This is a genomic window from bacterium (genome assembly GCA_016703265.1).
Lineage (GTDB): Bacteria > Krumholzibacteriota > Krumholzibacteriia > LZORAL124-64-63 > LZORAL124-64-63 > CAINDZ01.
Map to the genome: position 1 here is coordinate 57,672 of JADJCK010000011.1, position 57,671 is coordinate 115,342.

The 57,671-nt window shown below is 68.8% G+C and carries 42 protein-coding genes and 1 pseudogene (1 of these 43 only partly in view); 17 read left to right on the forward strand and 26 right to left on the reverse strand.

Annotated features, from left to right (window positions below):
* Window positions 1–105 precede the first annotated feature (105 nt).
* The 3 genes from IPG61_17795 to IPG61_17805 all read left to right on the forward strand — a co-directional run bounded on the left by IPG61_17795 (window position 106) and on the right by IPG61_17805 (window position 2,461).
* Window positions 106–1,302: an aminotransferase class V-fold PLP-dependent enzyme gene (locus IPG61_17795; GenBank protein MBK6735885.1), complete on the forward strand. Its 1,197-nt coding sequence runs from the start codon at window positions 106–108 to the stop codon at window positions 1,300–1,302.
* A gap of 297 nt (window positions 1,303–1,599) precedes the next feature.
* Entirely contained in the window at window positions 1,600–1,911 is a 312-nt protein-coding gene (locus IPG61_17800; GenBank protein ID MBK6735886.1) for a hypothetical protein, read from the forward strand.
* Window positions 1,877–2,461, forward strand: a complete 585-nt coding sequence (locus tag IPG61_17805) for a hypothetical protein (GenBank protein MBK6735887.1) — start codon at window positions 1,877–1,879, stop codon at window positions 2,459–2,461. The genes IPG61_17800 and IPG61_17805 overlap by 35 nt, the downstream gene beginning before the upstream one ends.
* 65 nt (window positions 2,462–2,526) lie before the next feature.
* Here the strand turns inward: IPG61_17805 and IPG61_17810 are convergent, their stop codons facing one another.
* The 3 genes from IPG61_17810 to IPG61_17820 form a co-directional block, all read right to left on the reverse strand.
* Window positions 2,527–4,458 (reverse strand): S9 family peptidase, encoded by a 1,932-nt coding sequence (locus tag IPG61_17810; GenBank protein MBK6735888.1) that lies wholly within the window; start codon window positions 4,456–4,458, stop codon window positions 2,527–2,529.
* A 77-nt stretch (window positions 4,459–4,535) separates the two neighbouring features.
* Entirely contained in the window at window positions 4,536–5,630 is a 1,095-nt protein-coding gene (locus tag IPG61_17815) for a DUF1624 domain-containing protein (GenBank protein ID MBK6735889.1), read from the reverse strand.
* Window positions 5,631–6,604: 974 nt separating this feature from the next.
* Window positions 6,605–7,534, reverse strand: a complete 930-nt coding sequence (locus IPG61_17820; protein MBK6735890.1) for a hypothetical protein — start codon at window positions 7,532–7,534, stop codon at window positions 6,605–6,607.
* Between the two features lie 230 nt (window positions 7,535–7,764).
* Between IPG61_17820 and IPG61_17825 the strand changes: the two genes are divergently transcribed.
* A complete protein-coding gene (locus IPG61_17825; protein ID MBK6735891.1) occupies window positions 7,765–8,022 on the forward strand; it encodes a hypothetical protein in 258 nt (85 codons plus the stop codon).
* A 98-nt stretch (window positions 8,023–8,120) separates the two neighbouring features.
* Here the strand turns inward: IPG61_17825 and IPG61_17830 are convergent, their stop codons facing one another.
* The 6 genes from IPG61_17830 to IPG61_17855 are packed head-to-tail and all read right to left on the reverse strand — an operon-like array spanning window position 8,121 to window position 18,383.
* Window positions 8,121–9,275: a hypothetical protein gene (locus IPG61_17830; protein ID MBK6735892.1), complete on the reverse strand. Its 1,155-nt coding sequence runs from the start codon at window positions 9,273–9,275 to the stop codon at window positions 8,121–8,123.
* A gap of 44 nt (window positions 9,276–9,319) precedes the next feature.
* The gene (pgsW, locus tag IPG61_17835) at window positions 9,320–11,329 is read right to left on the reverse strand and encodes a poly-gamma-glutamate system protein (GenBank protein ID MBK6735893.1); all 2,010 of its coding nucleotides are present in this window, start codon (window positions 11,327–11,329) and stop codon (window positions 9,320–9,322) included.
* Window positions 11,310–11,780, reverse strand: coding sequence for a poly-gamma-glutamate biosynthesis protein PgsC (gene pgsC, locus IPG61_17840; GenBank protein MBK6735894.1), 471 nt, complete (start codon window positions 11,778–11,780; stop codon window positions 11,310–11,312). Before pgsC ends, pgsW begins: the two co-directional genes overlap by 20 nt.
* A complete protein-coding gene (gene pgsB, locus IPG61_17845) occupies window positions 11,780–12,946 on the reverse strand; it encodes a poly-gamma-glutamate synthase PgsB (protein ID MBK6735895.1) in 1,167 nt (388 codons plus the stop codon). Before pgsB ends, pgsC begins: the two co-directional genes overlap by 1 nt.
* Window positions 12,947–12,963: 17 nt before the next feature.
* Window positions 12,964–16,737 (reverse strand): hypothetical protein, encoded by a 3,774-nt coding sequence (locus IPG61_17850; protein MBK6735896.1) that lies wholly within the window; start codon window positions 16,735–16,737, stop codon window positions 12,964–12,966.
* Complete coding sequence (locus IPG61_17855) at window positions 16,734–18,383, reverse strand: right-handed parallel beta-helix repeat-containing protein (protein MBK6735897.1); 1,650 nt, start codon at window positions 18,381–18,383, stop codon at window positions 16,734–16,736. Before IPG61_17855 ends, IPG61_17850 begins: the two co-directional genes overlap by 4 nt.
* A gap of 384 nt (window positions 18,384–18,767) precedes the next feature.
* Here IPG61_17855 and IPG61_17860 point away from each other — a divergent pair, with 384 nt between their 5' ends.
* The 7 genes from IPG61_17860 (at window position 18,768) to IPG61_17890 (ending at window position 28,315) form a co-directional block, all read left to right on the forward strand.
* On the forward strand, window positions 18,768–20,801 hold the full coding sequence (locus IPG61_17860) for a hypothetical protein (GenBank protein ID MBK6735898.1): 2,034 nt from the start codon (window positions 18,768–18,770) through the stop codon (window positions 20,799–20,801).
* A 2,052-nt stretch (window positions 20,802–22,853) separates the two neighbouring features.
* Window positions 22,854–23,900, forward strand: coding sequence for a T9SS type A sorting domain-containing protein (locus IPG61_17865; GenBank protein ID MBK6735899.1), 1,047 nt, complete (start codon window positions 22,854–22,856; stop codon window positions 23,898–23,900).
* Window positions 23,901–24,011: 111 nt separating this feature from the next.
* Window positions 24,012–24,596: a hypothetical protein gene (locus tag IPG61_17870; GenBank protein MBK6735900.1), complete on the forward strand. Its 585-nt coding sequence runs from the start codon at window positions 24,012–24,014 to the stop codon at window positions 24,594–24,596.
* Between the two features lie 31 nt (window positions 24,597–24,627).
* Entirely contained in the window at window positions 24,628–25,059 is a 432-nt protein-coding gene (locus tag IPG61_17875; protein MBK6735901.1) for a thioesterase family protein, read from the forward strand.
* Window positions 25,060–25,890 (forward strand): RNA methyltransferase, encoded by an 831-nt coding sequence (locus IPG61_17880; protein MBK6735902.1) that lies wholly within the window; start codon window positions 25,060–25,062, stop codon window positions 25,888–25,890.
* 5 nt (window positions 25,891–25,895) lie between these two features.
* A complete protein-coding gene (gene dgt, locus IPG61_17885; protein ID MBK6735903.1) occupies window positions 25,896–27,164 on the forward strand; it encodes a dNTP triphosphohydrolase in 1,269 nt (422 codons plus the stop codon).
* Window positions 27,161–28,315, forward strand: coding sequence for a hypothetical protein (locus IPG61_17890; protein ID MBK6735904.1), 1,155 nt, complete (start codon window positions 27,161–27,163; stop codon window positions 28,313–28,315). Before dgt ends, IPG61_17890 begins: the two co-directional genes overlap by 4 nt.
* Before the next feature lie 109 nt (window positions 28,316–28,424).
* Here IPG61_17890 and IPG61_17895 read toward each other — a convergent pair whose 3' ends face one another.
* The 3 genes from IPG61_17895 to IPG61_17905 form a co-directional block, all read right to left on the reverse strand.
* Window positions 28,425–30,962: a trypsin-like peptidase domain-containing protein gene (locus tag IPG61_17895; protein MBK6735905.1), complete on the reverse strand. Its 2,538-nt coding sequence runs from the start codon at window positions 30,960–30,962 to the stop codon at window positions 28,425–28,427.
* A gap of 335 nt (window positions 30,963–31,297) precedes the next feature.
* A complete protein-coding gene (locus IPG61_17900; protein ID MBK6735906.1) occupies window positions 31,298–33,568 on the reverse strand; it encodes an aconitate hydratase in 2,271 nt (756 codons plus the stop codon).
* Window positions 33,569–33,743: 175 nt separating this feature from the next.
* On the reverse strand, window positions 33,744–34,475 hold the full coding sequence (locus tag IPG61_17905) for a metallophosphoesterase family protein (GenBank protein ID MBK6735907.1): 732 nt from the start codon (window positions 34,473–34,475) through the stop codon (window positions 33,744–33,746).
* A gap of 141 nt (window positions 34,476–34,616) precedes the next feature.
* Here IPG61_17905 and IPG61_17910 point away from each other — a divergent pair, with 141 nt between their 5' ends.
* Window positions 34,617–36,080: a pyridoxal-phosphate dependent enzyme gene (locus IPG61_17910; protein ID MBK6735908.1), complete on the forward strand. Its 1,464-nt coding sequence runs from the start codon at window positions 34,617–34,619 to the stop codon at window positions 36,078–36,080.
* A 9-nt stretch (window positions 36,081–36,089) separates the two neighbouring features.
* On the opposite strand, the gene IPG61_17915 is transcribed toward IPG61_17910, so the two are convergent.
* Window positions 36,090–36,923 carry a hypothetical protein gene (locus tag IPG61_17915; GenBank protein MBK6735909.1) on the reverse strand — a complete coding sequence of 278 codons (834 nt, stop codon included), beginning with the start codon at window positions 36,921–36,923 and terminating at the stop codon, window positions 36,090–36,092.
* Window positions 36,924–37,186: 263 nt separating this feature from the next.
* Here IPG61_17915 and IPG61_17920 point away from each other — a divergent pair, with 263 nt between their 5' ends.
* Together IPG61_17920 and IPG61_17925 are read left to right on the forward strand one after the other, a co-directional pair.
* Window positions 37,187–38,068, forward strand: coding sequence for a hypothetical protein (locus IPG61_17920; GenBank protein ID MBK6735910.1), 882 nt, complete (start codon window positions 37,187–37,189; stop codon window positions 38,066–38,068).
* A gap of 24 nt (window positions 38,069–38,092) precedes the next feature.
* Window positions 38,093–38,740, forward strand: a complete 648-nt coding sequence (locus tag IPG61_17925; protein MBK6735911.1) for a DUF1579 family protein — start codon at window positions 38,093–38,095, stop codon at window positions 38,738–38,740.
* 48 nt (window positions 38,741–38,788) lie between these two features.
* Here the strand turns inward: IPG61_17925 and IPG61_17930 are convergent, their stop codons facing one another.
* The 9 genes and pseudogenes from IPG61_17930 to IPG61_17970 form a co-directional block, all read right to left on the reverse strand.
* Window positions 38,789–39,928, reverse strand: coding sequence for a hypothetical protein (locus IPG61_17930; GenBank protein ID MBK6735912.1), 1,140 nt, complete (start codon window positions 39,926–39,928; stop codon window positions 38,789–38,791).
* A gap of 324 nt (window positions 39,929–40,252) precedes the next feature.
* Window positions 40,253–41,165 (reverse strand): annotated as a pseudogene (locus tag IPG61_17935) (paraslipin).
* 26 nt (window positions 41,166–41,191) lie between these two features.
* Window positions 41,192–41,623, reverse strand: coding sequence for an NfeD family protein (locus IPG61_17940; protein ID MBK6735913.1), 432 nt, complete (start codon window positions 41,621–41,623; stop codon window positions 41,192–41,194).
* A 101-nt stretch (window positions 41,624–41,724) separates the two neighbouring features.
* On the reverse strand, window positions 41,725–42,393 hold the full coding sequence (locus IPG61_17945) for a hypothetical protein (protein MBK6735914.1): 669 nt from the start codon (window positions 42,391–42,393) through the stop codon (window positions 41,725–41,727).
* Window positions 42,394–42,655: 262 nt separating this feature from the next.
* Window positions 42,656–45,481, reverse strand: coding sequence for a cytochrome c3 family protein (locus IPG61_17950; protein ID MBK6735915.1), 2,826 nt, complete (start codon window positions 45,479–45,481; stop codon window positions 42,656–42,658).
* Window positions 45,482–45,731: 250 nt separating this feature from the next.
* Window positions 45,732–46,571: an rRNA pseudouridine synthase gene (locus tag IPG61_17955; GenBank protein ID MBK6735916.1), complete on the reverse strand. Its 840-nt coding sequence runs from the start codon at window positions 46,569–46,571 to the stop codon at window positions 45,732–45,734.
* Between the two features lie 37 nt (window positions 46,572–46,608).
* A complete protein-coding gene (locus IPG61_17960; protein MBK6735917.1) occupies window positions 46,609–47,244 on the reverse strand; it encodes a cyclase family protein in 636 nt (211 codons plus the stop codon).
* Between the two features lie 45 nt (window positions 47,245–47,289).
* Window positions 47,290–47,586, reverse strand: coding sequence for a DUF503 domain-containing protein (locus IPG61_17965; GenBank protein ID MBK6735918.1), 297 nt, complete (start codon window positions 47,584–47,586; stop codon window positions 47,290–47,292).
* A gap of 138 nt (window positions 47,587–47,724) precedes the next feature.
* Window positions 47,725–49,497 (reverse strand): hypothetical protein, encoded by a 1,773-nt coding sequence (locus tag IPG61_17970; GenBank protein ID MBK6735919.1) that lies wholly within the window; start codon window positions 49,495–49,497, stop codon window positions 47,725–47,727.
* Between the two features lie 187 nt (window positions 49,498–49,684).
* Here IPG61_17970 and IPG61_17975 point away from each other — a divergent pair, with 187 nt between their 5' ends.
* From IPG61_17975 to IPG61_17985, 3 genes are all read left to right on the forward strand, one after another.
* The gene (locus IPG61_17975; protein ID MBK6735920.1) at window positions 49,685–51,214 is read left to right on the forward strand and encodes a transglycosylase SLT domain-containing protein; all 1,530 of its coding nucleotides are present in this window, start codon (window positions 49,685–49,687) and stop codon (window positions 51,212–51,214) included.
* A 74-nt stretch (window positions 51,215–51,288) separates the two neighbouring features.
* The gene (locus IPG61_17980; protein MBK6735921.1) at window positions 51,289–52,479 is read left to right on the forward strand and encodes a hypothetical protein; all 1,191 of its coding nucleotides are present in this window, start codon (window positions 51,289–51,291) and stop codon (window positions 52,477–52,479) included.
* A gap of 6 nt (window positions 52,480–52,485) precedes the next feature.
* The gene (locus tag IPG61_17985) at window positions 52,486–53,241 is read left to right on the forward strand and encodes a sulfite exporter TauE/SafE family protein (protein ID MBK6735922.1); all 756 of its coding nucleotides are present in this window, start codon (window positions 52,486–52,488) and stop codon (window positions 53,239–53,241) included.
* A gap of 17 nt (window positions 53,242–53,258) precedes the next feature.
* Here the strand turns inward: IPG61_17985 and IPG61_17990 are convergent, their stop codons facing one another.
* From IPG61_17990 to IPG61_18005, 4 genes are all read right to left on the reverse strand, one after another.
* Complete coding sequence (locus IPG61_17990) at window positions 53,259–55,394, reverse strand: DUF4388 domain-containing protein (GenBank protein ID MBK6735923.1); 2,136 nt, start codon at window positions 55,392–55,394, stop codon at window positions 53,259–53,261.
* Window position 55,395: 1 nt separating this feature from the next.
* Entirely contained in the window at window positions 55,396–56,481 is a 1,086-nt protein-coding gene (locus IPG61_17995; GenBank protein ID MBK6735924.1) for a type IV pilus twitching motility protein PilT, read from the reverse strand.
* A 214-nt stretch (window positions 56,482–56,695) separates the two neighbouring features.
* A complete protein-coding gene (locus IPG61_18000; GenBank protein MBK6735925.1) occupies window positions 56,696–57,355 on the reverse strand; it encodes a hypothetical protein in 660 nt (219 codons plus the stop codon).
* 34 nt (window positions 57,356–57,389) lie between these two features.
* Window positions 57,390–57,671, reverse strand: partial view of a DUF1684 domain-containing protein gene (locus IPG61_18005; GenBank protein MBK6735926.1) — the 3' portion only. It continues 276 nt past the right edge of the window; 282 of the gene's 558 nt are visible here — the last part of the coding sequence; its start codon lies off the right edge, out of view; its stop codon occupies window positions 57,390–57,392.

A 57,671-nucleotide genomic window follows, 5' to 3' on the forward strand; every position in this document is an offset into this window, starting at 1 on the left:
CTGGCGGCAGTCCCGGGCACATACTTGTTCCTGCGACGGCGATGCGTGCCCTATTCTGGGCCTGCTCCCGCCGCCGCCCGCAGACGCCCAACGGAGGCCCCGCCCATGACCCGCTCCCTGGCCGAGCTCCGCTGCTCCCCCAATGCGCTGGCCCCGCATTACACGTCGTTCAACGTCGCCGGGCGCCTGCTGCTGACCGGGCACTCGCACCAGGCCTGGCCGGACGCGGGGTTTGCCGCCCAACAGGAAGCCTGGCTCGATGCAGCCCGGTACGTGGACGACAAGTGGGAACACGCCTTCGATCGCGTGCAGCGGGTGCAACGCGGCTACGCGGCCCTGCTGGCGGATGACGACGGCGACATCACCCTTGCGGCCAACACGCACGAACTGGTGGTGCGCTTCCTGTCGGCCCTGCCCCTGCGTGAGCGACCACGGCTCGTCACGACCGACGCCGAGTTCCACACGATCCGGCGCCAGCTGGACCGACTCGGCGAGGAACGCCTGGTCGAAGTGGTGAAGGTTCCGGGGTACCCTGCCGCAGCCGCGGCGGAAAGCCTGGCATCGCAGGTGGACGACCGCACGGCGGCCGTGCTGGTCTCGGCCGTGTTCTTCGAGCGCGGCGTCATCGTGCCGGGCCTGGGCCGCCTGGCCGCCGCCTGCGCGCATCACGGCGCCGCGCTGCTGGTCGACGCCTACCATGCCCTGGGCGCCATCCCCTTTCCCCTGAAGCCCCTGGGGCTCGGTGGCGCCTTCGTGGTCGGGGGCGGCTACAAGTATCTCCAGCTCGGCGAAGGCAACTGCTTCCTGCGCACGCCGCCCGGGTGCGGGCTGCGCCCGGTCGTGACCGGATGGTTCAGCGAATTCGCCGAACTGGCCGAGGCCCGGGTGCCGGGTGGGATCCGGTACGGCAAGGGCCCGGCCCGCTTCGCCGGATCCACCTTCGACCCGACTTCGGCCTACCGGGGCGCTGCCGTGATGGAGTTCTTCCGCGACCAGGGACTCACGCCCGCATTCCTGCGTGAGGTCTCGCAGCACCAGGTGGGGCTGCTCATCCGCACCTTCGATGGACTGGACCTGGACCCCGGCGTGGTGCGCCTGGAAGAGGGCGTGCGCCTGGAGGAGCGCGGCGGCTTCCTGACCCTCATCGCGCCCGACGCCGGGCGGTTGTGCGCGGGCCTGAAGGAACGCGGCGTGCTCACCGATTGCCGCGGCACGACACTGCGTTTCGGCCCGGCGCCCTACCTCTCAGACGACCAGGTTGCGGCGGCGATGCTGGCGCTGGCAGAGGTGGCGCGGCCCTGAACTGCGCCCCCCGGGTTGTGCCGCCGAGATTGTGCCCGGCCCAGATGATGCCCCGGGCCGGACATGAGCACCAACGCCAGATCCTTCGCCCCACCTCACTGCCCCAACCCCAACTGCCATTTCCACAGTGGGTTGCACAAACGCTGGCGCTTCAAGCGCATTGGCTACCACTGGAGTCACTGTCAGAGAAAGCGTATCCCCAGGTTCCTCTGCCTGTGCTGCCGCCGCTCGTTCAGCACCCAGACGTTCGCCACTTCCTACTGGCAAAAGAGACCTGACGTCCTGGGCCAACTCGTCATGAAAACCGTCGGCTGCATGGCCAATCGCCAGATCGCCCGCGAACTGCGGGGTGCACCCTCCACCATCGACCGCCAGCTGGCGCGGCTCGGCCGGCACTGTCTGCTGTACCACACGCAGCAGATGCAGAGCGCAAAGCCGGCTTCCATCGTCGCCATCGACGGCTTCGTGTCGTTCGAGCACCCCCAGTTCTGGCGTTCCACCACCATCCGGCCATCGAGCCCGGATCCGATCTCATCGTCTACTTCACCGATAGCGAGGTGCGCCGTTCCGGCCCATGACCGACGCCCAGAGCGCAGCGCGAGCGCCTGAGCAGCAATACGGGCGGCCTGATCCCAAGGCGGTGTTGAAGGATGTGACGCACCTGCTAGAGGTTGTCGCCGGTGGGCAGAAGCACTTGACGGTGCTGAGCGACGAGCACCAGGCGTATCCCAGGGCGATACGGCAGTTGCCGTGCGAAGTGACGCACCTGGTGACGTCGAGCAAGGAGCGGCGAGATGCGCGCAATCGGCTCTTCCCGGTGAACCTTGCGGACATGCTCTTGCGGCACAGCAGTGCAAATCACAAGCGGGAAACGATCGCGTGGTCGAAGCGGCGACAGGCGAGCGCCGAGCGGCTCGCGGTGTTCCTGGTGTGGCGCAACTACATGAAGGGTCGGAAGGAGAAGGTGCGGGGCAGTCCGACGCCGGCCCAGGTGCGAGGGATGCGGATGGATCGGCTGGAGATTGCGGAATTGCTTGAGAGTCGGTTGTTCGCGAGTCGGATCACTCTGCCGGGGCGGTGGCTGGAGTACTACGGGCGGCGGGTGCGGACACGGGTGTTGGAGAGGCAGAGGGTGCATGAGCTGAAATACGCGTTCTAGAGTCCGGAAAGAGAACCGGCCGCGCCATTGCCTGACGCGGCCGGACACAATTTCAGCGACACAACTCACTCCCCCAACAGGTGCTTGCGCCAGAACAGGACCTGGGCGGCGCCGAAATAGTCTGCATTCGGCTTCTTGGCGAATCCGTGGCCCTCGTCCTTGAACATCAGGTACCACACCTCGCCCCCGTTGCCGCGTACGGCCTTCACGATCTGCTCGGCCTCCGTGTACGGCACGCGCGGGTCGTTGTAGCCCTGCGCCACGAACAGCGGCCGGGTAATGCTCCTGGCGTTGTTCAGCGGCGCGATCTCCTCGTGGAACGCACGCATGGCCGGGTCGCGCTCGTCACCGTACTCGACGCGGCGCAGGTCGCGCCGGTAGTCCTCGGTGTTGGTCAGGAAGGTCGTGAAGTTCGAGATGCCCACCACATCGATGCCGGCGCGGATGCGCTCGTTGTAGTCGACCATGCTCGCCAGCACCATGTAGCCGCCGTAGCTGCCGCCGGTCACCCCGACCCGGCCGGCGTCCAGGCCGGGCTGCTTCGCGATCCAGTCGAGCAGCGCCCCGATGTCCTTCACCGAATCCTTGCGCAGGAAGCCGTTGTCCAGCTTCAGGTACGACTTGCCGTAGCCCGACGAGCCGCGCACGTTCGGCACGAGCACGGCGACCTTCAACTCGCGCAGCAGGTACTGGATCGACGGGTTGAATGTCGGCTGCGCCTGCGATTCGGGGCCGCCGTGGATGTTGATCAGCACCGGCGCCTTTTCCCCCGGCTTCAGGCCGGCGGGATGGTAGTAGAAGGCGGGAATGCTGCGGCCGTCAAAGCTCTCGAAGCGGACCAGGGTGGGCTCGATGAAGGTGGACGTGTCCAGCCCGCCGACCTCGCTCTGCGTCCAGCGCACCAGGCTGCCCGACTCCAGGTCGATCACGTATACGTCCGAGGGCGAGGTCGCGACATTGATGCTCAGCGCCAGCCGCTTGCCGTCGGGCGAGAACTCCAGCCCGCCGACCACGCCGACGGGCAACTGCGGCAGGGCCAGCGGTCGGTAGGCGTCGGTGTCCACGACGCGCAGGACCGAGCGTCCATCCTCGTTCGTGACGAACGCCAACAAATTGCCGTCGTGACTCTGCGTGAAACCCGAAACGTCCCAGGGAATGTCCTTCGTGATGACCGAGCCGCGGCCCGTGGCCGGGTCGTGGTGACGCAGGTGCAGGAATTCGGCGTTCTCGTCGGAAACAAAGAACACGCCCTTCCCGTTGCGGGCGAATTGGAAATCCCCGAACGCAGCCTGGCCCCCGTCCACAGGGAACATGGTCAGTTTGCCGGATTCCAGGTCCACTTCGCCGGGGCGGGCGTCCTCGATGGACACGAACCGCATCACCAGCAGATTCCGGCCGTCGGGCGAGAAGTCCAGCGCATTCCAGGCGCCGCCCTCCTGCACCACCAGCCTCGGCTCACCGTCCAGGGCCTGCACCCAGATGTCGGTGTCTTCGCCGTTGCGTTGCGTGCTGCTGTAGGCGAGCTGCCGGCCGTCTTCCGACCAGAGGGCGCCCTCGTTGCGGGAGCTGCCGTCGGTCAGACGGCGCGACTGGCGGCTGCCCAGGTCGTAGTAGTGCAACTGGAAGAACTCGTCGCCGCCGGTGTCCTTGCTGAAGACGAATCCCTCGCCTGCATCGCCCGGTCGGACCTCCATTCCGCGCACCGGTTCACGGTAGAACGTCAGCTGCTCGCGCATGCCCAGCGGCCGACTCACGCGATGCACCTGCGCCGTATCGCCGAAGCGGGTGCTGATGAGCAGGCTGCCGTCGCGCAGCCAGCCCTGGAACGTGGCCCCGCGCGTGTTCTGGTACTGGCGCAGGCTTTCCACCAGCTCGTCCGGGATCGCCGGCAGGTTCTCGCTGATGCGGTTACCGACTTCCTGGCGCAGCGGGCCGGTGTCGGCGTGGGCGGGGATTACTGCGGTGGTCAGCAACAGGACGAACACGAACTTGCGCATGGCGGCTCCTTGCGGCTAAACGGACGGGAGGCGCCCCGACGGGCGCCTCGCCAGTCCCGGAATCGAAATCGAAAAGGCTAGATCATCCGGATGAACCACGACTGGTTCTTTCGCTTCACGCGCCCGAACCATACCACCAACGGGGCCATCACCGCCAGCAAAGCGACCCAGCCGATGAGCGAGCCCAGCACGGCGCTCTCGTGGTAGAACAGCCCAAAGCGCCGCGCGACGATGGCCAGCAGGGGAATGTGCACGCAGTAGAAAAAGAGCGGCACGCGACCCACGTACGCGAGCGGCCTCAACAGCCGGACGCGAGCGTCGACCCAGCTGAAGACCCCCACCAGTCCGATTACGGTGCCCGACAGCCACAGCTGGTGTGTCAGACTGGGCGGATACTTCTGGTCCAGGAAGAAGGAGTACGAGAAGAAGGTGTTCCAGGCGAAGATGTTGCCGAAGCCCTGCCCCAGCCGCACCGCATAGGCGGCCGCCACGAGGGCCAGGCCGATGGTCACCGAGCGACGTGCACGCTGGTCGGGGTCATGCCAGACATCGAACCAGAAATGCGCCATCACGCTGCCCAGCAGGGCCAGGGCGAACCAGGGCAGCAGCGGGTACTTGGTGAAGTCACCGCTGGCGATCAGCAGTTCCATCGGGTAGTGTGCGGCACCCTTCAGGTCGTAGGGAATGCGCAGCAGGAAAGGGTGCACCAGGAAGAGGACGGCCACCAGCGCCGCCCGCAATTGCCAGCGCCAGGCTGCCATGAACGACACCAGGATCATTGACAGGCCGATCGTGGCGATGATGCCCAGGTGATCCAGCCGCAGCCGGTCGAAGCCGCTCCACGAAGCGTTGACCCAGACAGCCTGGATGGCGACCAGGAACAGCCCGCGCTGCACGAAACCCCAGTGCACGGCGCGGCTGCTTTCGCCCGACTTCCGGCGCCGGTGGAACACGTAGTAGCACATGGCGCCGTTCATCATGAGGAAGCCCGGCGCGCACAGGTAGCCCATGTAGCGCAGCAGGAACTGCGGCGTGTTGTCGAAGAACGGGTCGATCGGGTCCAGGCTCAGCCAGGCCGAGTTGAAGTAGTAGTTGCTGTGCCCGAGCGCCATCATCACGCCGATCAGGCCGCGGAAGGCGTCGATGTAGGTGAAGCGGTCCTTCGTCGCCATCGGTCCATCCTGGGGCTGCGGCTCTGCGCGCGGCCCGGTCGGTTCAACCCTGATCAATCGGTGGACAGGTCAATCGGTGAACACCGTGCGCACCGCGCGCAGGCCCACCGTGTCGTCGGCCGATTCGGGATAGCGTGAAGAGCGGGCTGCGCCGCGGCAATCCTCGCTGCCGCCGTACCAGCTGCCGCCGCGCACCACGCGCTGCGTGCCGGTGGCCGGCCCGGCGGGGTCCAGGACCACGCCGTCGCCGTCGGCGTCCAGCACGCGGTAGTCGCCGTACCAGTCCCAGCACCATTCGGCCACGTTGCCGGCCAAGTCGAAGGCTCCGCGGGGGTCGGCCTGCTTCAGGCCGACCGCGCGCGTGCCGTGCGTCTCGCCGACAGCGAAGCTGCCGCAGTACCAGGCCGCCGGCACCAGGGCCGGGTCGACGTTGCACACGCGCTCGGTCAGGTCGCCGGCCACGAACGCGGTCGTGGTGCCGGCGCGGGCCAGCATCTCCCACTCCGCCTCGGTGGGCAGGCGCCAGCCGTTCGCCTCGCGGTTCCAGGTCACGTTGCTGCCGTTCACGGTATAGGCAGGGGTCAGCCCGTCGGTCGTCGACTGCGCATTGCACCAGGCCACGGCCTGCATCCAGCCGATGGTCTCGACCGGCAGGTCCGCGCCGGCGAAATGCGATGGTGCCCCGAGGCCGCGCGCCGCGTACTCGTCCTGGCTGACCTCGAACGTGCGGCAGACGACACTGTCGCTGAGCACGACCGTGTGCTGCCACTCGTCGGTACTCCGGCCGGTCTCGGTGACCGGGCTGCCCATCGTGAACACCCGGCGCCCCACCACAGGGCCGACGGCCGGCTGCGTCTGCGCGACCGGCACTTCCGGATCGGCGACTGCGAAGCGGAAGAACCATTCGTGCTCGCCGGCGGGCATCAGCGCCTGGTAGCGGTACTGCGTGGCGACGGCCTTGCCCGTGACGGCGGTCATGGCATGCGCGACGCCGTCGATGACCACTTCGTGCACGGTCGGCGCTTCATCGAAGATATAGGTGACCGTCCAGGTGAACAGGGTCGCACCGGTGCCCGCCTGCCGGTCCAGTTGCGGGTCCTGAAGCAGGATGCCCTCGCCCGGCTGTGCCGAGACGTCGTTCGACAGCGAAGAGAGGTTCCCAGCCTCGTCGCGCACACGCACTGCGAAATGCAGGGCCGTACCCGCAGCCAGGTTCTCCACCACGAGCGAGGCGGCGTCGCCCGGCTCGCCCGGCACCGGCACGCCCGCGACCGGCGTGGCCGCCAGCCAGCCAGCTTCGTCGGTGATCGCGGCGGCGGCATGGCGCACTTCGGCGCTGGCTGCGCGGCCTTCCCAGCGGTCGTCACCGGTGTCGCGCCAGGACAACCGCACGGCGCCGGCGCCAAAGGGTTCGGCGTTGTCACGTCATGGAAGACCCGACCCGAAATGAGCACGAGCATGCCCTCGTCGCGATCGACGGCCAGCAGCATGCCCTCGTTAGAGAAACAGATGTCCATCGCGTAGCTCGTGACGATGCGGCCCAGGAACACCGGGGCGCGCGGGTTGCTGATGTCCACGAAGTGCAGGCCGGAACCCTGCGCGGCGAGTACCGCCAGGCCGTCCTGGACGGCGATGGCGCGGCAGGTGCCTTCCAGCGCGACCTGGCCCACGTGTACGGGCGCCGCCCCGCCGTCGATGGCGAAGACGGCCAGGCCGTGCGGGCCGTCGGCCACGAAGGCGTAGTCGCCGTCGATCTCGATATCCAGGGCTTCGCCCGGGCTGTCGGTCCAGGAGACGACCTGCATCGTGCCCAGGGCGAGGATGCGGGCGTCGATGACCGCCAGGCCCATCTCGTTGTCCGCCACATAGCACCAGCCGTCGCGCACGACCACGCCCCTCGGCATAGCCGTTGGTGCCCGAGAACACGCCGTCGTAGGCCAGGATGCCCGGCTGCGCCGGCAACGAGCGGAAGACGCGGACGCCCTTCCAGCTCTCGGCCAGGTAGGCGATGAACGGTTGGGCGGGATCTTCCGGCTGGTCGATGAACACGCGATTGCCGAACACAGCCGTGGTGCTGCTGTTGAACGAGGTCATCGCCGTCGGGTCGGTCACGTCGTAGGTCGTGACGCCCTCGGTGCCCTCCACGACCAGCGCGATGTCGCGCACCTGGCCCTCGCTGAACGTGCGGACCACGCCCACGCTTTCGCTGTACTTGACCGTGTTGATCGTCTGCAGAAGCACCGGATGCGCCGGGTCGGTGAAGTCGATGGCGTGCAGGCCCGCCTGCCCGCCGGCCACGAAGGCCAGCCGCCCGATGGTGTCGACGTCCTCGTTCTGGCTGGGCAGCGGCACGCGCCCGACGACGCTGTACGGGGCGCCCGGCGTCTCGTAGAGATCCTGCTTGGCGCAACCGGCGGCCAGCAGGCAGAGCCCGGACGCCAGGACGGGTAGACAACGCCGGAATGTGGGACGCGCGTGCATGGGTACTCCTCAGAATCGGTAGGTCAGGTCGACCCAGGTCTGCAACTGGACGAATGCCTTGTCTGTCGCCAGGTCGCCCTCCCAGGGCGACTCGACGTTCCGCCACGAACGTCGCGTCGAAAGGCGCGCCGTCAGGTCCTTGCTCAGCTTGCGCTGAAGCTCGATGGTCACCTTGTAGTTCAGGTCACGGCGACCGAGGTGGTAGGGATCGTCCACCAGCGAACGCTGTGTCGTGTAGTAGTAGTCCATGAACAGGAACGACAGGCCGACGCTCTCGACCACCTTCGCGATGGGCGGCCACTCGATGTCGACACCCAGGCGGTAGAGGTCGCGTTCGTAGGAAGGATCGCTGTCGTCGGAGTCCTCGATGGTCTCGCCCACCTCGTCCAGGCCGCGGCCGTTGCCATCCTCGTAGCTGTAGTCGCCGCTCAGGCTGAACACGGGGCTGACGGTCCAGGCAAGGCTGCCGCGCAGCTCCCAGGCCTCGATGTCGTTCTCCATGAACTCGCGGTTGTAGTAGCGGTAGTTGCGCTCGAAGACGAGCGTCGCGGCCAAACTACGGGAAACCGACTGGCGCCAGGCAAGGTTCCAGATGTTGCGCTGGAACCGGAATTCACGCCATTCCAAGGGCGTCTCGGGGTCGACCAGCGGCGAGCGGTCGGTGAGCTGGCGGATGTACTGTTCCGGCGCCGCGTGCAGGTACAGCTCCAGGCTCTGGCGCTTGCCGATGTACTGCCGGGCGAAGAAGTCGAAGTCCGTGTTCGTCTTGATCGGGTTGTTGGCGTACATCCAGCGCTTGACGCGCAGGCGCAGGCGCGTCTGGCCCAGCGCGATGAGGTCGCGCCGCACCTCGAGGTCGAGACCCGGGGCGATGACCAGGTCATCCGTCGACTGGTGCACGAACTTGAAGGGATAACTGCCGCTCTCGAATGCGTCGATATCATCGGTGCCGGCGCCCAGGACGTTGTCGTTGTAGATGAAGGCGCACGAGGCGGCGCCGCGCACTTCCCAGGCGGCGGGCTTCCGGGCGGACTTCGCGGGCGTCTTCTTGGCGGCCGGGGCGGCAGTCACGGCCGCCGGGGTCACCGAGAGGCTCCAGTCGGCAGGCGCCCGTGCGCGCGCCGACGGCGCCGTCGCCACGACCAGCGCCAATGCGGCTGCCATCGCCCTGAGCCCCGCCTTCACGGCCCGGTTGCCGCCGCATGGACTCACCGCGGCACCCCCAGGTCGGCCTGCGGGATCTGGAACTGGGCGGCGATGCCGCAGGCCTCGGGACGCACGCATCGCAGTTCGTAGCGGTGACGACCCGGCGGCACATCCACGCGCAGCCGGTGCCGCGAACCCGGCAGCAGGTTCGGAGTCTCGACCCAGACCACGCCGGCCAGCTTGTCGGCCGTCAGGTGGAACGTCTTGCGGTCAACGCCGTCGCGCACCAGTTCGAGCGTGTAGTTCTGCGTGCCGCTCATCGTGGCGTCGAAATCGAGTCGCGTGTGGATCTGCAGCGACGTCGGCCCGGTCACGTCGAGCACGACCGAACGGCCGCCGTCGAAGCGGTAGTAGGTGCTCTGGGCCCCGCTCTCGAACTGGAGCGTGGCCACCGAGCCGTACGACGACGGCGTCAGCGGCGCCCGGCCGGTGCCGCGCCGCTTCACGGCGCCGAACAGGCGACCGGCCACCCGCGAGCCCGCCGGCGACTTGCCCGAGAGCTCGACCCGGTGGGTGCCGGGACCGACCTCGAAATACGTGCGCCGCAGTTCGCTCACCGCACCGCCGCCGCAGGCCGTCGCCTCGGTATCGGGCGCCATCGCCAGGGCGCGGGTCTCGGTGACCACGCCGTCGATCCGCACGGTCAGCTCATAGCGCCCCCCCGATTCGCCGAGGGCGCCGCCGCAGCGCGTCAGCAGCTTGCAGCGCCGGGGCCCGGTGACCTCGAAGGTCACGCCCCGCTCGCCGCCGAGGGCCACGTAGGAAACGTCACTGCCGTCCGTCGTGACACAGACCGTGTTGCCGCCGACCAGCGGCTTCACCTCGCGCCACGACGTCACCGCCGCGCCGGCCGGCGCGGCCGCAGCCAGCGCCAGAAACACCATCAGTGCCGCCGCCGCCGCCCCCGGCTTGCGGTTCAGGCGGTCGAACAGCCCGGCCCGCACCTCGGGCGCCAGGATCAGCACGCAGCCGAGCGAGTAGATCAGCAGCATCACCGTCGCCAGCGGGAAGCTGTACATGTCCTTCTGGAACAACGGTCCCTCTCCGGGCTGGGGCAGGAAATCGGGCGCCACCGGCAGGCCATTGTCCTGCGCCAGGCGCGTCACATTGAGAAGGTGCACCACCGGTACGCCCTGTTCCGCGAACAGCACGAGCGTGCCCTTGCGCGCCCAGTTGTGGTCACCAAGGTCGTAGCTCAGGCCCGAGGGCAACAGCAGCCGGTTATGGCTGCTGCCCAGGCTGGCCACGCCGCCGCCCACGTTCACGCTCAGGCGGTAGGCGTGCCCGCGCTGCGCCTCGCTCCAGAACGTCATCCGCTGGGTGATGGCCTCTTCGATGTTGGTGGCGTCGAGCAGGGGCACGCCGTGCCGTGCGGCAGCCGCCTCGATCAGCCGCCGTCCCTCGGGGCTCAGGCCGCGTCCCATGTCGTTGCCGCCGCCGTGCGTCGCTGCGGTGTTGCGCGTGGTGAAGATCCCTTTGCCGGCGAGCAGCGCCTCCATGTCGAGCCAGGTGAACTGCGGGTCGTTCGCGCCCCACATCGAGGCGCCGATGGACGTGATCACCACCGGACGGAGCTTCATCGTCTCGAGCGCCGCATACAGGCAGATGTTCAGCGCCGGGAAGGAACCGCTGACCGCCACGGCCACCGGATCGCCCGCCTTCAGTCCCGCCTGCCGGAAATACTGCACGATGAGCGCCGCGAAATTGGGGTTCACGCTCGTCAGCTTGGACTCGAGGTCGCCGCGCGCATTGGTGATCAGGCTGAATTCGGGACCGATCAGGCCGGTGCCCGCCGGGTCGTTGACGAGGTCGACCCGGCCCTCGTGCAGGCCGCGTTCGACGCGAACGGCGGTGAAGGCCCGCGAAGCCAGCTGCGAAGCCGCCATCTTAAGGTCGTAGTCACGCTGCCTGACGGGCACGCGAGCGTACTCGAGGAGCACCTGCATCAGCAGTGCCGCCACGGCCAGTCCCAGCAGGATCAACTGCCGCCGTCTATCCAACCGCCAGCTCAATGAGCCTTCCTCCGTGCGCAACGATCAATCCAAGCCTGACGATGAACGAGGCCATCAACATCGTGCACACCGTCTCGACGATGCCCTGCCGCAGCATCCAGTAGGCGATGAGCCCGGGGATGATGTAGCCGATCGACTGGAGCACGGCAGCGTCGACGCCAAGGTTGGCCGAGGCGTTGAAGACCATCAGGTAGCGCGTCAGGTAGCCGAACAGGTAGCCGGCCAGCACGCAGAACACCATCGTGCGGCGGCCGTACAGGAGCACGAAGCGACCGATGACCTTGACCAGGCCGAAGGTCACCAGCGCCGCCAGCAGCGTGCCGATGATGCGCAGCGGCTGGTCCAGGTAGAGCGCAATGTACCCCGGCACCACCAGGCCGCCGGCGGCCAGGCCAAGGATCTCGCTGAACACTAGGCTGACCACCAGCCCCAGCCCGATGCTCTGGAAGATCACGCCGCCCCGCTCCTTGTCCGCAGGTGGTCCAGCAGCAGGTGACCGATGCCCGCGATGTTGCCCACACCCACCACCATCCCCCCGTCGGGGGTCAGTTCTGCCAGGCGCTCCCAGAGCGCCGGCGCGTCCAGCCGGCTCAGGTCGCTCACCGCCGGTCGGGGCAGCCCCTGGCGCAGCAGCATGTCCGCGAACACGGCCGTCTCGGTGCCGATCAGCGCATAGTGGGCCGCCGGCAGTTCGCGCCCGAACAGCGGCGCCAGATCCTTGCTCCGTCGCTGCCGGTCGCCCCGGTTGTTCATCAGGAGCACGACGCGCGAGAAGTCCTTGTCCAGTCCCAGCCGTTCCCAGATGCGCACATAGCTGACCGGGTCGTTGGCCGCGAAGGCATTGACGAACTCGACCCGCTTGCCGGCCTCGAAAAGTGTCCAGCGCGTCAGCGCGCCGACGTCCGGCGTGACCTCGTACATTGCGGCCAGGGCCGCGCGACGGTCGACGCCGACATCCAGGCACACGGCCAGGGCCAGCGCCACGTTGTCGGCGAACTCCTCGTAGGCGAAGCCGGCCATCTCGTCCGCCGTGACGTCGCCTGGCCCGCAGAGCCGGAACGACGAACCGCGCTGCCTGGCCACGCCCTCGAGGTGCCCCGCGTAGGCCGCCTCGGCCGTGAACAGCTTCGTACCCTGCGGCACGGTACCGGCCAGGCTGGCCGCGACATCGTCCAGTGAAGGTCCCATCACCTCGAGGTGATCGGGCCGCACGTTGGTGATGACGCCGTGCGTGGCCTGCACGATGGACTGTTCGCAGGTGCGTTGCAAATCCGGCCGCACGGCCATGCACTCGATGACAAGCGCGTCGCAGCGCTCGGCCACCGCCGCCCGCACCACCGCCAGCTGCTCGCGAATGTTCGGCCCGCCCCGGCGCCGGATGCGCGTCTCGGTGCCGTCCACGTGCACGAGCGCGGCCGCGCTGCCGGTGGTCTTGGCCACCACGCGCAGGCCGCCGCCGCGAAGCCCCGCCCCGATCAACCTGGCCACCGACGACTTGCCCCGCGTGCCGTTGACGTGAATCCGCACCGGGATGCGCCGGCGATGGCGACCATGGCGCCAGGTTTCCCAGACGCCGAGGCCCGTCAGGAAGGCCAGCAGCAGGACGATCAGTTTCATGCCGGACGGCCGCCCTCTCAGCGCACGAGCGTCAGCTTGGTGGTCACCATGCCGTCGGCCGTCTCCAGCCTCCCGAAGTACAAGCCGCCGCCCAGCTGGCGACCGGCGTCGTCGCGGCCGTCCCAGGCCGCGCGCCCCTCGCCCGCGGGCAGGGACGCATCCGTCAGCGTGCGCACCAGGCGTCCGGCCACGTCGTACACGCGCAAGCGCGCCGCGCCCGCACGCGGCAGCGCGTAGCTGAGCACGGCGCCGTTGCGCGACGGATTGGGTCCCGTCGCCTGCAGCCACAGCCGGGTCACGGCTGCACCGGCGATGGAGGCCGAACCCGGCCGACTCTCGGCCTGCCACGGATGCAGGGCGGTGAGCGTGTAGCTCGCCGCCGCATCGCCCGAAGGCGAGGTGTCGAGATAGACCTGCGCGTCGGCCGGCAGCAGCTCGACGGTCAGGCGTTCGGTGCCCGAGGCATCGCTGCGGTCGATGTGCCAGCCCAGGACCGGGCGATCGTCGGCCGGCCGCCAGTCCAGGCGCACCGCGCCGGGCACGCGCTGGGCCGTGAAGACGGACAGCGCGAACGGGACCCGCACCGGCGGCGCCGTGGTCACGCGAACCGCCAGCCCCGACTGCAGGGGCGCCATGCCGGCAATGTTGACGTTGTCATAGGACAACTGCAGCCCGTCCAGCCCGTCCGGCGATTCCCAGCCCACAGTGGCATACATGCGCAGGTTGTCGTTGTTGGCCACGTGCCGGTAGAGGAACAGCATCTCGCCGTCGCCGCTCGGACCGACGCGCACCGCCGGATCCAGCAGCACCAGCTGGAACGTCTGCAGGCCGAGAACCTCGGGCTGGTAGTTCGGCTGCCGGCTCCACTCGATGATGAAGCGGCCGGTGGCCGCATCGTGCCAGGTGTAGATGCCGTCGGGCGCGATGCCGTTGGGCAGTTCGTCGCCGACACCCGGCATCTCGGGGTTCAGGTTGTCCCAGAACGGCGCCACCAGGGCGTCGTTGCCGTGCGTCGAGGGCAGCGTCCAGTTGTAGAAGTCGTAGTCGGTGCCCAGGTCGAACGAGACCCAGCCGTTGTCGCACACGCGCAGCCGCGTGTAGTCCTGCCCGAAATAGCGGAACGTGAACGGCAGGTTCACCTGCACCGAAGTGGCCAGGTTGTCGGGCACCGAGAAATTGAGCTTCGTCCCGCTGCCGCCGAACAGGGTCGAGATCTCCGTCCAGGCGTAGGTCGGGCGGCTGGCAGGGTAGTCGAGGTCGGCGCTGTCGTAGGCATAGTAGCCGTGCGCGTCAGGGCCGCTCGGCGCCGTCACGTCGACATCACCGACGATGACCGCGCACGTCGTCTCGCGACGCCAGCCCTCGGTCGTGGTGATCGTGGCCGCGAAGTTGAGGGCCGTGCCGACGGCCAGCGCCTCGCCCACCGTCACGGACAGGCCGGCGCCGGTGGTCACCGAGGCCCCCGGGGCGCAGGCCCCGAACGTGGCCGTGGCCCCGTCCAGCGTCGGGCCGGCAGGACTCAGCAACGTCAGCGTGACGGTGCCGCCGGCCGCGGCAAGCGAGCCGTCGTTGCGCAACGTCAGCCGCAGGTCGGTCGTGCCGCCGGGCTGCACGAAACCGGCCGCCGCTCCCAGCGCCACGGGCTCCAGGCGCGAGGCCGCCACGGTGAACGACCACGCCGACGTATCGGTGCCGCCGGCGCCGCGGTCGGCCGCCAGGCGCAGCGTGACCACGTCGCCATCAGCGGCGTCATCGGCGATCGCCACGGTCAGGGGAGATTGCGCCGTACCCTCGAGCCCGGCCGCGACAGCCGCGAAGGGTGCCGTTCCCGTCACCAGGGCCGGCCCTTCGACACTGGCGGCAGTGACCGAGAAGGCACCGCTGGAAGCCGTGCCGTGGTTCATCATGCGCAGGGTCACCGAGAGTTCGTCGCCCGGGTTGGGCACGCCGTCGCCGCCGTCGGCCACGGTGGCCCCGCTCGCGGCCACGTACACGGCCGCAGTGGTGGTCGGCACGGCGGTTTCCACCGGCACCACCAGCGCGCCGGTCACGGTCACATCCACGTTCGCGCCGGCGATGACCGGCGCCAGCAGCACGTGCGCCATGCCCGCACTGTCAGTGACGCCGCTGCCCAGCAACACCCCGCCCTGGGTGACGCCCACACGGGCGCCCGCGACCGCAACACTGCCGGCAGTCGTCGTCACGGCAACCGACATCTCGTTGCTGCCCGCCGGCAGCAGCGCCGGAGCCGCCACCGTCACGGCACGCGGTGCGCCGCGCCAGTAGTTCAGCTCGGGATCGCCGAGCAGGTTGTAGATGTGGAAATAGAACTCGACCGATTCCTCGCCGTGGGTGGCGGCATCCAGTTCGTCGGGGAAGTAGTCGATGAAGCGCAGCTTGCCGGCGTCGAGCAGGGATCCCAGGTCGGTCAGCGAATCGTCGGTGATGCGCTCGAACATGGCGATCGCCATGGCGTCGTTGTAGCGCGTGTGCGACCAGTGCTCGCCGTTGCCGATGAAGGCCACGGCTCCCTTGCCGGGCGCCTCGGGCGTGCCCTGCCGCACCATGGCCTCGCCGAAGCAGGCCGGGCTCGACGTGTAGTCGCCCGTCAGGCACACGAAGCTCATGACCACCGGCAGCTTCCAGCCGTTGTTCAAGGCGGGGATGTCGTTCACCGTGTAGGTGGGCGGATCCCACCCGCCGGAGCCGTAGGCCCAGCCGCGGTAGACGACCATCGAGGCGCCGAGATCGATGCTCTGCCTGATCATCTGGGCACCGAGCAGCGGCGGCATGGGCACCGGCGAGGTGACCGCCGTGGGGGCACTGAAGCCGATCGACTGCAGCTGCCGGCCGCAGTAGGCCACCGTGTGGGGCGGCGTGGTCGAGCCGGTCAGGCCGGCAACCATCAGCGATTTCGTGAACCAGGCCGGCTCCGCCGTGTACGGCGTGCGTTCGTAGCCGATGGTGCGCGCGACCATCGTCTGCGCCTGCGAGAGATTCTCCACCGGGAAGCGGCCCAGCATCGCGTCGGGCAGGAAGTCGTCGCCGTCCAGCAGCACATAGGGCAGGTCGGTGGGATTGCCCTGGAACGTGTAGGTCGGGATGGCGCCGATGTCGCCCAGCAGCACCACGTATTCCGGCGGATTGTCCCAGGTGTCGTACGCCGTCTGCAGCCAGGCCTTGATGCCGGCCGTCGAGGAGCCGGTCACATCGGTACCGACCGTCACCACGCGCAGGCCCTTGAGCGTCTTCCACTGCGCCAGGGGCGCCACGGCCGCTTCCAGCGCCGCATCATAGACGATGACGTAGCTGCCCTGGCTCACCGTCGCCGCCTTGCCGGCCGGCAGGCCGCCGAGGGCCGCGTCGAGCGCCGGCGAGGCCAGGCGATGGTCGGGCGCCTCGGCGTCCCAGTTGCCGTCGTGCGCCACCTGCAGCGTGACCGGCGCCTGGCCGGCCGCTGCTTCGGCCCGCGCCAGCAGCACCGGGCGTCCGCGCATGATCATCACGCGTCCCGGCTCCGCCGACGCCTGCGCGCCGGCCTGGCCGGCAACCCAGGCACGGCCACCGGACGCATCGCGCGGCAGGGCCACGAGCGCCCCGCGCGCGCCGCCTTCGACCAGCGACGGTGCTGCGGTCAGGGTGACGAGACCAGGTCCATCGGCGGCGACCGGGCCGGTCCCGGCGATGGACGCGGGGACGGTCCCGGCCGCCGTGAAGGCGGCCAGGACCGTGGCAGAGGCAAGTCGGATCGCGGTGTTGAACCGGACAACTTGCGGCAGGCGGTACGTCATCGGATCAAGCTCATCCTTCGGCTGACGAACGTTCCGGCGGACTCGACGCGGTAGAGGTAGACGCCGCTCGGCACGGGACGGCCGGCATCGTCGATGCCGCGCCAGGTCAATTCGGTGCGGCCGGCCGCCGCCTGGTCCCAGGTGCGCGTGTAGACCTGCGCCCCGCGCACGTCGTGGATGCGCAGCGTGACCGGGCCCGCCTGCCTCAGTTCGAACCAGATGGTCGTGGCCGGGTTGAAGGGGTTCGGCGTGTTGCCTGCGTCCAGCTTCGCGGCCAGCGGCAGCGGCGCGGCACTGGCCCCGCAACCGGCGGGCAGCGCGCCGACCAGCAGGCCGTTGCACGGCGCGCCCGGCCGGCTGCCCGGCGCGCAGGAGCTGCCGGGCACCAGGCCGTAGGGCTTCGCGACGGTGCCGCAGAAGCCCGGATCGAGGGCGAAGTTGCCGCCGCCGTCGGTGCCGCACAACGCATCGCCGCCCGCATTGCCCCACACGTCGGAACAGGTGATGACCGGCGTGGCCGACAAGCACCACACGCCCTGGCCGGCGTCGGCCCCGGCGATGATGCAGCGCGTGATGACGGGCTCCGCGCCCCACTGCACGGAAATGCCGCCGCCGAACCCGTTCACGCTGGTCGCATTGTCGGCGATGGTGCAGTTCTCGATGGTCGGCGAGGGCGTGAACGACACGTCGATGCCGCCGCCCTCGGCGTAGAACCCGCTGCAGGTGTTCAGGGCGATCACGTTCGAACGCAGCACGGGCACGCTCTGGCTGACCGCGATGCCGCCGCCGAGGCTGTAGGTGCCGGCCGCGTCGTTGCGCAGGATGCTGCAGTTCTCCAGCAGGCCGCCCGCGTCCTGCACGAAGGCGACGCCGCCGCCGTAGCCGAGCGTCTCGTTGTCGGTGATCACGCAGTCGGTGATCGTCGGCGTCGCGCTCTGCACGGCGATGCCGCCGCCGTTGCCGAAGCTGGCGTTGATCACGTTGAACGAGATGGTGCAACCGTCGATGACGGGCGAGCAGTTGGTGCGGATGAAGATGCCCGCGCCCGACGGCGCCGTGTTGTGGTGGATGCTGCAGTCCGTGACCTGCGGGCTGCTGCTCTCCTCGATCGCCAGGCCGCCACCCTGCTTGGCCAGGTTGTTGTCGATCTCCAGGCGGGTCAGCACCGGGTTGGCGTTGTTGATGCAGACAACGCCGCCGTCGTTGCAGGCCGTCACCCGCACGTCGGTGATCGTCACGCTGGACGGCACATTGCGCAGCAGGATGCCGGCGCCGAAGATCTGGGCATAGGCGCCGCGCACCTGGAGGTTCTCCACGCTGCAGTTGCTCACGCCGTCGCCGAAGATGCCGCGCCCGAGCCCCTGGGCATCGATGATCGTCGCGGCCGGTCCGGCGCCGCGGATGGTCACGCCGGTCTTCAGGATGACGCAGGCCGGCGTCGTCCCGGCGCCCTCGGTCGGGTGTGTGCAGTCGGTGTAGGTACCGGCAGCCACGAGCACGATGTCGCCGGCGGCCGAAGCCTGCACGGCGGCGTGGATGGTGGCGTACTGGGCGGGCACGTTGCGCGTGGCGGCAACGGCCGGGACAGTGGCCAGGCAAACGGCCAGCATGGCCAGCGACAGGACGCGGGTAGGTGCGGACTTCATCGTTGTGTTCCTTCCTGCGGGCCGCGGGATCGGCGTCCGGCGGGTGCCGGGCGGGGGCGTATCCCGGGTCTTGGAATGTGGCTTCGATTATAACCCAGTCCCCCGGCCTCAGGCCATCGGGAAATTGATCGCACTTTGGCGACAATTGCTCATTTAACACCGATTTATGTCACCATTGCGCCGAATTTGGCGCGAGTTCGCGATAATAAAGTCAAGCCACTTAACCTCATGATCTGATATGATTCCTCCAATCGCCATCGGGTCCGCGCGCACCACCAACGCGGACCTTGCCGTGCCGGCTTCCTCGTCCTACCGGGCGCCGGCATTCCTGCCCGACGCGCCGCCCCTGCGGCGGCCGGCGTGATCTCCCGGGAGGCCTCACGAATGCGTTCCTGGCGTCAGTTCCCCGCCCTGTCCCTCATCGCCTGCTGCCTGGCCGTCGGTGGCCTGACCGGATCGGTTGCCCTGGCAGCCGCCGGAGCCGTGGCTGACAACGGCGAAGCCCACTGGGCGCTCACAGCCGGCGATGCCGCGCGTATTTCGGTCACCTTGCAGGTGCCCGCCCCCACAGTTCGCGAGGCGGAACTGCTCGGCGAGACGTTCGCCGAGATCAGCCTGCCCGGCACCGAGGCGGCCGGCGTGCCCGGCCAGCCGGCCTTGCCGGTGCTGGGACGTTTCGTTGCCGTGCCCGCAGGCATGACGGTGCGCCTGGTCGCGGCGCGCGCCCCTGAGCAGGTGCTCGACGGCGCCTGGCGGCCCCTGCCGGCGCAGCCGGTGTCCGCCGCCGACGCGCCGGCCACCTGGGACCGCGCCTGGTACGCCCAGAAGGCCGCCGCCACGCGCGCCCCCCTGGCCGAAGTGGGCGAGCCCGCGGTGATGCACGGTGTGCGCGTGGTCCCTGTCACGGTGCGCCCGGTGTCGTGGAATCGCGCGACGGGCCAGGTGGCCTGGACGCCCTCGGTGGAACTCGACCTCGAGTTGGTGCCGGCGACCGATGCTGCCGCGCCGGTCCGCGCCGACCGCCCGCTGCCGGCCTCGTTCGTGACGCTTCTCGAGCAGAGCGTGCTCGGCTTCGACAAGGCCTCAGCGACGACCGTGCCCCTGGGCACCTGGGTGTGCATCGCGCCGAACGACCCCGCCGTGCTGACCGCCGTCGAGCCGTTGGTGGCGTGGCGCGCACGCCAGGGCTACAACGTGGTCTCCGTGACCACGGCTGAAACCGGCACTTCGACCACGGCCATCAAGGCCTGGCTGCAGAACCAGTACAATACGCTGTCCATCCCCCTCGAGATGGTCTGCCTGGTGGGCGATGCGAGCGGCACCGTCGCAACGGCCACCTGGAGCGAGTCGCTGTCCGGCTACAACGGCGAAGGTGACCACCCCTACACGCAGCTCGACGGTACCGACATCCTGCCGGATGTCCACATCGGCCGCCTGTCCGCCAGCAGCGCCGCCGAGCTGACGACCATCGTCAACAAGATCGTCGGCTACGAAAGCAGCCCCTGGCTGACGAACGACACGAACTGGTTCCGGCGGGCCGGCCTGACCGGCGACCCCTCCACTTCGGGCTACAGCTGCATCTGGACGAACCAGTGGGTGAAGGACCAGCTGCTGCGGCTCAACTACGCGACCGTCGACACGATCTGGAGCGGCAATTTCGCGACCCTGATGACGGCGAACGTCAGCACGGGCGAAAGCATCTTCACCTACCGCGGCTACTACGGCATGAGCGGCCTGACGACCGGGCACATTTCCACGATGTCGAACGGCAGGAAGCTTCCGTATGCGATCATCATGACCTGCGGCACAGGGAGCTTCGCCCAGGATGCCAACTGCCGCAGCGAGGCCTTCCTGCGCCGTGCCAACGGCGGCGCCGTGGCCGCGATCGGCACTGCGACGATCGGCACGCACACGCGCTACAACAACTGCATCTTCGCGGGTGTCGCCGACGGCGTGCTCAACACCGGCGACCAGCGCACGGGCCCGTCACTGTCGCACGGCAAGCTGAACATGTACCTGAACTACAACGCCAACGAGGCTTCCGAGGTAGCTATCTGGTCGACCTGGAACAACCTCATGGGCGACCCCGCCACCTCCATCTGGACAGCCGTCCCAATCGACCTCGCAGTGACCGCGCCCGCAGCTCTCGACGACAACGCCAACGCGCTGCCGGCCCTGGTCACCGCCGGCGGCAGCCCCGTCGAAGGGCGCGCTCGTGGCGTTGTACCGCAAGGGCGTCATCAGCGTCAGCGCCCTGACCGGCGCGGACGGCCGCGTGGTCCTGCCGGTTTCCGGCCTGGTCGACGGCACGTACCAGCTGACGGTCACCGGCACCAACCTGAAGCCCTGGCTCGGTGTCGCCACCGTGGGCCCGCAGGCCGTGTCGCTGGCGCCCGGCGCACTGATTGTCGACGATGACGCCGTCGGCGCCAGCCAGGGCGACGGCGACGGACTGGCCGAACCCGGCGAGACGGTGGAATTGATGATCGGCCTGGCGAACGGGGGCACCGGGACGGCCACCGGGGTCACGGCGCAGCTGTCCAGCCCCGACGCCCTGGCGGTCGTGGCCCAGGCGGCGGCCGGCTACGGCAGCATCCTCAGCGGCGCCACGGGCGTCCAGGATGCGCCGTTCGTGCTGCAGATCGACGCCGGCATGCGCGGCGGCAACGGCGTGCCCCTTCAGCTGGTGGGCACGGCGGCGGGGATCGATTACACGGGCCTCGTCGACTTCAAGGTCAACGGCCCCGCGCTGACGCTCACGGCATCGCTGCTGGGCGGGGTCGGCGGCACGCTGAACCCCGGCCAGACGGGCACGCTGCGCATCACAGTGCGGAACGACGGCAACGCCGCCACTGCCGGCGCCACGGCTGTCCTTTCGAGCACCGACCCCTGGGTGACGGCCGCCGATACCGACGGCACCCTGCCGGCCATCGCCGTCGGCGGCCTGGGCGACAACAGCGGCAACCTGTTCTCGCTGCAGGTCTCCTCTGACTGCCTGCCCGGCCACCTCACGGTGCTGAATGTCGACGTCACGTTCGCCGAGGGCGGCAAGGCGCAGGTCGCCGTGCCGGTCACCTTCGGCACGCGCACGGTCACCGACCCGGTGGGCCCCGACGCCGGCGGCTACTACGCCTTCGACAACGGCGATCTGGGCTACGGCCAGGCGCCCGTCTACGAATGGGTCGAGATCGACCCGGCTCTGGGCGGTCCCGGCCAATCGGTCGGCCTGACCGACTTCGCGATCTACTCCGACGACACGCGCGTCGTCGACCTGCCGTTCCCGTTCACTTACTACGGGCGCGACTTCAGCAAGATCTCCATCTGCTCGAACGGCTGGCTCGCCATGGGCGCCACCTACCAGCGGCACTACCGCAACCGCGCGCTGCCTGCCGTCGAGGCCCCCGAGGACATGGTCTGTGTGTACTGGGACGAACTCTACGCCGTGTCTGGCGACGGCGGCGTGTTCACCTGGTACGACGCCGTCAACCACCGGTTCATCATCGAGTGGCGCCGGATGCGCAACGAGGTTGGCCAGGCGATCGAGACGTTCCAGGCCGCCCTCTACGACCCGGCCCACCAGGCAGGCGACGGCCTGATCCTGATGCAATACCAGACCGTCAACCAGGTCGACTCGCTGGAAGGCTACTCGACGGTCGGCATCCAGAGCATCTCGCAGGACTCTGCCCTGCAGTACTCGTACTGGAACGCCTATTCCGGGGGCGCGGCAGCGCTGGCTGCCGGGCGCGCCATCATGTTCCGCACCTATGCGCCGCAGGCGATGGGCGCAGTCGCGGGCAACGTGACCAACGCCAGCGCCGGCGGGGCCCCGATCACGGGCGCTACGGTATCGATCCTCGGCAGCGGACGTAACGCGATCACGAGCGGCGGGCTGTTCGAACGCAGCGTGCCGATCGGGACCTGGGACGTGGCGGTCAGCCATCCCAGCTTCGCTCCCGACACCACCTATGGCGTAGTCATCAGCGAAGGCGCTACGAGCACCGTCGATTTCGCACTGGTCGATGTCGCCGGCCCGGCCTTCACGGGGACGGCCGTGCCTGCCAGCACGAGCGACACTGAAGGCCCCTACGTGGTCACGACCAACGTGACCGACTTCTCGGGCGTGGCCTCCATGCGGTTCTTCTACACGTCGTCCACCACCGGTGGCCCGTTCGAACTGCCGCTGACGACAACCGGGCAGCCTGACCAGTTCCAGGCCGCCATCCCCGGACAGGCCGCAGGCACGCGCGTGCAGTTCTGGCTGGAAGGCAGCGACGTGGTCGGCAACCCGAGCCTTGAGCCGACCGGCGGCCCCTTCGCTCCGCACGGCTTCGTCGTGGCGACGGTCACCGACCTGGTTTCCGCGGACATGGAGACGGCCGCGGGCTGGACCGGGGGCGCGCCTGGCGACAACGCCACTTCGGGCACCTGGACGCGCGTGGACCCCAACGCGGTGTACTCGACACCCAGCAGGTGCAGCCCGAGGACGCCCATTCCCCGGCCGGCACGATCTGCTGGGTCACAGGCGACGACCCGGCGGGCAGCGCCCAGGGCGCCGCCGACGTCGACGGTGGCACCACGACCCTGCTGAGCCCGGTATTCGACGTAAGCCAGTTGTCCGGTCTCGAGGTTCGCTTCTGGCGCTGGTTCACGAACGACACGGGCAACAGCCCCGGGCAGGACAACTGGATCGTGCAGGGTTCGTTCGATGGCGGAGCGTGGTTCACGCTCGAGAACACGACCGCGAGCCTGCGTGCCTGGACCGAGATGGCCTTCCAGCTCGAGACCTACGCGCCGGAACTCGGTGACAACCTGCAGCTGCGATTCGTGGCCAACGACTTCTCGCCCGGCTCGGTGGTGGAAGCGGCGGTCGACGATTTCCAGCTGCGCGGCTACGCCGTGCCGACCGATGCGGCGGCGCCGACGGTGACGATGGGCTACCCGAACGGCGGCGAGACACTCGCGGCCGGCGCGCCCGTGACGGTGGCCTGGTCGCACGACGATGACATCGGTGTCGTCCAGGCGCGGATCTGGCTGTCCACCGACAGCGGCGGCTCGTGGTCCCAGCTGGCCCAAGGGGCCTTTAACCAGTCGTGGAGCTGGACGGTTCCCGCCGGCGCCGGCACGCACTGCCGCGTGCGGGTGCAGGTGCTGGACTCGGCGGGTAACCTGACCCAGACGGAATCCGCCGCCGACTTCGCGGTGGGCGGCGCCTCGCCCGTCGACGGCGGCCTGCCGACGCGGACGCTGACGCTCACCCAGAACGCCCCCAACCCGTTCAACCCGCGCACGAAGATCAGCTTCGTCCTGCCTGCGGCAGGCGAGGCCACGCTGTGCGTGTACGACGTCGACGGCCGCCTGGTGCGCACGCTGCTGAGCGGCCACCAGGAGGCAGGCGAGCGCACCGTGACCTGGGACGGCGACGACGACCGCGGCGGCCGCGTGGCCTCGGGGTTGTACTTCTGCCTGTTGCGGTCGGGGGATCACAGCATCGTCCGGAAGATGACTTTGTTGAAGTAGGGCGGGCTCAAGCAGAGTTGGTTGAAGTAGAGCCCGCGAGCGATGATAATGGGCCGGGGCGACCGCAAGGCGCCCCGGCCTTTCGCCGACCAGCCCGGAGGGGGATTCCCGATGTTGCGTGAACGCGGTCTCAACGGACGGCGCCTGTTCCTGGGCGCGGCGGTCATCACCGCCTGCCTGGCCCTGGTGGGCTGCGAGAGCGGCGAGTCGCGACGGATGCGGGCCGGCGACACCACACCGGGCCCGGCCCTGCAGGTCGAGCTCTGCCGCAAGCTCAGCAAGAAGGGCAAGCGCCAAGATGTGGGACACGAGTTCACGATCGGCGAGAAATCGTCGGTCCTGGCCTTTGCCGACTTCACGGACCTGCAGGCCGACCGCAACTACACCGTGCACATGGTCTGGATCCGGCCGGACGGGCGCGAGCTGTTCCGGCGCTTCGCCGAGTTCAGCCTCAGCGGCGAGGGCGAGGCGTGGACCGCCGAGGTCCTCTGGAAGGATGCCCTCGACCTCAACGACGTCAAGCGCGAGGAGATCGCCGCCACCGGGCCGGAGCTGACCCTCGACTCGACCTTTAACATCAGCACCGACAAGGAACGCGAGCCGGGCAAGTGGCTCTTCCGCGTCTACCTGGACCGCCGCCTGGTGCGCGAGGAAGCGTTCACCGTGGCGCCGTTCCAGGAGGTCCCGGCAGGTTGACCGCGACAAGTCCGCCCCCCCCGGAGGTTCCATGCCGCGCCTGGACCTGAAAGCCCGCGAGCCGTATCCGTTCCATTGCGAGATGGTCGTGCGCACGACCGACCTGAACTACGGCGGGCACCTGGGCAACGACCGCCTGCTGTCGCTGGTCCATGAGGCCCGGGTGGCCTTCCTGGCTTCGCACGGGTGGAACGAACTGGACTGCGGCGGCGCCGGGTTGATCATGGCCGACGCCGCCCTGGCGTACCGGGCCGAGGCTTTTGCCGGTGATGTGCTGCGCTTCGGCGTGGTCGCCGTGGAACCGGGCCGGCTGGGCTTCCGGCTGGCCATGCGCGTCACGAGACCCGCCGACGGCGCCGAAGTGGCGCTCATCGAAACGGGGATGGTCTGCTTCGACTACGCGCGGCGGCGCCCGGTAGCGCTGCCGGCAAGCGTCAATGCCGTCTGTCGGCAGGAGGATTGAATCGTGGCCCCCGCGCAGCAGATCACCAGCCCGACCAACCCGCGCGTGAAGGCGCTCGTGCGCCTGCGCGACCGGCGGGAGCGGGAACAGGAAGGCCGGTTCCTGGTCGAGGAACTGCTGGTCATCGCCCGCGCGCGCGCCGCCGGCTGCTCCTTCCTCGAGGTCTGGGCCTGTCCGGAACTGCTCGATGCCGAGGGCACCGCGCTCTACGCCGCTCTCCGCAGTGACGGCGTGCCCGCCGTGGAAGCCCCGGCCGCGGTGCTGCACAAGCTTGCCTACCGGGAGCGCTCGGAGGGTCTGCTGGCGGTGGCCGCGCGACGCTCCCGGTCGCTCGCGGACCTTGAGCTCCCGGACGCGCCCCCGCCGCTGGTGGTGGTGCTCGAGGACGTCGAGAAGCCCGGCAACCTGGGTGCGGTGCTGCGCATCGCCGACGGTGTCGGTGCCCACGCGGTGCTGGCCGTGGGTGGCGCCGACCTGGACAATCCCAACGTGCTGCGCGCCTCGCGCGGGGCGTACTTCACGGTGCCGACGGTGGCCGCGCCCCGGCAGGAAATCATCGCCTGGCTTCGCGACCACGGCGTGCGGCTGGTGGCGGCCAGCCCGGACGGCGCCGATCTTTGGGACGCCTGTGACCTGACCGGCCCCGTGGCCCTGGTCCTGGGCGCCGAGCACGAGGGCCTCTCGGCCGCCCTGCGGGCCGACTGCGACGACACCGTCTGCATCCCGATGCACGGCGCCGGCGATTCGCTCAACGTCGCCACGGCGGCTGCCATTCTCCTGTATGAAGCCGCGCGCCAGCGTCGCGCGCGGGAAAGAGCCGGGTCCCGATGACGGGTATGCCGATCAACCTCTTCTACAACGATTTCGACACCGAGGAACTGGAACCGAGGCAACCCGACTACCGCTCGGTGTTCCAGCGGGGCCACGATCGGCTCATCCACAACGCGGCCTTCCGCCGGCTGCAGGCCAAGACGCAGGTGTTCCTGTCCGGCGAATACGACTTCTACCGCACGCGCCTGACGCATTCCATCGAGGTGGCGCAGATTGCCGGCTCGATCACCCGGCGGCTCAATGCGACCAGTCCGCAACTGGGGCCGACGTTCGCCATCGACACGGCGCTGGTGGAATCGGTGGCCCTGGCCCACGACATCGGCCACCCGCCGTTCGGCCACGCCGGCGAGGCCACGCTCCACCGCCTGATGCAGCCCTGGGGCGGCTTCGAGGGCAACGCCCAGACACTGCGGCTCATCACCGAGATCATCTTCACCAGCGGGCGCAGCCGGCGCGGCTTGAACCCCTCGCGCGCGTTCATGGACGGCGTGCTGAAGTACAAGACGCTCTTCAGCGAGTGGGAAGACCCGACACGGCACTTCCTGTACGACGAGCAGGAGCGGTTCCTCCGGTTCGTGTTCGACAACCGCCCCTTCCCGGCGGAGCTGACGCCGGGACGCGAGCGCAACGCGCTGCGCAGCCTCGAATGCCAGATCATGGACTGGGCCGACGACACCGCCTACTCGCTGAACGACCTGGTCGACAGCGCCAACGCCGGTTTCGTCACCGAGGCCCGCGTGCGCCGCTGGGCACAGGAGCAGTCGCTGGTCGGGGACGAGGCGCAGTTGCTGGAAGGGCTGCTGCAGGCGATCGCCGCCGGCGACCTCGAGCGCGTCATGAACCGCCGCATCGGCGTCTTTGTCGAGGCCTGCACGCTGGTGGAGCGCGGTAACTTCATGAGCGACCGGACCAACCGCTACCGTTACGGCGTGGCCCTCGACCCCGCCGTGGTGCGCGAGCAGAAGCTCTACGCGCGCCTGGCGCGCCAGCTCGTGTTCCGCTCGCCACAGGTGTGCCAGCTCGAGCACAAGGGCGGCTGGATGCTCGAGCGCATCTTCACCGCCCTGGCCGAAAACTACCTTCATACGGAAACGCCGCGGCTCGCGCTTCTGTCGCGGGATTTCGAGTCCGAGGTGGCCCGTGCCGAGGGCGATCCGCGGTATCGCGCCCGCGTCATCTGCGACTACCTGGCCGGCATGACCGACGGCTTCGCCTCGCGTATCTACAAACGGCTGTTCGATCCCGATTTCGGGTCGATCATCGACCTCGTATGAACACGCGCACCACCAATTCCAGGGCGCCCGCGGCGCTCCTCGCCCTCGCATTCGCCGTGGCCATCGCTGGCTTTGCCACGGCCGCGTCGGCGCTCGAGGCCCGGCCCGACACCATTCCCGGCCACCGCGGCACCTACTACTTCTACCGAGGCCTCGACTACGGCTCGCAGTCGCTGGTGCACCCGCTGCGCCTGATCGTCAACGGCGGCTTCGGCATCATGCAGATCGAGAACCGCAGCAACCGGCCTGGCGACATCCGCTACGGGACCGGCGCCCGCAATGTGCTGGACAACCTGGCGCACCCGCAATGGGCCATCTCGACCGGCGGTTTCTGGGACTTCTTCAAGCGCGAGGTGCTGCCGGTCTCCGTCAGCACCGGCGGCGCCCAGTACTGGCCCAACTACATGAACCACCTGCTGGGCGGCGGCATGAGCTACCGCATGATGGAGGAGTACTTCCGCTACCACGGTGTGGAGCATTCGAAGACGTGGGCCGGGGCCACCATCTTCGCCTACCACTTCCTGAACGAGGTGGTCGAGAACGACGGCTACGTGGGCCCGAACGTGGACCCGGTGGCCGACTTCTGGATCTTCAACCCGGCGGGCGTCTGGCTCTTCAGCCACGAGGGCGTGGCCAGGTTCTTCAGCGAGAAGCTGAACATGGCCGACTGGTCATACCAGCCGGTCTGGCTGCCGGAATCGGGCGAGCTGCACAACAACGGCCAGAACTACATGGTCAAGTTCCACCTGACCCGCGATCGCCGGCACAGCCTGTTCTACCACTGGGGCTCGCACGCCGAGCTGGGCCTGTCCTACACCGACGCGCACGGCCGCTGCGTCAGCGCCGGCCTCGGCCTGCGCGCGCGCAACCTGCTCGAGATCGACAACCTGAGCAAGACGGTCGACCTCGCCGTGTCGGGCGGCATCTTCTACGACCGCGACAATTCGCTGCTGGCCTCGCTCCTGTTCGCCCGCTCGAAGGACTATCGCTACAGGCTGAACATCTACCCGGGCCTCATCAAGGTGGGCGGCCTGCAGCCGGGCTTCTTCGTGGGCGTCAACGCCGACGAACGGATGCTCGCCGGCATCACCATCGGCACGCTGCGCCACGTGCCGGTGGGCGTGGGCGGGGATTTCCTCGAGACCCAATAGGCGTGGGCGCGCAGCGCAGGCGCATTCGCAAACGGCGGCGGACCGACCCGAGGGCCGGTCCGCTGTCGTTTCTCCAGGTTTCCCCGGCGGGAGATCCCGTCGATGCAGGCTACTTCAGCATCACCATCTTGTGCTCGGCCATCGTGCCGTTGGCCTGCAGCCGGGCCAGGTAGACACCGCTGCCAACCTTGCGGCCGGCGCCGTCCAGGCCGTCCCAGACAACGCTCTGCGGACCGGCGGCCATCTCGGCGGCCACCAGGCGACGCACGAGGCGGCCCTGCATGTCGTACACGTCCAGGCTGACCGGGCCGGCCGTTTCCAGCGCGAACTCGACCCTGGTCAGGGGATTGAACGGGTTCGGGTGGTTGCCCAGCGCCAGCCGGGTGCCCGGCAGGTCGCCCACGCCGGCCACGTAGGTCGGCATGGCCCACAGCTCCACATCGTCGATGTTCCAGCCCGAGTACTGCCAGCTGGAGTCGGTGGTGCCCATCGTCCAGCGGATCAGCACGTTGGCCTGGCCGTCGGCCACGGCGCTGATGTCGTAGCTGACCTGCGTCCAGGCGGCGTCCGCCACCTCGGCCGTATTGGTCCACACCTGCGTCCAACTGGCGCCGCCGTTCGTGCTGATGCGCACATAGGCGTGGTCGTAGGACGGCTGTTCGACGTTGAGCCAGCGACGGAACTTGAGGACGGTACCCTGCATCGCCGAGCAGTTGATGGCCGTGGTGGTCAGGTGCGACTCGGCCATGCTGTTCGGGTAGTCACCGGCCAGGTTGTAGCCCAGCACGTTGCTGCCGGTGAAGCCGCTGGTCGGGTCGGCTTCGCCGTACTGGCCGCCGGAACCGCTGGGCACGCCGAACGCCCAGCCCGTGCCCAGGGTCCAGCCCGGGTTGGTGTCGAGCGGGAAGCTCAGCGTCAGCACCGGCACGCCCACCTTGAGGCTGAGGCCGCGGGTCGTGTTGCCCTGGCCGTCGGTCGTGTTGGTGATGGTCAGCGTGCCCGCGTAGAGCCCGTTGCCGACCGAGTTCGCCGCGGCGTTCAGGCCGACCAGGACCGTGGCCGAACCGCCGGCGGCGATGGAGCCGTTGCCGTTGGTGACGTCGATCCACGCCACGTCGTCGACGACCGTGTAGTTCACGGGATAGGCGCTGTTGTTCGTCAGCACATAGCTGGTGCCGACCGGCAGGAACGGCCCGCCGGCCTGGCCCTCGGCCGCGAAGTTGCCGCCGGCCACCTGCAGGCCGGTGGCCCAGGGCGCGAACGTGTCGAGCACGGTCACGCCGCTGGCGGTCGGGTCCAGGTAGGAAGCGATGGACGACCACGAGGTCGACAGGCGCCCGTACCAGTCGGAGTCGTTGTTGCCGCAGGCGGCATAGCCGCCGTGCAGCTGGCCCACCACGCGGTGGTCGGGGTCGAACAGGGGCGAGCCCGACGAGCCCGGCTCGGTGGTGCCCAGGTCCCAGTCGATCACGCGGATGTGGTTGCCGCCGGCCACGACGGTGTTGCTGAGGTAGGCCGTGGTCGTCGTGGCATTGTTCTCGAAGCTGATGCTCTTCTCGTCGCCGTTCGGGTGGTGGATCGCCACCACCGAGGGGAAGTCGGCCGTGGACTTGTTCCAGCCCGCGAACGAGACCTCGTGCGCCGGATCCACGGGATCATCCATGCGCACCAGCGTGAAGTCCGAGGTGCTGCTGGCGGCCAGGAACACCGAGCCGGTCTGGAACTGCGTCAGGCTGCCGCCGCTCTGCGCGCCGCAGGTCGGGCTCTGGAAGTTCCAGTAGACGACCAGCGAAGCGGCGTTGCCGGTGTTGATGCCGCAGTGGTTGGCCGTCAGGAAGTACGGCGTGCCGTCCTCGGCGGTGTTGTTCACCATCGCGCCGGTGCAGAACGTCGTGCCGCCGGTCGAGATGACGCCGACCGAGTTGATCTCCAGGCGCCAGTCGTCGCCTTCGGGGCAGACGACGTCGATGTTGCAGGTGCCGGCCTTGTTCGCGGCCTTGTCCTGCATCATCTGCTCGATCGACTCGCCGAAGAAGGCGTAGCCGCGGTTGACCGAGCCGATCGCCAGCTCGTAGTCGTGGCGCGACTCGATGGGCAGCACGAGCTCGACCATGATGTCGTCGGCGACGACCACCGGGGTCCACAGCTCGCCATGCTCCTCGTTGTCGCGGTCGGTGAACACGCGCACGCCGCGCGGATCGTCCCCGCCCTTGACGTCGGTCGGGTACAGGCTCAGCCGCGCGCCCTTGGGCAGGCGGTAGGCCGTGAAGCCGAGGTTGAGCGACAGCGCGCCGGGCGCGTTCAGGCGCAGGCGCCACATCGTGAACCGGCTGTCGAGGTCTTCCCAGGTGCCGCTGGTCTCGGGATCCAGGTCCACGACCTGCGGCAGGGCAAAGCGCGGCGGCAGGTCCGCCTCGGCGCGGCTGACGTCCTCGGCCTGCGCCGCGACGCGATCGACCGGCATGGCGCCGAACGAGGGCACCGCCGAGGCGGCCTTCACCGCGAACTCGCTCGCGACCGGGCCCTGCACGGCCAGCGGGTTGATCGACGCGCGCGGGGCGTCGGCGGCCAGCACGGCCGAGCCGGCGGCCAGCACGGCCAGCAGGATCAAGGGGAAGAGCCGGCGGCTCAGGCGCAACGAGGACATCGGGTTCCTCCGGAAGGCTGGGGCGACATCGCTCCGGGCACGGGTGCGATGCACCGCGGACACGGACGTGACAGGACAGCTTGCGATACTCAGCGTTGAGAATACCATGCGGGCCGATGGAGGGCCAGCGATTTCGTCCCCGATCGCAAATTTGCATCATCATAAGTATGATATTTTGCTTAATAATGTCTCCCGTTTGCGTGATAAAATCCGACTAATCATCTGCTATTTATTTGATATCGATTATCCGGATCAACGAAGCAGGGTTCGAGGAAGCAGAGCGGCCGCGCCCCCTGGGGACGCGGCCGCCGTGACCAGCTCAGGCCCAGGTCGCCTCAGCGCCCGCCGGACTTGATCTTGTTCAGCGCCGAGCCGGCGCGGAACCACGAGATCTGCTCGTCGGTGAAGGTGTGCTCGAGCACCACGTCCTCCTTCGTGCCGTCCGCGTGGTGCAGCACCATCGTCAGCGGCCTTCCGGGGGCCAGCTTCGCCAGTCCGACCAGGTCGATGCGGTCGTCCTCGCGCACCTTGTCGTAGTCCGCCGGCTTGGCGAAGGTGAGCGGCAGCAGGCCCTGCTTCTTCAGGTTGGTCTCGTGGATGCGCGCGAAGCTGCGCACGATCACGGCCACCCCGCCCAGGTGCCGCGGCTCCATCGCCGCATGCTCGCGCGAGGAGCCCTCGCCGTAGTTCTCGTCGCCGACAACGACCCACTTCAGCCCGGCAGCCTTGTAGGCCCTCGCGACCTGCGGCACCTCGCCCTTGCTGCCGTCCAGCTGGCAGGTGACCTGGTTGATGGCCTCGCCGAACGCGTTCATCGCGCCGATCAGCATGTTGTTGCTGATGTTGTCCAGGTGCCCGCGGTACTTGAGCCACGGACCGGCCATCGAGATGTGGTCGGTGGTGCACTTGCCCAGCGCCTTGATGAGCAGCGGCATGCCGAGGTAGTCCTTGCCGTCCCAGGGCTGGAACGGCTCGAGCAGCGCCAGCCGGTCGCTCTTCGGGTCGACGAGCACCTTGACCGTCGAGGCGTCGGTCGGCGGCGCCTGGTAGCCCGCCTCCGAGAACACGAAACCGTTCGGCGGCAGTTCATCGGCCTTGGCCGGCGCTGCCAGCTTCACCTGCGAGCCGTCGGCGGCGGTCAGGCTGTCGACCAGCGGGTTGAACGCCAGCGACCCCGACAATCCGTACGCCATCACGATCTCGGGGCTGCCGATGAACGCGTTGGTGCCCGGGTTACCGTCGGCGCGCTTCTTGAAGTTCCGGTTGAAGCTCGTGACGATGCTGTTGACTTCGCCGTCCTTGATGTCGTCGCGCTGCCACTGGCCGATGCAGGGACCGCAGGCGTTGGTCAGCACCGTGGCGCCGGCCTCTTCCAGCACGGCCAGCTGGCCGTCGCGCTTGATCGTCTCGTAGATCTGGTCCGAGCCCGGCGAGACCCACAGCGAGGTCTTCATCTTCAGGCCCTTGGCCAGCGCCTGCTTCGCAACGTCGGTCGCGCGGCAGATGTCCTCATAGCTGCTGTTCGTGCAGCTGCCGATGAGGGCGGCGGTTATCGTCTGGGGATAGCCCTCGCGCGCCGCGTCGGCACCCATCTGGCTGACGGGGTGCGCGATGTCCGGCGAGTGCGGCCCCACCAGGTGCGGCTCCAGCTTCGAAAGGTCGATCTCGATCACCTTGTCGTAGAACTTCTGCGGCGCCGCAGCCACTTCCGGGTCGGCGGCGAGCAGGTCGGCGTTGGCGGCGGCCAGGTCGGCCAGTTCACCGCGGCGCGTGGCACGCAGGTAGCGGGCCATGCTCTCGTCCCAGGGGAAGATGCTGGTCGTCGCGCCCAGCTCGGCGCCCATGTTGGTGATGGTCGCCTTGCCGGTGCAGCTGAGCGCCGCCGTGCCCGGCCCGAAGTACTCGATGATGGCGTTGGTGCCGCCCTTCACCGTCAGGATGCCCAGCAGCTTCAGGATGACATCCTTCGGCGCGGTCCAGCCCGAGGGTGCGCCGGTCAGCTTGACGCCGATCAGCTTCGGGTGCTTGACCTCCCAGTCCATGCCGACCATCACGTCGACGGCGTCGGCCCCGCCCACGCCGCAGGCCACCATGCCCAGCCCGCCGCCGTTGGGCGTGTGGCTGTCGGTGCCGATGATGAGGCCGCCGGGGAACGCGTAGTTCTCCAGCACGATCTGGTGGATGATGCCCGAGCCCGGCTTCCAGAAGCCCATCTTGTAGCGGGCGCCGGCCGAACTGAGGAACTCGTAGACCTCGCGGTTGACGTCCAGCGCGTGCGCCTTGTCCTCGACCGCGCCCTTGCGGGCCAGCAGCAGGTGGTCGCAGTGGATGGTCGTGGGCACGGCCGTCTCGTCGCGGCCCGCCTGCATGAACTGCAGGATGGCCATCTGCGCGGTCGCGTCCTGCATGGCCACGCGGTCGGGCCGCAGGGCCAGCGTCGCCTCGCCGCGGGCCAGTTCCTGCCCGGCCGGGTCGGACAGGTGGCCGAACAGCACCTTCTCGGCCAGGGTCAGGGGCCGGCCCAGCCGCCCCCGCACGACCGCCAGGCGGCTGCGCGACTTCGCGTAGACTTCCTTCACCATGCTCGGAGTGGTTTCGATGGCCATGTTCGGGGTCCTCCTGGACGCCGGCGGACAAACGGAAAAACGACACGGCTCGCTGCCGCGCGCGGAAGGCGGCGCAGCGGACCGGACGAACGCACGTTGCCAATATAGGGCATGCGGCGGGGAAATTCCCGTGATTTTCGGGGCTTTCGGGCGGGCGCGTGACCCCGGGCGGGCCTCAGCGGCCCTGGAGGAGCCGATCGGCCAGCAGGCGGGGCAAACCGGCCGCCAGGATGTCCTGCCGCGCCCCTTCGATGTCGTACTCGACGCGGTGGAAAACCACCCGTTCGGCTGCCGGCTCGAAAACGGCGAATGCGGCACGCGGATCGCCGTCGCGCGGCTGCCCCACGCTGCCGGGATTGATCAGCACCCGACGCGACGGATCCACGCGCACCTCGCCCGGCTGCGGGCGCAGAAGGTTCTGGCCGTCGAACAGGACCTGGTGGTGGGTGTGGCCGAAGAAGCAGACCCCGGGGCCGTCGTCCTCGAGCAGGGCGGTTGTGGCTTCCTGCAGGTCGTCCAGGAAGACCAGGTAGCGGTCGCGGTCGCCCGGCGCCCCGTGCACGAACTGCGTGCGGGCGTCGACCCGCAGGCGGGTCGGCAACTTGTGCAGCCAATCCAGCTGCTCCGACGACAGCAGCCCGCGGTTGTGGGCCACGGCCGCCAGCGAGTAGATGTTGAAGTCGAGGCGCAGGGTCGCGTCGGCGATCAGCGCGTCGTGGTTGCCTTGCACCGAAGCGGTCGCCCGCTCCCGCACCAGGTCCAGGCACTGCGAGGGACGCGCGCCATAGCCGACGATATCGCCCAGGCAGTAGATGCCGTCGACAGCCAGCGTATCGATGCGCGCGAACACCGCCGTCAGGGCCTGCAGGTTGCTGTGCACATCGGAAATGACGGCGATGCGGTTCATGGGTTCCCGGGTTCCCGGTTCGTGCGCCCGAAAGAAGGCCGGAACGGTCCAACCCGCTCCCGCCACCCGGCGGTTGACCCGACCCGGCCCCCGCACCATATACTAGCGTGCCGGCAACCGCAATCAGCAGGGAGAGGCAGCATGGATCCGAAGTTGAGCCAGGTGAACGATACGGTGGTCAAGCGCGCCGCGGCCCGCTGTCGCGAGCGGGGCGTGGTCATCCCGACCATCGCGCAGATGAAGAACCCCGCCCTGATCCCCGCCGCGACGCGTGAGAAACTGGCGAAGACCGGCCTGTGGGACCTGGATCCGGTCAACCTCTTCCGCATCACCTGGAAGAACGATCCTGTCAGCGGCGGCTTCAACGAAGGCAACTGGGTCGAATTCCCGCGCGAACTGACCGGCGTCGATGCGCGCATCATCGGCCTGGTGGGCAAGTGGTTCCCGACCGGCGCCCACAAGGTGGGTGCCGCCTTCGGCTGCCTGGTGCCCCGCCTGGTCACCGGCCAGTTCGACCCGGTGACGCAGAAGGCTGTCTGGCCGAGCACGGGCAACTACTGCCGCGGCGGCGCCTTCGACTCGAAGCTGCTGGGCTGCGAATCGGTGGCCATCCTGCCGGAAGAGATGAGCGCCGAGCGCTTCACGTGGCTGAAGGGCATCGCCAGCGAGGTCATCGCCACGCCCGGCTGCGAGTCGAACGTGAAGGAGATCTACGACAAGTGCTGGGAGATCCGTCGCACCCGGCCCGAGTGCGTGATCTTCAACCAGTTCGAGGAATTCGGCAACCCGACCTGGCACTACCACGTGACCGGCGGCGCCGTGCAGGAGATCTACGAACGCATCGGCGGCCCCGGCTCCCGGCTGGCGGCGTGGGTGTCGTCGACGGGCTCGGCGGGAACGATCGGCGCCGGCGACTTCCTGAAGACGCGCCACCCGAACTCGCTGGTCGTGGCCGTCGAGGCGCTGCAGTGCCCCACGCTCTACGCCTGTGGTTTTGGCGGGCACCGCATCGAGGGCATCGGCGACAAGCATGTGCCCTGGGTGCACAACGTGCGCAACACCGACTTCGTGGCCGCCATCGACGACGAGCAGTGCCTGAGCCTGCTGCGCCTGTGCAACGAGCCCGCCGGCCACCGTGTACTTGCCGAGGCCGGCGTGAAGGCGGAACTGCTGGAGCAGTTGCCGCTGCTGGGCATCTCGTCGCTGTGCAACGTGGTGGCCGCGATCAAGACCGCCCGCCACTACGACCTGGACGGACGCGACCTGATCTTCATGCCGTTGACCGACTCGGCGGAAATGTACGCCTCGCGGGTGACGGAGATGGCGGCGGCCCGCGGCCCCTACACGCGCGAGAACGCGCTGGTCGACCACGCACGCTGGCTGCTCGGCTGCGTGCCCGACCATGTGCGCGAGCTGAGCTACCTCGACCGCAAGACGCTGCACAACTTCAAGTACTTCACCTGGGTCGAGCAGCAGGGCCGCACCGTCGAGGAGCTGCGCCGCCTGTGGGATCCCGAATTCTGGACCGAGACCTTCGACGTGGTCGATGACTGGGACCGCCGCATCGACGCTTTCAACGCCCTGGTGGGCCTGGACCGGGGCTGAGCCGGCGGCCTACTCCGAATGGACTGACATCCCCGACTTGCGGACCTGGCCGAGCTCGAACTCGGCCATGGGCCCGCACCAGGCCGCGCGCAGTTCCTCGCCGCGGGCCTCGAACGCGGCCGCCCACGCGGCGGGCAGGCCGCCCGCACCGAACGGGATCTCGGCTGCGGCGCCTTCCATGCGGTCGGCTTCGGTCCGCCAGAGGGTCGCCTGGTCCGCGCGTCCCGCCGCCGCTTCGGCCTCTGCATAGCGACGCATCATCCCGATGACCAGGGCCCGCTGCTTCTCCACGCGCGGGCCGTCGCCGTCCCCGTCGCCGTCATCCTCGTCGGCACTGTCGGGCACCGGGTTGCCGAGCCAGGAATGATAGGCGAGCACGTACAGCCAGGTGTACTCGCCCAGCCCCATGCGATGGGCCAGCAGGGCCTCGTTGCGTAACTGGTTCAACTGGCCGATGTCGGCCGCCATGCCCATCACGCTGCCGCTGACCCGGGTGAGCGCGCGGAACACCTCGCCCTTGTCCGGCTTGTCGCTTTGCTTGCCCAGGTCGTCCATGCGCGCCAGGTCCTCGGCGAACTTCGTGAACTTCGGACACATCGGCATCACGGCCTGCCGCACCGCCAGAAAGGCCTCGAGGCGGTCGGGCGCCACGACGCCGGCGGGCGGCGAGAAGGCGTCGCGAGCGCCCATCTCGGCAGCCAACTGGTCCTGGACTTCGATCGCCTTGTTGAGCGGCCGCATCATCACCAGGCCGAACAGCAGGGGGGCCACGATCGACAGCACGATGGCGCCGCCGCAGCCGATGCCGCAGCCGACGAGCCATTTGCGGGTGGTGCTGGCCATGCAGGTTCCTTTCGAGGCCGCGCGTCGGGGTCAACCTGCCCATTGTGCCCTGCCCGGGCCCAGCGGGCAAGCCCTGGTGGAACAGATCCGAATCCGCTTACCCCGACTGACACCGTGCGTTTACATGCGAGTCATGATATCCTGTTTCACTCAGACTCCGGGATACCTGGACCCCGGAACGCCTTGTGGGGCCGCCCCGGCTGCCCCCGCCCGGGCCGCCAGGTGCTGCGACGGTTGGCGCTTGATTTTCTGGGAGGACCCGCATGCCGTTGAAAGTATCCGCTCATATCCGGGAACGCGTGGCCGCCGGCGAGATTACGTCGGTCCAGGCCAACGCCTTCAGCGCCTTCGTCGACACCTGCAACCGGGAATTGATGACCCACCCGGTGATCACCAATAATCGCTTCTGCGAGTGGTTCGCCTCCGGGCAGGCCGACCGGGAGATCGTCCGCCATTTCGTGGTGCAGTTCTCGGTTTTCTCGAACCTGTTCCTGGTGGCCCAGTTGCAGAAGTGCATCAACGCGGGTTCGCTCGAGGGCATGCGGGCCTCGAAGGAGATCCTGGCCAACGAGATCGGCGTCATCTTCCACAAGCCCGGCGCCAGCCTGGGCGAAGTGAGCGACACCGACCGCGAGGGCGACCCCGCCATCGTCTCCACCGAGGGCACCGTCGACGGCGGCACGTTCCGCTTCAAGGCAGCTCATTTCGAGTGGCTGCTGCGCATGGGCGAGGTGCTCGGGCTCGGCTTCAACGACATGGGCAAGCGCCGTCACGGCACGCCTTCGACTGTCTTCTTCTGCGACCAGCTGTCGGCCATCTACGGCAGCGAGGACCCGAACATCGCCGAGGGCGCCAGCTTCGCCGTCGAGAACTGGGCCGCGGCCGGCTTCTGGAAGCAGCTCGTCGCGGGCCTCGAGGCGTTCAAGAAGCGGGAATGTCCGGCGCTCCCGCTGGCCTTCTTCACCTGGCACGACCGCATCGAGGAACAGCACGCGGGCCACGTGATGGACGAGCTCGAGGAATTGTATTTCACGCCCGACTTCGATGAGGTTAAGTTCATCGATGGCGGACGCCGCATGCTCGATGGCGTGCAGGCGTTCTGGACCGGGCTGAACGAGCACCGGATCGCAGCTGCCTACAACTGACCCGCATCCCGGAAGGACGGTCGCATGCCGCGACGTCTGCTGAGCGTGTGTGCGCCGGCCGCGAGGCCGGCGTTCACCGTGTTTGTGTCCACGATGTTCGCTTGCGCACTGTTTGCGTTCGCGACGACTGCGGCCGCGCAGGACGCCACGACGCCGCCGTCGGACCTCGAAGTTGCCATGCAGGCCTGGGAACGTTCGGCGCAGCCCGGCCCCTGGCATGCCTTCCTGGCCCAGCGTGCCGGCAAATGGAACGTCGCCGGCCGCATCTGGAACGACCCCGAGGGCGAGCCCTCGCTGTCCAGCGGCGAGTCGAAACTCGAACTGGTCCTGGGCGGCCGTTTCCTTCAGGAACGCCACAAGGGCCGCAAGGGCGAGATCGAATACACGGGCCTCGGCCTGCTCGGTTTCGACAATGCCGACAGCACCGTCACCGCCGTGTGGTACGACGATCTGGGAACCCGCACGTCGGTACTGACCGGCCGCGCCGGCAGCCCCGGCCAGCCGGTAGAGCTGCGCGGCGCCATGACCGACCCTGCCAGCGGCCGCCGCCTGGCACTGCGCGTGGTCCTCACCTGGGTGGGCGCCAACGAGCAGCGTTGGGACTACTACGGCGCTCCCGAAGGCTTCGACGAGGCCCGCCTCATGGAGCTCGTCTATACGCGCCGACGCTAGGTCGCCGTAAAAGGCACCGATACCTCGGGCGGTCCGGCGGCGCCGTTCCTAGAATCGGTAACTGGCCGCCAACCCTGACTCCGTGGGCATCTGGTCGGCCGGCACGATGACCACCGTGCCCCCCTTGCCGAGCACGATTTCGGCAAGGTCGTCGAGCATGTCCTCGGCCTGCGGCGAATCCGGCCCGGCAGGCCTGATGGCGCCCGTAGCGCGGTCGATGAAGCCGGGAATCACCCGGTCGGCTTCCACCAGGAGCGTGCCCACACGGCCCTCGATGCCCGCGCGCGCGGCATCCGAGAGATCGGCTGATCCGTTCCGCCGCGCCACTGCGGTGCGATAGTCTTCTCCCAACTTGTCCAGGCTGGCCCGATAGTGCGGCTCCAGGGCCTCCCATGCCTGCTGCCGCAGGCTGTCCTCCGTATGTGCCCGCGGGTTGCCGCCCACCCCGACAGGCATCAGCAGCGCGTTCTGCGAGACGTGCCGGAACAGCGCCTGATGTTCGGGAAGCGCCGCAAGCATGACGGGCAGTCCCGTCGGTCCCGAATACAGGGCGCTGAAAGCGCGATCCACCGCCCGGAAGTACTTTTCGGTTTCGAGATCATCGCGGTTCTCACCATGGCCCCGCACCATCTTCGGGCCGCCGGCGCCGCCCGAACCGGCGACCGAAACCCCGGGTTCAGTCCGCTCGGCCATGGCCACCTGTTCCAGGCGCGCGGGGAATTCGTCGTTCGCGGGCTCGGCGTCCAATGAGTACCGGTTGCCCGCGAAGACCGCTGCGCTGTCCTTGGTCAGTGCCAGGATGTGGAATCGGTCGGCGGACTGCAGGTAGCGCACCAGCGGCTTGATGTGGAAGCTGTCGGCAGCGATCGCCAACTCCGGAAGCGTCCGCTGGATCTGGACGATCTCGAGGACTCCCGGCCCCGTGAAGACAGCAAGACCGTCCCGTGAATGGTTCCAGAAACGCAGGCTCGACGCCAGTTCATGGAGGGGCGCAAGCCATTCTTCAACCTCGGCAGGCAGATACTGTTTCTTCAGCGCTTCTTCCGCCGTCCGCGTCAGGTTCCGGAAGCGGATGGGATCCTGCTGGTTGTCGGGATGATGCCTGTGCGTGGGCTGGTAGATCGAGATGCACGGCGGCTTCTGCCGCGCCATAAGTGAAAACAGGTTGTCCGCGGTCAGGTGGCGCATGGGAACTCCTTCGGGAAGGGGATCGTGGCGCGGCCGTCCGCCGTGGCACCGCGCCGTCCCGGCACGTCCTGAGGCAACCGCCGCCCAACTGTCGAGTTCCGCATTTCGGGCGCTGGCGGTGACGCAGGGCCCAGGTGCGACGCCGCACCCACCTACACGTTAGCGTCCGCCCGCACCACCCGCCCCCGAAGGGCCGCATTCCGGAGTTGTGTTCCGGACCGTAGCGCGCAAAGCGACGGCGGACAAAGACGCCGGCGGGCTGTCCGCAGGGCCGAAGGCCCGAGGACAGCCCGCCGGCGTCTTTGTCCGCCGTCGCTTTGCAAACTACCGCCCGGAGACGTCCCCCGGCGCACGCTTGATGACACTCGTCGCCAGCGCAATCATGCTCCCGATATCCGACAGGTTGGCCGGCAGCACCAGCGTATTGCCCGCCTTGGCCAGCTTGCCGAACTCGGCCACGTACTGTTCGGCCACGCGCAGCTGCATGGCTTCGTTGCCGCCCGGTCCGTGGATCGCGATGGCGACCTGGCGCAGGCCCTCGGCGGTGGCGGTGGCGACGGCCAGGATGGCCTCGGCCTCGCCCTGCGCCTCGTTGATCTGCCGCTGCCGCGTCGCCTCGGACTCCTTGATCACCCGCTGCTTCTCGCCCTCGGCGCGGTTGATCTGCGCATCGCCCGCCTTCGCTTCTCGCGCGCTTCTCGCGCTCGGCGCGCATCTGCTTCTCCATGGCGCCCAGGATGTCGCGCGGCGGGTTGATGTTCTTGATCTCGTAGCGCAGCACCTTGACGCCCCACGGCTCCGATGCCTTGTCCAGCTCCTGCACGACCTGCTGGTTGATCGCGGCGCGCTCCTCGAACGTGCGGTCGAGGTCGATCTTGCCGATCTCGCTGCGCAGCGTCGTCTGCGCCAGCTGGGCGATGGCGAAGTGGAAGTCCGCGATGCCGTACGAGGCCCGCTGCGGGTCCAGCACCTTCAGGTACAGCACGCCGTCCACGCCCACCTGCACGTTGTCGCGCGTGATGCAGACCTGCTCGGCGATGTCGGTGGCGATCTCCTTCAGGCTGTGCCTGTAGGCGACCTTCTCCACGAACGGCACCAGGATGTGGAAACCGGCCTGGATGGTCTTGCGGTACTTGCCCAGGTACTCGACCACGAACGCCGACTGCTGGGGTACGACGATGGCCGTGCGCGCAATGACGATCAGCACAAGCACGACGACGGCGCCGACGGCGATCATGGTTGGCATGGATTCCCCTCCGAAGTTCATGATTCACTCCTGACGTGGAGCGTCAGGCCCTCGACACCGGTGACGACGCAGCGACTTCCGGTCGTCAGTGTGGCGGGCCCATCGTTGCGGGCGTCCCAGTCCGAGCCGCGCAGGACCACGCGGCCGCGCGCCCCGGGAAAGATCTCCCCGCCGGCAATGCCGATCTCGCCCTCGAGTTCGGGCAGCATCTCGCGGTCGGCAGTCTGGAGCCTGCGCTTCCAGCGACGCCGGTAGACCACCAGTGCGGCCACGGCGAGGCCGGCAAACAGGAGCCATTGCCCCCACTGCGGCAGGTTCACACCGGCCAGGGCCAGCACGCCCACGACCAGGCCCGAGATACCGAAGAAGACCAGGTAGAAATCCGCCGAGATGATGACTTCGGCCGCCAGCAGCACGGCACCCAATGCTATCCAGAACCACCAGGCCATGACGTCCCCTCCCGTCGACGACGATCCGGCGCGATGCTACGCCCACGCCGGTATTGCGTCAATCGCGCCCTTACCCGGCACGGAACCCGATTATTCAAAAGTCACCGCACGTCGACGTAGGCCTGGAACCCGAGATCACCGGTCACGACCTCGCTCCACTCCGCAGTGAATGCGCGATTACGGCGGAAGGCACTGCCCCGGCTATAGTTCATCGTCATCTCGACACTGTAGACGAAGCCGAGCGTGTCGGACGTGCTCACGGTGAAGCAGTACTCGCGGCCCGGCGCCAGTTCCAGGCCGATGGCGCTGACGTCGAAGGCGGCCCAGGTTGCGGGATCACTGGCCACCACCCCGACGAACGCGCTGGCCGGCAGGCTGACGGCTCCCAGCACCAGACCGTCATCCGGTTCGGGCCTGATACCGTTCTGGAGCATGCGCAGCTGCAGTTCGACGGGCTCGGTGGCACCGTCAAGGTTGCGGATCGGCAACCGCAGTTGCGACAACACCCCTGTGTACCGCGCGGTGATCATCTGTCCCGTCTGGAAGTCGTCGAAGGCGCCGGCCGGATCCGCCGAGCCGTCGAGGTTGCGGCAGCGACCGAAGCCAAGCCCCCACAACGCGCCGTTGTAGAGACTCTCGGAGTCCAGCGTCAGCCCCGCGGCCGGCTCGAGCGGCGCCGCGTCATCGTCCCCACACCCGCTCAGCCCGAGCGACAGCACCAACGCCAGAACACATCCCACTACAATCGATACGCTCTTGAACGTCTTCATGTGCACGCATTCCGTTCCTGCCCCTAGCCGTGCCCCACCTGACGATACCCCCACACGCCCCGCCCCTGCAAGCCCTCTCCCATTCCCCACCGCTGCACTTCCGGAACCCACGCGCCGCGCCCCCGAACCCGGTGCCGCGCCTCCGAAACCCATGCGCCGCGCGTCCTGGAGTTCGCAAAGAACGCCGGCGAGCAATCCGCAGGGCCGAAGGCCCGAGGACAGCTCGCCGGCGTTCTTTGCGAACTCCAGGACGAAGACAGGCCTAGCGGTACCCGAACACCACCGCCCAGATGATCAGCACCACCAGCCCGAGCCCGATCGTCAGCGCCACGAACCCGAAGGTCTTGAGCGCCTTGACGAAGCCCTCGGGCAGCGGCTCGACCATGTGCTCCTCGAGGCGACCCTCGCGCACGAGCTGCTCGTATTCGCGCGGGCGATCCTCCTTGAACTCCTCCAGCGTCATGCGGCCGGTGAAGATCACGGGGTCCATCGGGAACCGGTCCGGACGGAAGTGCGTGTTGAAGAAGTGGATCGTGAAGATGAAGCCGGTGGCCAGCAACGCCTCGTCCGAGTGGATGATCTGGGCGACGTTGATGAACCAGCCCGGCAGCACCCGCGTGAACGCCTCGGGGAACCACAGGACCAGGCCGCTGAAGCCGATCATGGCCACGCCCCAGAACACGGCGAAGTAGTCGAACTTCTCCCAATAGGTCCAGCGGCCGTAATCCGGACGCGGGCCCTTGCCCAGGAACCACTTCAGGGTGCCGACGAACTCCTGTCCGTCGCGCTTGCCCAGCATCATGCCTTCGGGGCCGAACACGAACTCGATCCAGCTCTTGCCCGACTGCTTGCGGCGGCAGTACAGGTCGTAGATGTGGCGCGAGAAGTAGAAGAACGTCAGGATGGCGCCCATGCGGTGCAGCGTGCCGGCCGACTGGAAGCCGCCCAGCGCCTTGGCCAGCGTCTGCGCCCACGGCAGGTACGAGAACTTGAGCGTCATGCCGGTCACGGCCAGCGTCAAGAAGCTGACGATGACCATGATGTGCAACATCCGGTTCAGGCGGTTGAAGCGCCGGAACTGCTTCTGGCCCTTGGCCTGCTTGCGCAGCTGGCGACTGTGGCGCAGGGCCTGGAAGCTCCGCGGGAGCCACAGAAGCGTGTGCACACCGAAGACGCTGAACGTGCCCACCAGCAGCGTGGTCATGAACAGCCACGTGTAATGCACGATCGGGTACTTGGTCTTGTCGTGGTGCGTGGCGTGCGTCAGGTAGCCGGCGAACTGGCGATGCGCACCCTTGTGGCACTGCGCGCAGGTGCCCACGATGTTGTCGCGCGACAGCGTCGAGGCCGGGTTGTCCGGCTTCAGGATGTTGTGCTGGCCGTGGCAATCCGAGCAGCTCGCGGTCTCGGTGTAGCCCAGGGCGAACACCTTGCCGTGGTACGTCTCGAAATAGCTCTCCGTGACGTGCTCGTGGCAGCTGCCGCACTGGCCCACGATCTGGAGCTTGAAGCCCTCGGCGTCGGTGCGGGCGATCTCGTGCGAGGTGTGGCAGTCGTTGCACATCGGCAACTTGTGCCCGTCCTTCTCCTCGCCCGTGAAGTGGATGCTCGTGCGGAACGTGCGGTCGACGCCCTCGTGGCACTTGCCGCAGGTCACATCCACCTTCGAGCGATGCACCGAAGACGCCGGATCGGCGCTGGGCATGATCGCGTGCGTGGTGTGGCAGTCGACGCAGGTCGCGGTGACCACGAGGCCGCTCTTGCTCAGGGCGCGGCCGTGGATGCTCTCCTTGTAGTTGGCCACCATGCTGTGCTGCGTGCCCTGGTAGCGCTTGTCGGCGACGCCGCCCTCGTCGTGGCACTGCCCGCACAGGTCCGGGATGTTGCGCACGAACGTCTTCGATTCGGGATTCGTGTTCGGCAGTGTGCCGTGCGAGCCGTGGCACACCTTGCAGTCGGGAATATCCTTGTCTCCCTGGCTGCCCAGCTTGCCGTGGATGCTGGACTTGTAGGTCTCCACCACTTCGGCGTGGCAGATGGCGCAATCCACGCGGTCCGGCACCGTGTCGCACGGCCGCGCGTGGCTCGGCGAAGCACCGGTGTGGCACTGGATGCAGGCCTTCTTGGCGTGCACCGAACCGGCCAGCTTGCCGTGGTCGACGAACATCGACTTGCCGGCGTTGGCCGGCGTGGCGCCGACCAGATCCTGCCGCCCATGGCACTTCAGGCACTCGGTGTCGGCCATGCCCTCGTTGTAGTAGACACGCCGGATCTCGTGCGGCTCGTGGCACTCGATGCAGGCCGGCACCTTGTCCGGTTCGCTTTCCCAGAGCCGCCCCGCGATGACCTTCTCGTGCACCTTCTCGATCATGCCGTGGCACGTCTGGCACGTGCCCGCGATGTTGTCGCGGTGGATGGAGCTCTTCGGGTCATTGTGGTTGCGGACATTGTGTGCGGTGTGGCAGTCCGAACAGACGGCCGACTGCGTCAGTCCCCGTTTGTAGAGCCCTTCGCCGTGGATCGAGAACGAGTAGTGGGCGAGGATGCTGTCCTGCGAAACCTCGGCGTACGCGCGGATCGCTTCGCCTTCCTTGTGGCAGCGTCCGCACATGATCGGGATGTTGAAGCGGTTGACCGTCGAGGCGGGATCCGAGGGCGGCATGATCTCGTGCGACCCGTGGCAGGTCCAGCAGCGCGGGGCGATGGGCACACCCTGCTTCACACCCACACCGTGCAGGCTGCCGGCATACACCGCAGCGATATCGTCGTGGCAGGTGCCGCAATCGACATCGGGCAGTTCCTCGGTGTGGGGCCAGTCCTCGACCCCGGCCAGCGACTGGTGGCAGTCCACGCAGCCGACGCCCTCGCGCCCGTGCACGGAACGGTTGAATTTCGCGAGATCGACGTACAGCGACTTGACCTGACCGCGCTCGTTTTTGGTGAGGCTGCGGTCGTCGTGGCACATCTGGCAGGTATCGGCGTCCTGGGCCAGGGCCGGCACGGCTCCGGCGATCAGGACCAACACCACCGCGATCAGGCTGCCGCTCCGCCACCGGGCCGGGCGACGCAGTCCACGCGGGAAGCTCATGGGGCACTCTCCCTCAAGGTAAAGTGGCGCGCTGCAACGGTGACAATGTTGGACGGATGCAGGTGGAGATCAAGCGATAATCGCCTTATTGAAAACGACTTGCGCGATCGATTAAGGGAGGAAAGCAGGCAGGGAAGATGACTGAATTCGTCATCATTCATTAAGGCGAAGACGGTCAATAAGTTTCGAAATCTAAATCCCTGATTTCAACCATGATATCGAGTGCCGGAGATCGGCGAGGCCTGTCCGCTCAGCGCCCCCGCGCCAGACGACGGCGCACGCCCGCAGAGGTGGCGCGGTTGCGTGCTGCCGAACCCGGTGTCGGAACCGGGAACGAGGCCACCTCGGCCGCCGTCAGCGGTCGCAGGCCGCCGGGCGCCAGGTCGCCCAGTCTCACGCCGCCGAGGCGCACGCGACGCACCATCAGCACCTTGTGCCGCAACGTCGAGAGCATGCGGCGCATCTGCCTGGCCTGGCCCCCGCGCAGCGTGATGCTGAGCATCGTGCGGCCGCTCTCGCGGGCCTGCACGCTCACGGCCACGGGTCGGAACGTGCCCAGGCCCGGCAGTACGATTCCGGCGTCGATCACGGTCAGCTGCATGTCGCTGACCTCGCCCTCGACCTGGACCAGGAATTCGTGCTCGCAGTCCTCAGGTCCGGTCACGCGCGTGATCCATGCACCGTCGTTCGAGACCAGGAGCAGGCCCGAGGTGCGTGCATCCAGCCTTCCGGCGGTGCGCAGCCCGATCACGTCGGCCGGCAGGAAGTCGGCGACAAGGCGACGACCCGGGCCGTCCTGTTCGCGGCAGACCACGCGCAGCGGCTTGTGGAATGCGTAGTACGCCAGCGTGACCTTGATGAGCGGCTGGTTGTCGAGGAACACCTCGGCATCGGCCTCGATCATGCGCAGGGGGTCCTTGACCACATCGAGGCCCACGCGCACGCGTCCGGCGGCGACCATCTCGTCGGCCCAGCGCCGCGTGCCGTAGCCGGCCTTCATCAAGGCGCGCGACAGACCCATGGGCCGGCCCGGCGCCCAGCGACTCGCTTCGGAGTCACCGGCAGGGGGCTTGGGTCGGGGCTTGGTCATGGACGCCTACTCCGCTTCCGCTGCCCGAAGGCGCGCGCTATCGATCGAACAGGGCCACCGCCCGCACGGGCGAGGCTTCGGTCGCGGCCAGCTTCAGGGGCAGGGCCAGCACGCTGAATCCGCGCGTCGGCAGTTCCCCGAGGTTAGCCAGGTTCTCCAGGTTCACCATGCCGGCCGCTGCACACAGGTCATGCGCGCGCCGACCGTTGAAACCGTCAAGGCTGGGCGTGTCCAGGCCGACGCCCTTAAATCCGCACGACGCCAGTCGCCCGGCCAGTTCGCCCGAAAGCCACGGCCAGTCTTCATAGTAACGGGGTTGCCCCCAGTACCGGGACCACCCCGTGTCGAACAGCACGAACCCGATGCCTTCGAGATCGATGCCGTCAAGCAGCGACGCCGGCAACGGCCCGGGGCCGACGCCCGGTACCGGCCGCACCACGACCGCCGGTCCGGCGAAACGCTCGAGCGGCAGGTCGTCCACGCCGCCGGCGCCTGCCAGGAAGTGGCGCGGCGCGTCGACATGGGTGCCGATGTGGCACCCGAACTCCACCCGGCTCGACTCGCACGGCGATGTGCCGTGCTCGCTGTGCCGCACCACGCGCAACGGCTGGTCGTCACCGGGCCACTGCGGCATGCCGCTGACGATCGCATGACTCAGGTCGACCAGGCGCACGTCGCCTCCGTTCTCCGTACCCGCACGCGGCAACGCGTCCGGCATTCATCCCGAAGGAAACGTCTCGACGGTCACGCCCCGACGCAGGTCGGCAACCTCGAACGGGGAATCGTAGACGAGGCGCTCGGCTTCATCCAGTTGCGCGTCCACCTGGTCGGGATCGCCGCTCGTGACGGCGATGGCGACGAAGGCCCGCTGCGCGAGGTCCGCCGGACCCACGCGGGCCACGGCGAAATCCCGGTTGCGCAAACGCTGGACCAGCGCGCGCAAAGGCGCCCGCAGGTCCTTCAGCGATCGCGACTCGCCCAGGACAAGATCCGCTACCAGTGTGCCGGTGTAGATCCGCACATCGTCCACGGGCGACCTCCCCGCGCGGCGCCCGCTCGGCAAAGGGACAAGGCCAAGGGGACAAGGCCAAGGGCACAAGGCTAAGTCATGACCGCTGTCCGGACAACCGCCGGATTGGCCGACCGCCCATCTTCAGCGCACCAGGGTCAGTTTCCGGCTCTGCCAGCCGCCACCCAGCCCCAGGCGGGCAACATACACGCCGGCCGGGGCCGGCCGCCCGTCCGCGGAGCGCCCGTCCCAATGGAAACGGTGGCTTCCGGGCCCCAGGGAACCGGTCCACAGGCGCCGAACGCGCCGTCCGGCCGCATCCACGATCTCGAGCGTAACATCCGCCCGCGCCGACATCTCGCAGGTCAACCAGGTCCCCGGATTGCTCGGGTTGGGCTGCGCTCCGGCCAGGCTGCCGGCGGGCGGCTTCGGCGGCCCCGGCACGGTATCCACCGCCACGGTCCATGGCCGGGCTTCACCGGCCCGGGACGGGTTGCCGACCAGGACGCCGACCGAGCGCAATGACGACGCCGGCGTCCGCAACACGACCCGCGCATCGTTGTGCCGGTCCAGTCCCACGGTTTCCAGGTAGCCGCCGCCGTCGTGCGTCTGCACGTAGAGGCCGAGCGCCATGGGGCCGCTGCCATTGGTGTCATCGCCGTCGAAATCGAGGGCCAACAGGCGGTCGCCGAGTGCCTCGAAGCCGGACAACAGGACCGGCGCCGTCGCCAGGTGCTCGACCTTCCCCGCTGTCGACGACGGATACAGGGCCAGGACCGCCACCGGTTCACTGGTGGGAAAATCCGCGGCATCGGGATAGCCCACGCCGGTGATGGCGCGCGTGCCCGTGGCGAAGTTCCAGCCCATGAACTGCGCCCAGCCGGCAGCCAGCGATGCGCCGCGCGGCTCGAGCACGGCATCCCACGACGCCAGCGGGGCCTCGTCGCGCGCCGTGACCCGCCTCTCCCAGTAGTCACGGATGAGCGCGTCACCCCAGCGCTCGTTGAGCCAGATCTGGAAGACGGAATCGTCGTAGGTGCCGGTCCCGGTCGGGCCGTGGTCGAGGGACAGTTGGGGACGGCGGACCGGGCTGTCACCCAGCAGGTAGTGGTGGTAGTCGTTCACCTGGCTGCAGGTGCGCTCCTCGGCCCAGGTCGCGTCGAGTTCGGTCCACCCGCCCTCGCTCCAGCGGCTGCCCGCGTACTGGCTGACATGGCGCAGCTCGTGCGCGCACGTCACCTTCATGGAGCCGGCGGCGTTGCCCTCGGGGTCGTCGTTGGGCGGAAAGCGGCCGAAAGAGTTGTGAAGCACCATGCGCGTCGCTCCGGCCTGCGGATCGACCGCCACGGTATAGCCGTAGAAGTGCATCCGCCGGAAGGAGACGTCCACGGGCGCGCGGCCGGGCGGGGTCCGCAAGCCCACGACCTCGGACGAAACCGTCCAGGCATCCTCCAGGTACTCCGCCACATGCGCCACGAAATCAGGGATGCCGTCCGCGGGGTCGAAGTCAGCCAGGGGTACGGCATTGTCGCCGTCGCGCAACCACGCCAGGCGGAAGTGGCCGCTGGCGCTGGTCAGCGTGTCGCCGAGGGAATCGAATGCCAGCCACTGGTCGATGAGCGACACCGTTGCCGGTGAAAGCTCATCGCGTTGCGCGAGGTAGTCGATGATCAGGGGTGTGCCGCAGCGCCCGGTGGATGGGTCGTCACCGGCAACGGCGGCGTCACCGGGAGCATGCGCCGCATCGCCGGCAAGCCCGAACGCCTCCAGAAGGCGGCGCTCGCCGGCGCTCGCCACGGCGAACTCCGGCCCGGTGACCGACGTTCGCCCGGCTTCGGCCGTCGCCTGGGACCAGGCTGGCGCCAACGCACCGCACAGGACGGCGAGTCCCAATGGCCTGATGCGAACCAGCCACATCTGAAGAGGGTTCTCCCCGGAGTATCGCCACAAGTCTGCGGGTCCGTTGTCGTTCCGGCTATTTGATATTATCAGGCGCAGGTGGGTGCACGGCCACCTATTTCCCGGACTGGCGCCATTCCAGGGACCCGAGCCACCCTTGCCGAAGCCCGTTGCCAGCGGCCCCCGGTTGCCCTAGGATGAACGCATGCTCCCATCACGACACGACTTCCCGCGCCGCAGTCGCGTGGCCCTGATCGCGATCCTCTGGCTGGCCGCCGGCTGCCGGGATCGCGCGCCGGCGCCGTACGCCGAGCTGGCCCCGCCCGCCCCCGCCGTTCCCCACGCCAAGGTCGAGCGCGACCTGCGCGACCTGCGGGCCGATGGCGCGCTGCGCGTCCTGTTCCGCTACGACTCCAGCAACTACTTCCTGCACAAGGGCGGGCAGGCCGGCTTCGAGTACGAACTGATAGAACTCTTCGCCCGCGAGCGCGGCCTGTCCGTGGCCGCCGTGGTGACCGAACCCGGCGCCGACATCGTCTCTCTTCTCAACGAAGGCGTCGGCGACATCGCCTGCGGCAGCCTGATCGCCGAACCCGAGCACGAGCAGTGGGTCGCCGTCACGCGCCCGACCAACTTTGCCCGCAAGGTCCTGGTACTGCCGGCCGACGACGTGCGCGCCGATGCGCCGGCGGCCCTTGGCGGCCTGACGGTGACCCTGCCGGCGCACGACCCGTTCCGCCGCGAGCTGCAGAAGATGTCGGACGCCGGCGGCTGGGGCCTGGGCTTCGGGGTCTCGCCAGCCAGGCTCGACGCCGAGGACCTGGTCGCCGAGGTGGCCCGCGGACGACTGGACGCCGCGGTGGTCGACGACCTCGTGGCGCAGGCGGCGCTTACCTATCGCGACGATGTGCGCGTCAGCCTGGCGCTCGGCGAACGCAGGCCGACGGTGTGGTTCGTGCGGCAGAACAGCCCCGAACTCCGTGCCGCCCTGAACGCGTTCCTGCGCAGCCACCTGAATGTCGATGCCGACGGACGCGAGCGTCGCAGCGACCTCTACGCCACGTTGCACGAACGCTATTTCGAGGACCCCCGCTCGATCCGCCGGTTCCGCGACGCCGAGTTGCGCCCGGACCTGGGCGGGGCCATCAGCCAGTACGACGACCTGATCCGCGCACGCGCGGCGGCCTTCGGCATGGACTGGCACGTGGTGGCCGCGCTCATCTACCAGGAGTCGCGCTTCGAGCCCGAAGCACTCAGCATCGCCGGCGCCATGGGCCTCATGCAGGTGTTGCCTTCGGTCGCCGGCGCGCAGGCGGACAGCCTGCATGACCCGCGCGCCAACCTGACGGCCGGCGTGCGCCTGCTGCGCACCATCTATGATGGCTACGCATACTGCGACTCTCTGGACCGCTGGTGCTTCACGCTGGCCGAGTATCACGCCGGCCCCACGCGCATCACCGACGCCCGGCGCATCGCCATGGAACAACGTCGCGACCCGAACCGCTGGGAAGGCTCGGTCTCGGTGACGCTGCCCAAGCTGGCCGACTCGGTCTGGGCCGGGAAGATCGTCTCGGCGCCGTATGCCGGCGGCCGCACAGTCCGCTACGTGAACCAGGTGCTCAACCGGGCCCGTCTCTACGCACAGGTGGTGCCCCTCGACGGCGCCGCCCCCGACTCCGGCAGCGCCCAGCCGACCCTGGCCACGGCGCTCACCAGGCCGACGGACTTCCCGTAGGAGACCGCTTGCCATCCACAGCAGCCAGGGCCCGGCCCGCCGCAGGCACGGCCCGATCGCGGTGGCGCCGGGCCATGCCGGTCGTCACGGCGTGCGCACTGGCCGGCCTGCTTGCCGCGACGGCAGCGCCTGCCGCGGCAACACCGGCGCGCAGCCTGGCCCTCGCGGTCGGCGACTACCTCGAGGATGACGCAGCGTATTTCCGCTGGCCCGGCTCGGCGCGCGACCACGCCGGTCGCCTCTGGCTCGACAGCGGCCGTATCGACCCTGAAGACGGCTGGACGACCTACGGCGACCTGCCGCGCACCGGCCCTTCCGCCGGGCTGGCCTGGGTCCCGGCCGAGGGCACCAGTCCGTGGACCGCGGCCTTCGCCATCCACGCGCGCGCCGCCGACAGCGACCACGTGGGCCTGCACCGCGACGGACCGGGCGCCTCGTTCAGCTGGCTGGCCGGGCGTACGCTGGGCCCGGTCGACCTGGCGTTGACCTGGCGCAGCGCCTACGGCGGCTGGTCGTCCGACGCCGATGCGCGCGACGAATTCGAGCATCACCGCGACGACATCGGCCTGGGCGCGCGCTTCGACCTCTCGCCGCGCGCCTACCTGGACGTGGCCGGCGATATGCGCCGGCAGCGCAACCGCATGCAGGCGCCGGGCGACCCGGCGGCGTGGGACACGGGCGCCCTGGCCTCGAACCGCTCATGGAGTGCGCGGGCGCGGGCATTCATCGCGATCGGCGACGTGTCCGTCCTGTCGATTGCGGGAGAGCGCCTGCGGGAGGACTTCAGCGGTCCGGTCATCGGCGAGACCTGGCTTCCGGAATCGGCGTTCGACCACGACAACCGTTTCTGGCGGCTCGGCGCCGCGTGGTCGTGGCAGCCGGATCCCGATCGCCTGCTTGCGGTGACGGGCGAATACTCACGGGCCACCGGCCGTCGCAGCCTGCGGGCCGGCGCACCGCTCGACGAGGCCTGGGATCACGTACGGGCGGTCGCACTCCGCCTCGCCGGCGAACAGCGCCTGAACTGGTGGCTGAGCCTGCGGGCCTCTCTCGCCATGACCACGACGAGCGGGTACGTACGGGGGGCAACGGACGATGGCAGCACCACGTACCTGGACGCAGCCGGCGGCATCGCGCTTCACCTGGGCGCCTGGGGCGCGGACCTGACCGCCGGCGGCGCGCCGCTCGACGGCCCGTGGCGCTGGCTCCTGGCGGACCCGGGCGCCGACCCCTGGCTGCACGCCACCATCCATCACGACTTCTGAGGCGCGATGACCTTGCCCACGACGATCTTCACCGACCCGATGCAGTTCGCGCTGACCTGCGTCATCCTCGTCGTGGCGCAGGTCATCTACGTGCTGTTCGGGTTCGGCTCGGGGCTGACGGCAGTTGGCTCACTGGCGCTGCTGTTCCCCGAGATCAAGGACGTCGTCGTCCTGCTGCTCCTGGTGAACCTGCCCGCCGAGGTGCTGGTGGCCTGGAGCGCCCGCCACCGCCTGCATTGGCGGCCGTTGCTGGGCATCAGTGCCGGTGTCGTGGTCGGCATCCCCATCGGCGCGCGATTGCTCAGCCGCGGCGACCCGACCGTGGTGTTGACCGTGCTCGGCTGGTTCCTCATCGCCGTGGGCCTGGTCTTCCTGCGCCTGCCCGCAGGCGGTCGCGTGCAGCCGCCCGCCTGGGCCGGCCCGCCCACCGGCCTGGTCTCGGGCGTGCTCACCGGCCTGTTCGGCACCGGCGGCCCGCCCGTCATCATCTGGTATCATCTCAGCGCCGCCGACAAGACGGTCTTCCGCGGCCACCTGATGACGATCTTCCTGCTGATGACGATCGTACGCGTGCCCAGCTACATGGCTACGGGCCTGGTGACCGCGCCGCGGTTGTGGTCATCGCTGGCGGTGCTTCCGGCGGTGCTGCTCGGCGCCTGGATCGGTCATCGCCTGCACGTGCGCATCTCCGACCGCCTGTTCCAGGCCCTGGTCTGCGTGCTGCTGGTGCTGCTGGGGGCCATGCTGCTGATCCGCCACTGAAGCGCGGCGTTGTCGGGCTAGATGCGGCTCTCGTCGAGCAGGCGACAGCCTTCCATGAGGATCGATTCGAGCGGCAGCCCGATGTTGGGCTCGGGGAATTCGCCCGCGGGCTCGACGGCAAAGCGTCCGTTGTCCTCCCAGGCGATGACGCGGTAGACCGCTTCGCCGCCGCGCAGTGAACCGCACGCGGCGTGCACGAGCTGTCCACGATCAAGGTAGACCACGGCCTGCTCGCCGCCGGGACCGGCCAGCTCGATGCGCACCGACTTCAGGCTCTGGCTCAGCGTCTGCATCAGGTCGGTGAAGGCGAAGGCAGTGAACGTCGCCTGGAAGCTGCCGGGGCGCGCAGGTGCAACAGGTTCACCGGCACCGGCACCGGCACCGGCACGCAGCGCCTTGCGCAGGCGCGCGGCGACCAGGTCCACATCGCGGGGCAGCGCGAAGACGTCGTCGAATCCGGCGTCGAACAGGTTCAGCACCTGTGCCGGGTCCGCGTGCGTGGTCACGGCATAGACCAGCAGGCGCGGGCCGGCCGTGAGTCGTTCACGCGCACGCAGGATGTCCTGCGGGAAGCTGGCATCGTGGACGAACACGGCTGCCGGCGCCTGCCGTTCGCACAGGGCAGCGGCCTCGTCGAAAGAAGCGGCCGTCAGTGTGCGGTAGCCGAGGTGGCCCAGCCGCGTCGACAGCTGCCGCAGCGCGCGATCGGAGCGCCCGACCACCAGCACCTGGTGGCCGGCCGTGGCCAGCAGGTCTTCCTCGCTGCGCTCGATGAGCGCCAGGTACTGCTCGATCACTTCGGACCGCGCCAGGTGCCCGCTCTTGGCGCGCAGCGCGGCCTTGAGGTTCACCGCGCGGTTCCCGGAGGCGCCGGCCGACCCGCCGGCCCGCTGGTGGTGATGCCAGGTCAGGGCCAGCACCTGCCCGGCCAGCGCCGTCTCGGCGTCCTGCCGGCCGAACTCGTCCAGGTTCACGCGTTCGCTCAACAGCTGCCGCATCGCCGCCAGCGCGGATTCCACGCGCCAGGGGAAGCCCACCGCGGCGGCATTCTCGAGCGTGCGCGACCAGTCCACACCGGTGCCGTCGTCGGCCAGCAGTGCATCGACGTTCGCCGCCGGCGGCGCCGCCGGCGCCACCAGCAGCACCGCAGCCTCGAGCCCGTCGACAGCCAGCCGTTCCAGGCCCAGCGCCGCCGCGAGGGAGCGCACGTCGCGCCGCAGCAGGTCGTAGGCGGGCGGCGCACCCTGCGCCTCGCCCAGGCCCTCGGCCACGAGCCGCAGCGCGCGCAGCAGGCTCTGTTGCATCGCCGCATACGGCGCCACGGCGCCGAGCAACGCGCCGCTCACCGACTCCAACCGCGTCACCGGTACGCGCACGTGCGCGACCTGGCCCTGCGCACGCCAGTGGCGCCACGCGTCGGCCATGTCGTCGGCAACCAGGATGTGATCGATGCCCCCGCGCCCGAGCGCCGCTGCAGCCTCGGCGCCGTCGGCGGTGGCGATGAGCTCGCGGCCCTCGCGCTCGAACAGCGGCGCCAGGAAGCTGCGCAGGAAGGCGCGCTCGGTGACCAGCAGCGTACGTGGTGCCGCCTCCGGGTCCGCGGCCGCAACCGCCTCCTGGCCGCGCGCCTTCGGATCGTTCGGGTCGGCCCGGCCCTCGAACAGTTCCGGCAGCTCGATCAGCCGCCGCGGTCCCAGCAACCCGCCGTCGTCCAGGCCCAGGCCGCCGAGCATCTTCTCGAACGTCACTTCCGCGATCACGCATAGCGCCACTTCGCGGCACCGCAGCAACCGCTTCACTTCGCCCACGGCCGCGGTGTCGCGCGGGTCTACGGCCGCCAGCGACAGCACGCCGCTCTCCTCGTCGAGCGCGAGCGGCAGCACGAGGTGCCGTCGCGCGAATCCCTCGGGCAGGCGCTCCAGCAGTTCGGCCGACGGCTTGTCCCTGCCAGCCTCGAAGACCGGCACCTGGAACTGCACGGACAACGCCTGCGCCAGCTGCTGTTCGGTCACGTGGCCGGCATAGACGAGATGCGTACCCAGTCGCCCGCCCAGGCCCTGCTGCTTCCGCAGGGCTTCGGACACCTGGGCCGCCGTCGCGAAGCCGAGACGGATCAGGATCTGGTCGAGGCGTTCCGGGCGTGAAGTGGCCATGTCAGCTGTGCACCGGGGTTGGGCGCGTCTCGTTGCGGGCGCGCTGGGCCAGGGCTGCGGGCTCGGCGGCGTAACGCACCGCTTCGTCGGCGGTGATGGTGCCGTCGGCGATCATCTGCCCCAGGTGCTGGTCCAGCAGCTGCATGCCCTCCTTGCGCGCGGTGGTCATGGCGTTGTTGATCAGGTGGCTCTTCTGCTCGCGGATCAGGTTGCGGATGGCCGGGTTGCCGACCAGGATCTCCATTGCCGCCACGCGGCCCTTCTTGTCGGCGCGGCGCACCAGCTGCTGCGAGCACACGCCCACCAACACCTCCGAGAGCATGTGCCGGATCTGCGTCTGCTGGTTGCCCGGAAACGGATCGACGATGCGGCTGATGGTCTGCGACGCCGACCGCGTGTGCAGCGTGCCCAGCACGAGCTGTCCCACCTCGCTGGCCGTGAGCGCCAGCGAGATCGTTTCGAGGTCGCGCATCTCGCCGACCAGGATCACGTTCGGATCCTCGCGCAGCGAGGCCCGCAGCGCCGAGGCGAATGTCTCGCAATGCTCGCCCACCTGCCGCTGGTTGATCAGGCAGTTCTTGTTCGGATGAATGAACTCCAGCGGGTCTTCCAGCGTGATGATGTGCCCGTGCAGCGTCTCGTTCAGGTGGTTGACCATCGCCGCCAGCGTGGTCGACTTGCCCGAGTTGGTGGGCCCCGTCACGAGGATGAGCCCCGACCGCGACGTCAGCATGTTCTTCATCACCTGCGGCATGCCCAGCTGCTCGAGCGTCGGGACCTCGTTGGGGATGATGCGGAAGGCGGCCGCCAGCCCCGGGTACTTCTTGTAGGCGTTGATGCGGAAACGGGCGACGCCCGGCAGCGTGTAGGCCAGGTCCAGGTCGCCGTGCTCTTCCAGCTGCGCGATCTGGGTCTCCGACAGCAGTTCGTAGATGGTGATCCGGAGCTCTTCCTCGGACAACGGACGATGCTCGCCGCGCTGCAGCACGCCGTTGATGCGCAGCATCGGCTCACAGCCGGCACTCAAGTGCAGGTCCGAGACGCTGTACTCCTGCATGATCTTGAGGAAGGCGTCGATACGGGGCATGACCGTCCCTGTCGTCGGGTCCGTCGGGCGTTGGCGCGGACTTCCGGGGACGGCACAGCAAGTTCCGTGCCGATCAAAAATGCCAGAACTGCTTGCAGCATAACCCGATACCATCGATACCCGGGTTCCAAAAAGGCCCCGGGCGGCCGCTTTCGCGCCCGCCCGGGCAGATTCGGCCGGTGCCCGGCCAGGACCGTTCCGCTGCCCCCCGGCGCTAGAAAGCCACCCGGGCGGCCAGCTGCCACAGCGAGATGTGGGCCCCGGCGACGGGTTCGGAAACGCCCGGCAACGGGTCCTCGGCCTTCGCCGCGGCCGGGGCGCCGGGGTCCACGACCAGCTGCCCGGTCAGGCCGCGACTGTAGCGCAGGTCCAGATGCAGCGGTCCCACACCCTGCGTGAGGCCGAAATGGGCGGCGAAATCGACGTCCTTGTAGCCCCACTCGGTGGAGGGCTCGCCCGGGAAGTCGGACCACGACTCGGCCAGCTTGAGCGCCACCGAAAGGCCCGCGTACGGGCGCGGCATCGCCGGCGGCAGCACCGCCAGTTCGAGCAGCGCCACAGGCTGCACCACATGAAGGGTCACCTCGGCATCGGCCTCGGTGAATCCCGTCAGCGGATCGGCGAACCAGGTCGGCTGCGACCCGCGCTTCTGCACATACTCCAGCCCGTAGACGAGATCGAGCGTTGCCGGCGCCAGCGGCGTGCGCGAACCGAGCCCGACGACCGGGCCGCCGCGATCGTCGTGCAGTCCCACATCGGCCAGCGCCCAGCCGGCGAACACCTCGACAGCCGTGGCGGCCGGCGCAACGGCCAGCAACCACACCGCAGCCGCCAGCACTGCCGGCACCAGCGGACACTTCGTGCTTCGGCTCATCGGAATCCTTTCACCGCGCTGCAGCCACGGGCGGTCAGTGCGCACCCGCGAACAGTTTTTCGCCCGCCTCCACCGCGAAGTCGAGCGTGTTGTCGCGCGGCGGCAGCGTGCAGTTGAAGGCCTCGGCGTTGTAGTCGCACAGCGGGTTGTAGGCGTAGTTGAAGTCGACTTCGACCAGGCCGTCGGCATCGACCTTCAGGTCCAGGTAGCGACCGCCGCCGTAGGTGTCCTTGCCGGTCGTGGCGTCGAAGAAAGGCAGCCACAGGTAGTCGCCCGAGGCCGTGTCGGCAGGCCCGAACACGCCGAGGCGGTGCAC

What these genes read in the sequence shown, in the direction of transcription:
- IPG61_17795 (MBK6735885.1), top strand. Translation starts at nt 106, where the DNA reads ATGACCCGCTCCCTGGCCGAGCTCCGCTGCTCCCCCAATGCGCTGGCC.
- IPG61_17800 (MBK6735886.1), top strand. Translation starts at nt 1,600, where the DNA reads ATGAAAACCGTCGGCTGCATGGCCAATCGCCAGATCGCCCGCGAACTG.
- IPG61_17805 (MBK6735887.1), top strand. Translation starts at nt 1,877, where the DNA reads ATGACCGACGCCCAGAGCGCAGCGCGAGCGCCTGAGCAGCAATACGGG.
- IPG61_17810 (MBK6735888.1), bottom strand. Translation starts at nt 4,458, where the DNA reads ATGCGCAAGTTCGTGTTCGTCCTGTTGCTGACCACCGCAGTAATCCCC.
- IPG61_17815 (MBK6735889.1), bottom strand. Translation starts at nt 5,630, where the DNA reads ATGGCGACGAAGGACCGCTTCACCTACATCGACGCCTTCCGCGGCCTG.
- IPG61_17820 (MBK6735890.1), bottom strand. Translation starts at nt 7,534, where the DNA reads ATGCCGAGGGGCGTGGTCGTGCGCGACGGCTGGTGCTATGTGGCGGAC.
- IPG61_17830 (MBK6735892.1), bottom strand. Translation starts at nt 9,275, where the DNA reads ATGGCAGCCGCATTGGCGCTGGTCGTGGCGACGGCGCCGTCGGCGCGC.
- pgsB (MBK6735895.1), bottom strand. Translation starts at nt 12,946, where the DNA reads ATGAAACTGATCGTCCTGCTGCTGGCCTTCCTGACGGGCCTCGGCGTC.
- IPG61_17850 (MBK6735896.1), bottom strand. Translation starts at nt 16,737, where the DNA reads ATGACGTACCGCCTGCCGCAAGTTGTCCGGTTCAACACCGCGATCCGA.
- IPG61_17855 (MBK6735897.1), bottom strand. Translation starts at nt 18,383, where the DNA reads ATGAAGTCCGCACCTACCCGCGTCCTGTCGCTGGCCATGCTGGCCGTT.
- IPG61_17860 (MBK6735898.1), top strand. Translation starts at nt 18,768, where the DNA reads ATGCGTTCCTGGCGTCAGTTCCCCGCCCTGTCCCTCATCGCCTGCTGC.
- IPG61_17870 (MBK6735900.1), top strand. Translation starts at nt 24,012, where the DNA reads ATGTTGCGTGAACGCGGTCTCAACGGACGGCGCCTGTTCCTGGGCGCG.
- IPG61_17875 (MBK6735901.1), top strand. Translation starts at nt 24,628, where the DNA reads ATGCCGCGCCTGGACCTGAAAGCCCGCGAGCCGTATCCGTTCCATTGC.
- dgt (MBK6735903.1), top strand. Translation starts at nt 25,896, where the DNA reads ATGCCGATCAACCTCTTCTACAACGATTTCGACACCGAGGAACTGGAA.
- IPG61_17890 (MBK6735904.1), top strand. Translation starts at nt 27,161, where the DNA reads ATGAACACGCGCACCACCAATTCCAGGGCGCCCGCGGCGCTCCTCGCC.
- IPG61_17895 (MBK6735905.1), bottom strand. Translation starts at nt 30,962, where the DNA reads ATGTCCTCGTTGCGCCTGAGCCGCCGGCTCTTCCCCTTGATCCTGCTG.
- IPG61_17900 (MBK6735906.1), bottom strand. Translation starts at nt 33,568, where the DNA reads ATGGCCATCGAAACCACTCCGAGCATGGTGAAGGAAGTCTACGCGAAG.
- IPG61_17905 (MBK6735907.1), bottom strand. Translation starts at nt 34,475, where the DNA reads ATGAACCGCATCGCCGTCATTTCCGATGTGCACAGCAACCTGCAGGCC.
- IPG61_17910 (MBK6735908.1), top strand. Translation starts at nt 34,617, where the DNA reads ATGGATCCGAAGTTGAGCCAGGTGAACGATACGGTGGTCAAGCGCGCC.
- IPG61_17915 (MBK6735909.1), bottom strand. Translation starts at nt 36,923, where the DNA reads ATGGCCAGCACCACCCGCAAATGGCTCGTCGGCTGCGGCATCGGCTGC.
- IPG61_17920 (MBK6735910.1), top strand. Translation starts at nt 37,187, where the DNA reads ATGCCGTTGAAAGTATCCGCTCATATCCGGGAACGCGTGGCCGCCGGC.
- IPG61_17925 (MBK6735911.1), top strand. Translation starts at nt 38,093, where the DNA reads ATGCCGCGACGTCTGCTGAGCGTGTGTGCGCCGGCCGCGAGGCCGGCG.
- IPG61_17930 (MBK6735912.1), bottom strand. Translation starts at nt 39,928, where the DNA reads ATGCGCCACCTGACCGCGGACAACCTGTTTTCACTTATGGCGCGGCAG.
- IPG61_17940 (MBK6735913.1), bottom strand. Translation starts at nt 41,623, where the DNA reads ATGGCCTGGTGGTTCTGGATAGCATTGGGTGCCGTGCTGCTGGCGGCC.
- IPG61_17945 (MBK6735914.1), bottom strand. Translation starts at nt 42,393, where the DNA reads ATGAAGACGTTCAAGAGCGTATCGATTGTAGTGGGATGTGTTCTGGCG.
- IPG61_17950 (MBK6735915.1), bottom strand. Translation starts at nt 45,481, where the DNA reads ATGAGCTTCCCGCGTGGACTGCGTCGCCCGGCCCGGTGGCGGAGCGGC.
- IPG61_17955 (MBK6735916.1), bottom strand. Translation starts at nt 46,571, where the DNA reads ATGACCAAGCCCCGACCCAAGCCCCCTGCCGGTGACTCCGAAGCGAGT.
- IPG61_17970 (MBK6735919.1), bottom strand. Translation starts at nt 49,497, where the DNA reads ATGTGGCTGGTTCGCATCAGGCCATTGGGACTCGCCGTCCTGTGCGGT.
- IPG61_17975 (MBK6735920.1), top strand. Translation starts at nt 49,685, where the DNA reads ATGCTCCCATCACGACACGACTTCCCGCGCCGCAGTCGCGTGGCCCTG.
- IPG61_17980 (MBK6735921.1), top strand. Translation starts at nt 51,289, where the DNA reads ATGCCGGTCGTCACGGCGTGCGCACTGGCCGGCCTGCTTGCCGCGACG.
- IPG61_17985 (MBK6735922.1), top strand. Translation starts at nt 52,486, where the DNA reads ATGACCTTGCCCACGACGATCTTCACCGACCCGATGCAGTTCGCGCTG.
- IPG61_17990 (MBK6735923.1), bottom strand. Translation starts at nt 55,394, where the DNA reads ATGGCCACTTCACGCCCGGAACGCCTCGACCAGATCCTGATCCGTCTC.
- IPG61_17995 (MBK6735924.1), bottom strand. Translation starts at nt 56,481, where the DNA reads ATGCCCCGTATCGACGCCTTCCTCAAGATCATGCAGGAGTACAGCGTC.
- IPG61_18000 (MBK6735925.1), bottom strand. Translation starts at nt 57,355, where the DNA reads ATGAGCCGAAGCACGAAGTGTCCGCTGGTGCCGGCAGTGCTGGCGGCT.